Origin of the sequence: Paraburkholderia sp. CNPSo 3076 (assembly GCF_026343935.1) — a bacterium.
GTDB classification, from domain to species: domain Bacteria; phylum Pseudomonadota; class Gammaproteobacteria; order Burkholderiales; family Burkholderiaceae; genus Paraburkholderia; species Paraburkholderia nodosa.
This window is the reverse complement of sequence record NZ_JAPMAL010000004.1, coordinates 1-55,888: the sequence shown is the minus strand read 5'-3', so window position 1 is coordinate 55,888 and position 55,888 is coordinate 1. Positions and strand designations below refer to the sequence as shown.

Annotated in this window: 53 protein-coding genes and 5 pseudogenes (1 of these 58 cut by a window edge); 34 read left to right on the top strand and 24 right to left on the bottom strand. The window is 62.9% G+C overall.

Translation table 11 applies throughout. The features are described from left to right. Together M3A49_RS06115 and M3A49_RS06110 are read right to left on the bottom strand one after the other, a co-directional pair. Nucleotides 1–498 carry the beginning of a LacI family DNA-binding transcriptional regulator gene (locus M3A49_RS06115; protein ID WP_266227898.1) on the bottom strand. It extends 594 nt beyond the left edge of the window, so the window shows 498 of its 1,092 coding nt (coding positions 1–498); the start codon lies at nt 496–498; its stop codon lies off the left edge, out of view. A gap of 227 nt (nt 499–725) precedes the next feature. Next, on the bottom strand, nt 726–1,880 hold the full coding sequence (locus tag M3A49_RS06110; RefSeq protein ID WP_254355448.1) for a porin: 1,155 nt from the start codon (nt 1,878–1,880) through the stop codon (nt 726–728). A gap of 860 nt (nt 1,881–2,740) precedes the next feature. Here M3A49_RS06110 and M3A49_RS06105 point away from each other — a divergent pair. Continuing rightward, nucleotides 2,741–3,031: a BON domain-containing protein gene (locus tag M3A49_RS06105; RefSeq protein ID WP_266227897.1), complete on the top strand. Its 291-nt coding sequence runs from the start codon at nt 2,741–2,743 to the stop codon at nt 3,029–3,031. A gap of 76 nt (nt 3,032–3,107) precedes the next feature. Here M3A49_RS06105 and M3A49_RS06100 read toward each other — a convergent pair whose 3' ends face one another. The 5 genes from M3A49_RS06100 to M3A49_RS06080 form a co-directional block, all read right to left on the bottom strand. Next, nucleotides 3,108–4,373 carry an ABC transporter permease gene (locus M3A49_RS06100; protein WP_266227896.1) on the bottom strand — a complete coding sequence of 422 codons (1,266 nt, stop codon included), beginning with the start codon at nt 4,371–4,373 and terminating at the stop codon, nt 3,108–3,110. A 24-nt stretch (nt 4,374–4,397) separates the two neighbouring features. Continuing rightward, complete coding sequence (locus tag M3A49_RS06095) at nt 4,398–5,918, bottom strand: sugar ABC transporter ATP-binding protein (protein ID WP_266227894.1); 1,521 nt, start codon at nt 5,916–5,918, stop codon at nt 4,398–4,400. Next, entirely contained in the window at nt 5,919–6,893 is a 975-nt protein-coding gene (locus tag M3A49_RS06090; RefSeq protein ID WP_266227893.1) for a substrate-binding domain-containing protein, read from the bottom strand. Between the two features lie 70 nt (nt 6,894–6,963). Next, complete coding sequence (locus tag M3A49_RS06085; RefSeq protein WP_266227892.1) at nt 6,964–8,031, bottom strand: LacI family DNA-binding transcriptional regulator; 1,068 nt, start codon at nt 8,029–8,031, stop codon at nt 6,964–6,966. A 128-nt stretch (nt 8,032–8,159) separates the two neighbouring features. Continuing rightward, the gene (locus M3A49_RS06080; protein WP_266227891.1) at nt 8,160–8,396 is read right to left on the bottom strand and encodes a hypothetical protein; all 237 of its coding nucleotides are present in this window, start codon (nt 8,394–8,396) and stop codon (nt 8,160–8,162) included. Between the two features lie 343 nt (nt 8,397–8,739). Here M3A49_RS06080 and M3A49_RS06075 point away from each other — a divergent pair, with 343 nt between their 5' ends. Then, complete coding sequence (locus M3A49_RS06075; RefSeq protein WP_266228071.1) at nt 8,740–9,213, top strand: YMGG-like glycine zipper-containing protein; 474 nt, start codon at nt 8,740–8,742, stop codon at nt 9,211–9,213. A 109-nt stretch (nt 9,214–9,322) separates the two neighbouring features. On the opposite strand, the gene M3A49_RS06070 is transcribed toward M3A49_RS06075, so the two are convergent. The 5 genes from M3A49_RS06070 to M3A49_RS06050 all read right to left on the bottom strand — a co-directional run bounded on the left by M3A49_RS06070 (nt 9,323) and on the right by M3A49_RS06050 (nt 13,060). Beyond that, the gene (locus tag M3A49_RS06070) at nt 9,323–9,895 is read right to left on the bottom strand and encodes a hypothetical protein (protein ID WP_266227890.1); all 573 of its coding nucleotides are present in this window, start codon (nt 9,893–9,895) and stop codon (nt 9,323–9,325) included. A 207-nt stretch (nt 9,896–10,102) separates the two neighbouring features. Beyond that, a complete protein-coding gene (locus M3A49_RS06065) occupies nt 10,103–10,390 on the bottom strand; it encodes a hypothetical protein (protein ID WP_266227889.1) in 288 nt (95 codons plus the stop codon). 131 nt (nt 10,391–10,521) lie between these two features. Then, the gene (locus tag M3A49_RS06060) at nt 10,522–10,761 is read right to left on the bottom strand and encodes a hypothetical protein (protein WP_266227888.1); all 240 of its coding nucleotides are present in this window, start codon (nt 10,759–10,761) and stop codon (nt 10,522–10,524) included. Further along, a complete protein-coding gene (locus tag M3A49_RS06055; RefSeq protein WP_416338927.1) occupies nt 10,758–11,117 on the bottom strand; it encodes a 2-oxoglutarate dehydrogenase in 360 nt (119 codons plus the stop codon). Before M3A49_RS06055 ends, M3A49_RS06060 begins: the two co-directional genes overlap by 4 nt. Before the next feature lie 122 nt (nt 11,118–11,239). Next, the gene (locus M3A49_RS06050) at nt 11,240–13,060 is read right to left on the bottom strand and encodes a S10 family serine carboxypeptidase-like protein (protein ID WP_266227886.1); all 1,821 of its coding nucleotides are present in this window, start codon (nt 13,058–13,060) and stop codon (nt 11,240–11,242) included. Nucleotides 13,061–13,893: 833 nt separating this feature from the next. Between M3A49_RS06050 and M3A49_RS06045 the strand changes: the two genes are divergently transcribed. The 3 genes from M3A49_RS06045 to M3A49_RS06035 all read left to right on the top strand — a co-directional run bounded on the left by M3A49_RS06045 (nt 13,894) and on the right by M3A49_RS06035 (nt 18,570). Further along, nucleotides 13,894–15,048, top strand: a complete 1,155-nt coding sequence (locus M3A49_RS06045; protein WP_266227885.1) for a hypothetical protein — start codon at nt 13,894–13,896, stop codon at nt 15,046–15,048. Between the two features lie 60 nt (nt 15,049–15,108). Beyond that, on the top strand, nt 15,109–16,209 hold the full coding sequence (locus M3A49_RS06040; protein ID WP_266227884.1) for a TAXI family TRAP transporter solute-binding subunit: 1,101 nt from the start codon (nt 15,109–15,111) through the stop codon (nt 16,207–16,209). Between the two features lie 234 nt (nt 16,210–16,443). After that, a complete protein-coding gene (locus M3A49_RS06035) occupies nt 16,444–18,570 on the top strand; it encodes a D-(-)-3-hydroxybutyrate oligomer hydrolase (RefSeq protein ID WP_266227883.1) in 2,127 nt (708 codons plus the stop codon). Nucleotides 18,571–18,600: 30 nt separating this feature from the next. Here the strand turns inward: M3A49_RS06035 and M3A49_RS06030 are convergent, their stop codons facing one another. Next, nucleotides 18,601–19,479, bottom strand: a complete 879-nt coding sequence (locus M3A49_RS06030) for a LysR family transcriptional regulator (RefSeq protein ID WP_028204716.1) — start codon at nt 19,477–19,479, stop codon at nt 18,601–18,603. A 160-nt stretch (nt 19,480–19,639) separates the two neighbouring features. Between M3A49_RS06030 and M3A49_RS06025 the strand changes: the two genes are divergently transcribed. Then, nucleotides 19,640–21,109 carry an MFS transporter gene (locus tag M3A49_RS06025; protein ID WP_266227881.1) on the top strand — a complete coding sequence of 490 codons (1,470 nt, stop codon included), beginning with the start codon at nt 19,640–19,642 and terminating at the stop codon, nt 21,107–21,109. Between the two features lie 509 nt (nt 21,110–21,618). On the opposite strand, the gene M3A49_RS06020 is transcribed toward M3A49_RS06025, so the two are convergent. After that, nucleotides 21,619–21,840 carry a hypothetical protein gene (locus tag M3A49_RS06020; RefSeq protein ID WP_028204722.1) on the bottom strand — a complete coding sequence of 74 codons (222 nt, stop codon included), beginning with the start codon at nt 21,838–21,840 and terminating at the stop codon, nt 21,619–21,621. A 510-nt stretch (nt 21,841–22,350) separates the two neighbouring features. Beyond that, nucleotides 22,351–23,625: an NRAMP family divalent metal transporter gene (locus tag M3A49_RS06015; RefSeq protein ID WP_266227880.1), complete on the bottom strand. Its 1,275-nt coding sequence runs from the start codon at nt 23,623–23,625 to the stop codon at nt 22,351–22,353. A gap of 345 nt (nt 23,626–23,970) precedes the next feature. On the opposite strand from M3A49_RS06015, the gene M3A49_RS06010 reads away from it, so the two are divergent. From M3A49_RS06010 to M3A49_RS05990, 5 genes are all read left to right on the top strand, one after another. Beyond that, a complete protein-coding gene (locus M3A49_RS06010; protein WP_266227878.1) occupies nt 23,971–25,869 on the top strand; it encodes a potassium transporter Kup in 1,899 nt (632 codons plus the stop codon). Nucleotides 25,870–25,904: 35 nt separating this feature from the next. After that, nucleotides 25,905–26,462 carry a sugar O-acetyltransferase gene (locus M3A49_RS06005; protein WP_266227877.1) on the top strand — a complete coding sequence of 186 codons (558 nt, stop codon included), beginning with the start codon at nt 25,905–25,907 and terminating at the stop codon, nt 26,460–26,462. 147 nt (nt 26,463–26,609) lie between these two features. Next, complete coding sequence (locus M3A49_RS06000) at nt 26,610–27,419, top strand: class I SAM-dependent methyltransferase (RefSeq protein ID WP_266227876.1); 810 nt, start codon at nt 26,610–26,612, stop codon at nt 27,417–27,419. 51 nt (nt 27,420–27,470) lie between these two features. Next, on the top strand, nt 27,471–28,844 hold the full coding sequence (locus tag M3A49_RS05995) for an LLM class flavin-dependent oxidoreductase (RefSeq protein WP_266227875.1): 1,374 nt from the start codon (nt 27,471–27,473) through the stop codon (nt 28,842–28,844). A 139-nt stretch (nt 28,845–28,983) separates the two neighbouring features. Continuing rightward, nucleotides 28,984–29,922, top strand: coding sequence for a DMT family transporter (locus tag M3A49_RS05990; protein ID WP_323183110.1), 939 nt, complete (start codon nt 28,984–28,986; stop codon nt 29,920–29,922). A 101-nt stretch (nt 29,923–30,023) separates the two neighbouring features. On the opposite strand, the pseudogene M3A49_RS05985 reads toward M3A49_RS05990, so the two are convergent. Further along, nucleotides 30,024–30,779: pseudogene (locus M3A49_RS05985) on the bottom strand (alpha/beta fold hydrolase); the annotation flags it as partial. Between the two features lie 95 nt (nt 30,780–30,874). Here M3A49_RS05985 and M3A49_RS05980 point away from each other — a divergent pair. Together M3A49_RS05980 and M3A49_RS05975 are read left to right on the top strand one after the other, a co-directional pair. Then, complete coding sequence (locus tag M3A49_RS05980) at nt 30,875–31,795, top strand: LysR substrate-binding domain-containing protein (protein WP_266227873.1); 921 nt, start codon at nt 30,875–30,877, stop codon at nt 31,793–31,795. A 112-nt stretch (nt 31,796–31,907) separates the two neighbouring features. Beyond that, the gene (locus M3A49_RS05975; protein WP_266227871.1) at nt 31,908–33,137 is read left to right on the top strand and encodes an MFS transporter; all 1,230 of its coding nucleotides are present in this window, start codon (nt 31,908–31,910) and stop codon (nt 33,135–33,137) included. Between the two features lie 167 nt (nt 33,138–33,304). Here M3A49_RS05975 and M3A49_RS05970 read toward each other — a convergent pair whose 3' ends face one another. Then, a complete protein-coding gene (locus tag M3A49_RS05970; protein WP_266227870.1) occupies nt 33,305–33,835 on the bottom strand; it encodes an isochorismatase family protein in 531 nt (176 codons plus the stop codon). Between the two features lie 122 nt (nt 33,836–33,957). Between M3A49_RS05970 and M3A49_RS05965 the strand changes: the two genes are divergently transcribed. After that, on the top strand, nt 33,958–34,224 hold the full coding sequence (locus tag M3A49_RS05965) for a hypothetical protein (protein WP_254335190.1): 267 nt from the start codon (nt 33,958–33,960) through the stop codon (nt 34,222–34,224). Between the two features lie 100 nt (nt 34,225–34,324). Here M3A49_RS05965 and M3A49_RS05960 read toward each other — a convergent pair. Beyond that, nucleotides 34,325–34,414 (bottom strand): annotated as a pseudogene (locus M3A49_RS05960) (potassium-transporting ATPase subunit C); the annotation flags it as partial. Nucleotides 34,415–34,507: 93 nt separating this feature from the next. Next, the gene (locus M3A49_RS05955) at nt 34,508–34,783 is read right to left on the bottom strand and encodes a potassium-transporting ATPase subunit KdpA (protein ID WP_375541758.1); all 276 of its coding nucleotides are present in this window, start codon (nt 34,781–34,783) and stop codon (nt 34,508–34,510) included. 74 nt (nt 34,784–34,857) lie between these two features. Between M3A49_RS05955 and M3A49_RS05950 the strand changes: the two are divergent. Continuing rightward, nucleotides 34,858–35,028 (top strand): annotated as a pseudogene (locus M3A49_RS05950) (potassium-transporting ATPase subunit KdpA); the annotation flags it as partial. Nucleotides 35,029–35,079: 51 nt separating this feature from the next. Here M3A49_RS05950 and M3A49_RS05945 read toward each other — a convergent pair. Next, nucleotides 35,080–35,550, bottom strand: a pseudogene (locus M3A49_RS05945) (potassium-transporting ATPase subunit KdpA); the annotation flags it as partial. Between the two features lie 153 nt (nt 35,551–35,703). Between M3A49_RS05945 and M3A49_RS05940 the strand changes: the two are divergent. Beyond that, nucleotides 35,704–35,877 carry a hypothetical protein gene (locus tag M3A49_RS05940; RefSeq protein WP_169739108.1) on the top strand — a complete coding sequence of 58 codons (174 nt, stop codon included), beginning with the start codon at nt 35,704–35,706 and terminating at the stop codon, nt 35,875–35,877. Nucleotides 35,878–35,920: 43 nt separating this feature from the next. Here the strand turns inward: M3A49_RS05940 and M3A49_RS05935 are convergent, their stop codons facing one another. Next, nucleotides 35,921–36,544, bottom strand: a complete 624-nt coding sequence (locus M3A49_RS05935) for an ABC transporter ATP-binding protein (RefSeq protein ID WP_266227868.1) — start codon at nt 36,542–36,544, stop codon at nt 35,921–35,923. Nucleotides 36,545–36,958: 414 nt separating this feature from the next. On the opposite strand from M3A49_RS05935, the gene M3A49_RS05930 reads away from it, so the two are divergent. The 12 genes and pseudogenes from M3A49_RS05930 to M3A49_RS05875 all read left to right on the top strand — a co-directional run bounded on the left by M3A49_RS05930 (nt 36,959) and on the right by M3A49_RS05875 (nt 48,577). After that, nucleotides 36,959–39,310: a TonB-dependent receptor gene (locus M3A49_RS05930; protein ID WP_266227867.1), complete on the top strand. Its 2,352-nt coding sequence runs from the start codon at nt 36,959–36,961 to the stop codon at nt 39,308–39,310. Nucleotides 39,311–39,335: 25 nt separating this feature from the next. Further along, entirely contained in the window at nt 39,336–39,974 is a 639-nt protein-coding gene (locus M3A49_RS05925; protein ID WP_266227866.1) for a MotA/TolQ/ExbB proton channel family protein, read from the top strand. Then, nucleotides 39,971–40,375, top strand: a complete 405-nt coding sequence (locus M3A49_RS05920; RefSeq protein ID WP_254355423.1) for an ExbD/TolR family protein — start codon at nt 39,971–39,973, stop codon at nt 40,373–40,375. The genes M3A49_RS05925 and M3A49_RS05920 overlap by 4 nt, the downstream gene beginning before the upstream one ends. A gap of 73 nt (nt 40,376–40,448) precedes the next feature. Next, the gene (locus M3A49_RS05915; RefSeq protein WP_266227865.1) at nt 40,449–41,081 is read left to right on the top strand and encodes an energy transducer TonB; all 633 of its coding nucleotides are present in this window, start codon (nt 40,449–40,451) and stop codon (nt 41,079–41,081) included. 124 nt (nt 41,082–41,205) lie between these two features. Then, the gene (locus M3A49_RS05910) at nt 41,206–42,015 is read left to right on the top strand and encodes an AraC family transcriptional regulator (protein ID WP_266227864.1); all 810 of its coding nucleotides are present in this window, start codon (nt 41,206–41,208) and stop codon (nt 42,013–42,015) included. A 121-nt stretch (nt 42,016–42,136) separates the two neighbouring features. After that, nucleotides 42,137–43,063 (top strand): pyridoxal-phosphate dependent enzyme, encoded by a 927-nt coding sequence (locus M3A49_RS05905; protein WP_266227862.1) that lies wholly within the window; start codon nt 42,137–42,139, stop codon nt 43,061–43,063. Nucleotides 43,064–43,250: 187 nt separating this feature from the next. Next, the gene (locus M3A49_RS05900) at nt 43,251–43,967 is read left to right on the top strand and encodes a pentapeptide repeat-containing protein (protein ID WP_266227861.1); all 717 of its coding nucleotides are present in this window, start codon (nt 43,251–43,253) and stop codon (nt 43,965–43,967) included. Between the two features lie 106 nt (nt 43,968–44,073). Next, nucleotides 44,074–45,717: pseudogene (locus M3A49_RS05895) on the top strand (phospholipase C); the annotation flags it as partial. 521 nt (nt 45,718–46,238) lie between these two features. Further along, on the top strand, nt 46,239–46,736 hold the full coding sequence (locus M3A49_RS05890) for a hypothetical protein (protein ID WP_266227859.1): 498 nt from the start codon (nt 46,239–46,241) through the stop codon (nt 46,734–46,736). 149 nt (nt 46,737–46,885) lie between these two features. Beyond that, on the top strand, nt 46,886–47,287 hold the full coding sequence (locus tag M3A49_RS05885) for a DUF1488 domain-containing protein (RefSeq protein WP_266227858.1): 402 nt from the start codon (nt 46,886–46,888) through the stop codon (nt 47,285–47,287). Between the two features lie 257 nt (nt 47,288–47,544). Continuing rightward, nucleotides 47,545–48,240: a phosphatase PAP2 family protein gene (locus M3A49_RS05880; protein WP_266227857.1), complete on the top strand. Its 696-nt coding sequence runs from the start codon at nt 47,545–47,547 to the stop codon at nt 48,238–48,240. A gap of 124 nt (nt 48,241–48,364) precedes the next feature. After that, nucleotides 48,365–48,577: a hypothetical protein gene (locus M3A49_RS05875; RefSeq protein ID WP_266227856.1), complete on the top strand. Its 213-nt coding sequence runs from the start codon at nt 48,365–48,367 to the stop codon at nt 48,575–48,577. A 16-nt stretch (nt 48,578–48,593) separates the two neighbouring features. On the opposite strand, the gene M3A49_RS05870 is transcribed toward M3A49_RS05875, so the two are convergent. After that, a complete protein-coding gene (locus M3A49_RS05870) occupies nt 48,594–50,693 on the bottom strand; it encodes a serine/threonine protein kinase (RefSeq protein WP_266227855.1) in 2,100 nt (699 codons plus the stop codon). Nucleotides 50,694–51,223: 530 nt separating this feature from the next. Here M3A49_RS05870 and M3A49_RS05865 point away from each other — a divergent pair. The 3 genes from M3A49_RS05865 to M3A49_RS05855 all read left to right on the top strand — a co-directional run bounded on the left by M3A49_RS05865 (nt 51,224) and on the right by M3A49_RS05855 (nt 52,208). Next, nucleotides 51,224–51,496: a hypothetical protein gene (locus M3A49_RS05865; protein WP_266227854.1), complete on the top strand. Its 273-nt coding sequence runs from the start codon at nt 51,224–51,226 to the stop codon at nt 51,494–51,496. 96 nt (nt 51,497–51,592) lie between these two features. Then, complete coding sequence (locus M3A49_RS05860) at nt 51,593–51,865, top strand: hypothetical protein (RefSeq protein ID WP_254355414.1); 273 nt, start codon at nt 51,593–51,595, stop codon at nt 51,863–51,865. Between the two features lie 127 nt (nt 51,866–51,992). Further along, nucleotides 51,993–52,208, top strand: coding sequence for a hypothetical protein (locus M3A49_RS05855; protein ID WP_051481539.1), 216 nt, complete (start codon nt 51,993–51,995; stop codon nt 52,206–52,208). Between the two features lie 2 nt (nt 52,209–52,210). On the opposite strand, the gene M3A49_RS05850 is transcribed toward M3A49_RS05855, so the two are convergent. Beyond that, nucleotides 52,211–52,453 (bottom strand): hypothetical protein, encoded by a 243-nt coding sequence (locus tag M3A49_RS05850; protein ID WP_266227853.1) that lies wholly within the window; start codon nt 52,451–52,453, stop codon nt 52,211–52,213. Between the two features lie 58 nt (nt 52,454–52,511). After that, the gene (locus M3A49_RS05845) at nt 52,512–52,979 is read right to left on the bottom strand and encodes a lecithin retinol acyltransferase family protein (protein WP_254355412.1); all 468 of its coding nucleotides are present in this window, start codon (nt 52,977–52,979) and stop codon (nt 52,512–52,514) included. 477 nt (nt 52,980–53,456) lie between these two features. Between M3A49_RS05845 and M3A49_RS05840 the strand changes: the two genes are divergently transcribed. The 3 genes from M3A49_RS05840 to M3A49_RS05825 form a co-directional block, all read left to right on the top strand. Beyond that, complete coding sequence (locus M3A49_RS05840) at nt 53,457–53,750, top strand: hypothetical protein (RefSeq protein ID WP_069262248.1); 294 nt, start codon at nt 53,457–53,459, stop codon at nt 53,748–53,750. 14 nt (nt 53,751–53,764) lie between these two features. Further along, on the top strand, nt 53,765–54,538 hold the full coding sequence (locus M3A49_RS05835) for a PP2C family protein-serine/threonine phosphatase (RefSeq protein WP_375541757.1): 774 nt from the start codon (nt 53,765–53,767) through the stop codon (nt 54,536–54,538). Nucleotides 54,539–55,475: 937 nt separating this feature from the next. After that, a partial coding sequence (locus M3A49_RS05825; protein WP_266227851.1) for a contractile injection system protein, VgrG/Pvc8 family occupies nt 55,476–55,888 on the top strand: 413 nt, incomplete at its 3' end.

The window sequence follows — 55,888 nt, the reverse complement described above, 5'->3', positions numbered from 1 at the left end:
TCCAAGCACCAGCATGGGCGCGTAGCGCGAGTATTCAGTGAGCGTCGGCTCGTCGAGTTGAGCGTGCAACAGAATGATGCCGTCGACGCGGCGCGCGATGAATTCTTCGAGGCGCGCTTTTTCGTCGACCACATTCCAGCGGCTGCTCACGAAAATCGGCGTGAAGCCTGGCTCGGAAAGCGCCTCTTCGATACCGCGCAGCCACTCGGCGTAAAACGGACTCGACACGGCCTGCGTCAGTACGCCGATGGTTTCGGTCCGGCCGCTCGCAAGACTGCGCGCCAGCACGTTGGGCCGATAGTTGAACCGCGCGATCGCCTCTTCCACCGCGCGCTGCTTTTCGGGGAGAACACGCGCGGTGCCGTTCAGGATGCGCGACACCGTGCTCGGAGACACGCCGGCAGCGCGCGCAATTTCTTCCAGCGTCACGTTGGGACCCGGAGTGGGTCCGCTCTGGACACTGGGCGCGCCGGGTGCTTCCTTGGTGTCATCGGTCATGAGTTCCGCCTGAACATTTTCATGAAAGCGCTTTCAAACACTGAAAAAAGCGCTTGCAGATACGTATTCGAAGTGACTAACAGAAACGAACTACAGAAAAGAACCGCAGAAAAAGCAGCCGGTGCGACCAGGGTGGAGGAGAGATCGCACCAGCCTCTCTATGAAAGAGAATTAAGCAGTACCTAACACAAAGAGATCACAACAACTACAGGTCACACGAAGTCAAATCAGAACATGTGCATGATGCCCGCGAACACACCGGTCTGGCTGTGACCGTAGTTCGGGTTGTCGTTCGACGACGTGCCCGTCGTCGCGTCGAAGTTGTTGTTGCCGTACGAACCATTGCCGAGGTTGATGTTCGACGTCGAGCTGTTGTGTACGTAGCCCGCTTCCGCGTACAGGAACGTGCGTTTCGAGAGGTTGTACGTCGTGCCGAGCGTGAACAGCGTGGCGTTGCCGTTGCCGTTGTTCGCGTTCGCGTGGAACACAGCAGCCGTGATCGCCGAAGCGTCGTTCACCTGCCAGCCAGCGCCGATCCATTCGTGGTCCACCGCCGTCGGTGCGCGCACGCCAGCCGGCTGCGACGCATCGGTCACGCCCACGCTTGCGTTGGTGGCGCTCGGTGCGCTCAGGTGCTGGTAGCCGGCATAAATCTTCACCGGACCGATCACGTACGTGCCGCCGGCGAGAATCGAGCGCGAAGCCGAATACACGTTGTTGAACGAACCGTCTGCGCCGCGAACTTCGTCATAGATCACGCGGAAGTCGCCGCTGCCCCACGTATAGATGCCTTCGATCGCGTTCGTGCGGCCCTGGCCCGTCGGCACGCCCTGTGCGTTGACCGGCGCCGAGTTCCAGCTCGTGTTGTTGGTCAGCGAATACTGGCCCTTGAACACGAGGCCGCCGAACAGCGTGGGCGAATCATATTCGGCGCCGTTGGTCGTGCTGGCCCAGTTGCGGCCGCGCACCAGCGTCGAGATGGCGTAACGCTGCATCAGCTGCGGGTCCGCGCCCCAGCTGTCCTGCGAAAGTTCGCCGGCGCCGAGATTACCCATCTTGAACAGACCGAAACGGTCGTTGCTGAAACCCACCGTGGCGTGACGACCGAACAGGTTGCCCGCCGAAGCCCCCGTCATCGTATTGAGCTGGCCTTCCAGCTGGAACACCGCCTTCGTGCCGCCGCCGAGATCCTCCGAACCCAGCAGGCCGAACCAGGAGCAACCCCAGTCGCCGCTCTGTGCCGAGAACTTGTTACCGCCCGGGAGGCCGGTTTCGTACTGCACGCCGTTGTCGATACGGCCATACAGTGTGACGCTGCTTTGCGCGTGCGCCATCGTCGTCGCAGCTGCCATCACCGACAATGCAATAAGCTTCTTTTTCATTAGCTATCCTATATATATTTTGGTGTCTCCAAACCGCGCAGGTCGCGTGCGCTCTACACGTTCCCTACCAGGCTGCCTCACTGAAATGTTCCGAATCACATTTCGAGGCGATTATAGGGACGCCCCTGCCCCGTGTATCGAACCGGGAGTCCAGGGAAAACTCTGTTACCGATAACAGTTGCGCGCCGCGCGGCCCCGGAGTAGGCCCCCGCTTTGTGACCATTCCGTTATGGTCACAAAGCTCGCAACTCCGTTTGCGGTCGTGAGGGAAAATATGCGCAGCGAGGGAAATGTACCGAACACCCGTGCTACCTCGGCCAAATTGCGCTTGACAGCGCTTTCAAAAGCGATGCTCTGACGTTGTGAAGTTGCAACGACGACGCGAGAATTTTTTGTCCGTTGTGTCCGCAGCGTTGCAGATCTGCTGACAGCGCTGTCACCAGCAGGCCTCAGCAATAGCGACTATGATCAAGGTATACCCTGCCGGGCAACGAGTTGAGATTCTCCGGTAAGCACATTCAGCGCGGGACGTCGAATCGGTCCCGCGGGCTTTCCGGCTTCAGACCATCGCGCCACGCAAAACCCCGCGCCTCGACTCCCGCTGTTCCCCGCCACGTCGCACGGCGACGTCCCGTCCGAACGCAATGCACCAGCACGCACCAGCGCAACTTTCGCCGGGCGACGGCACCGCCGTTCCCTACCCGGCTGGCAAAACCCTCGACGCGCCATCGCGGTGACCACTACGCCGCGCACTGCGCGGGCTGGTTTGCCCTCTGACTTCCGCGGCCCTGCGTTGAAGAGGACCGGAAGACTTGCTGCCGGAGTTGACCGGCACTTCTGCCACACTGCAAGGAGGTATCGTGAAAGCCATCATCACTTCCACGCTCGCATTACTGATTTCCAGCACCATGGTGCCGGCCGTTCAGGCTCAAGACTCGGGGGCAAACGACTCGCAACTCGCGCACAACGTCCGGGTCGCTTTCGCGCGCAATGGCGTCAACACTTCTCATGTATTTGTCTTTGCTCGAGGAGGCACCGTCACGCTGCTCGGATGGGTAGACGCGCACGAGCAGGTCGCGCTGGCCGAGCGCAGCGCGGCTTCGGTCGAAGGCGTGCAATCGGTGGACAGTTGGCTTGCGCGTGGACGCTGAAATGCGCGAGTTTGAATGAAACGGCGCGCGCACGACGTTTATTTCGTACGCGCGCCGTACGCTATTCGTTTTTTGTTTATTGATCGCGCCGCGCAATCATTCGTTTGATCCAGCCGCCGCGCCCATAGTCGGTCTGCTGGAGAAACACGGCAATCACGATGATCAGGCCTTTGAGGACCAGCTGGGTATTGCTGTCGATATCGTTGAGCAACAGGATGTTGCCGAGAAAGCCGAATATGAGCACGCCCGCCACCGTGCCCGATATGCGCCCAACTCCGCCGGCCAGACTCGTCCCGCCAATCACAACGGCCGCAATCGCGTCGAGTTCCCAGCCGGTCCCGGCATCGGCCTTCCCCTGGCGGTACTGCGCCGCATAGAGCACGCCAACCAGCGCCGAGAGCAGGCCTGAAATGGCGTAGGCCATCAGCTTGTAGCGATTGACGTCAAGCCCGGAAACCACGGCGCATTTCTCGTTGCCGCCTATCGCATACAGATATTTTCCGAACACCGTGCGATTCATCACGAAGCTGAATGCGAGCGCGATCACGAGAAAGAAAAGCGCGGGAACCGGAATCAGATTGAACAGCAGCGCGCGCAGATTCTCGATATCGGCGGTCGCGTTCGTGCCGCTGTAAATCGAATAGACAGCGGTGTCCTGCCCCGCGATCAGCCGCGCGGCGCCGAGCACGCCGACCATCGCCGCGAGCGTGACGATGAACGGCTGCATGCGCCCGCGCGTGATGATCCATCCGTTGATGCTGCCCACCGTGAAGCCCGCTAGCGGCACGATCCAGAGCACGCCTGCAAGCGGCATGCGGTGCGCTGCGTGCAACGCGATATACAGGCACGCCAGCGCCGCGCACAGCAGCGCAATGGCGCCGCGCACCGCGCGTGCGGCGCCAGCATGCGCGCCATGCGAACGTTGCGGCCTGCGCCACGCACCGAGCACGATGAACACGATCGAGAACACGGCAATCGCATTGAGCACGAGCGAGGCATCAGTCGCCCGGTTCCACCCCTCCGTGGTCAGCAGCATGGCGGTCAGCACGCTGCCCAGCCCCATGATCGCCCCGACGGAAAGATCGATGCCCGCGGTGATGATCACGAGCGTCATGCCGATCGACATCACGCCGACGTTGGCGACCTCGCGAAACACATCGGAGATATTGGCGCTGGAAAGAAAGATGTTGCTGCCATCGGTCGAGTGAGGCGAGGTGAACGCGCCCACCACGAGCAGCAGGATCAGCCCCAGGTAGTACTTCAGGTGCGTCATGAGCGTGCTGAGTTGACGCCTGCGCGTTGGCGCATCCGGCTCGGCGACATGGTCCTGCACATGCAGCATGGTCAGTCTCCAGTCAGTATCGATTCAAGGCGAAGCGAGATTGATCAGCAGGTCGCCGGAAAAATCGCTGCGAGGCACGACCTGTTTGGCGCGCCCTTCGCACAGCACGAGAATGCGGTCGCACAGCAAGGTCAATTCGTCGATTTCGGAGCTGGCGATCAGCACGGTCACGCCCGAGCGCGCCGCGTCGAGTATCTGGCGGTAGATCTCCGCCTTGGCGGCGACGTCCACGCCGCGCGTCGGTTCGTCGAGCAGCAGGATGCGCGGCTTCGTCATCAGCCACTTGCCGATGATGAGCTTTTGCTGATTGCCGCCCGACAGACTATTGGCGCTTTGCGCGAGGCTGCGATGCTTGACCCGCGAGGCCCGTGCCTGTTCGGCGGCCCAGCCGCACAGCCTGCGCCGCCGGTAGAACGGAAAGCCGGGCACGCGCGGCAACGACGGCAGCACGAAATTCGCTTCCAGCGACTGGTCGAGCACGAGGCCATCCTTCTTGCGGTCTTCGGTCACGAAGGCGAGGCCAGATTCCGCAGCTTCGTTTGGCGATTTGAATGACCGGTGCTGCCCCGCAATGGCAATCGCACCCTCCTGCCGGTAGGCCGAAATCCCGTAGATGGCTTCGAGCACTTCGGTCTTGCCCGCGCCGAGCAGACCCGAGAGGCCGAACACTTCGCCCTCGCGCACCGCAAACGACACGTCGCGCACCATCGCGCGCGACGGTCCCCACAGCGAGAGATTGCGCACCTCCACACTCGTGCTGCGAGCGCGCGGCGCTTCGTCCGCGCCGCGCTCGGGCGGCGCGAAGTCCTTGCCGATCATCATCGAGACGAGCGCCGTCGAGGACTCCACCTGCGCGACCGGCAGCGTCGAGATGCGCCGGCCGTCGCGCAGCACGGTCACGCGGTCGGCCACGGCGAAGACTTCCCCCAGCCGGTGGCTGATCAACACGATGCCCATGCCGCGTTCGCGCAGTTGCCGCGTGAGCGTGAGGAGCGCCTGGGTCTCCGCGTCGGAGAGCGCCGAGGTCGGCTCGTCCATGATCAGCACCCGTGCTTCGGCCACCAGCGACTTGGCAATTTCCACCAGTTGCTTTTCGCCCACCCGCAGCGCGCCGACCAGCGTATCGGGACTCGCACGAAAACCCAATTGGCCAAGTACGTTGCGCGCAGCCGTGCGCATGGCGCGCCGGTCGGGAAAGCCCCAGCGTGTGCGCGGTTCCTTGCCGAGGAATATGTTGTCGACCGCTGAAAGCGTATCGACGAGGTTCAGTTCCTGATGAATGACCGCGATCCCTGCATCGATCGCGTCGTTGACGCTCGCGAGGCGCGTGGGCACTCCCCGCACGCGTATCGTGCCGCTGTCCGGCGCATAGAGGCCGCCCAGCATCTTCATCAGGCTCGATTTGCCCGCGCCGTTCTCGCCGACAAGCGCATGCACCTCCCCCGCCACGACATCGAAGTCGACGCTCGACAACACGGCGCTGCCGTTGAACGAAATCGACAGGCCTGCCGCCTCGATGAGCGGCGCGGTGGCAATGGCATTCATTCAGGAGTGGCTAGCAATATACGCCTTGGCGTTGTCGGCAAAAATGCCCTGGGTCGGCAACGTGACCTTCTTCGGGATCTTTTCGCCGTGCAGCAGCTTGAGCGCCTGGCGTATGCCTTCGGCGCCGGGCGTGGGGTACATGAACGTTCCGGCAAGCAGGCCTTGCGAGACCCAGGTCGCGCCCTCCTGTGGCAAGCCGTCGATGCCCACGAACTTGATGCTCTTGTCGCGCCCCGCATCTTTGGCCGCGAGATAGGCGCCGTAGGCCATGGGATCGTTGTGCCCGTAGACCACATCGATTTTCGGATTCACGCGCAACACCGTCTTCATGTACTCGTAGGCCTTGTCCTGCTTCCAGTCGCAGTCCACGCGTTCGCCTATGAGCTTGATGCCCGACTCCTTGCCGATCACGCTCGCCGCACCGTCGTGGCGGTCGTGCGCCGGTTGCGCACCGAAGCCGCCCCAGACCTCGACGAGATTGCCCTGCGCATGACCCGGGCCACCCATCAGCTTGACGATGAATGCGCCGGCTTCGCGGCCGATCTGCACGTTGTCGCCGCCGATGAACTGCGTATAGGATTCGCCGTTCACCTCGCGGTCGAGCACGAACACGGGAATGCCCGCCTTATAGGCCTTTTCCACCACGCCGGTCAGCCCCGCCGACTCCTTCGGCGAAATGAAGATCGCATCCATTTTCTGGGCAATGAAATTCTCCATGTCGGCATTCTGCTTGTCGGTGCGGTCGCCGGCGTCGGCAATGATCAGATCGACCTCGGGATGCTTCGCGGCCTCGGCTTTCATGTCCTTGTTGAACTGTACGCGCCAGGGCTCGACCGTGGTCACCTGCGAGAAGCCGAAGCGGTACTTCTTCTGCTGCCCGAACGCGGGCGCGCTGAGCGTCCCGAGAAGACCCGCTGCACCGGCAAGCGGCGCGGCGACCAGACCCGCAATCAGAATGCGTCGTTGACTGTCCATTGCCCTGTCTCCTTTGTTGTCTGAACCGGGCGGCGCGTGGCCGGCCTCGGGTGCTGCAAAAAATAAAACGTTATAGCGGCGGCGCGGCGGAAGCACGCGCCGCTTCGCCCCATTCGTCATACCGCACCGGGCCCGTGCTGTCGCGCACGCGCAGGTCGGCACGCATGCGCAAGTGCACGATCTCCGGGTTTTCGCCCAGCAACTGCTTGTGCAGGAGATGCCAGATACCGCGGGCTATCGCCTCGGCGGGTTGACGAATCGAACTGATGCCGGGACGCAGCACCGACATCCACGGCGCGTCGTCGAAGGAAAGCAGCGAGATGTCGTCCGGTAACTGCAGGCCCGCATCGCGGATCGCCCGCAGCGCGCCGAGCGTCGCGACGTTCGCGCCCGTGAAGAGCGCCGTGGGGCGCTCGCGCGCGGCGAGCACGCCAAGCGTCGTCGCGTGGCTTTCGGTATCGCTCATGCCGCACACCACGACGTTGGCGTGCTGCGCCAGCCCGGCGCGCTGCATCGCGTCCTGGTAGCCCTGGGCCCGCTCGCGGCTGTTTACGAGGTCGAGCGCATTGACGATGAACGTGATGCGGCGGTGACCGAGCGCGATCAGATGCGCGGTGCCGTCCATCGCCGCGCGATGACTGTCGGTCGTGACCGTGTTGGCGGGAAAACTGCTGTCCACGCGATCGGCCATGACGAGCGGCACGTCGCATTCGCGCAGTTCGCTGATCGCGTGCTCGTAGCCGTGGCATGGAATGATGATCATGCCCGCCACCTGGCGCGAGAGGACGAAGCGGATGCGTTCCGCTTCGCGCTCCGGGTTTTCCTGGGCATGCGCGAGGATGAGCCGGTAACCGGATTCGAGGGCATGGTCTTCGAGCGCGCAGACCAGTTCGATGAAGAACGAATTGGTCAGGTCGGGCACGACAAAGCCGATCGACGTGGAGCGGCAACTGCGCAATTCGGCGGCCAGACTGTTGCGCCGGTATCCGAGCTTGCGGGCCGCTTCCCAGACCTGGCGCTGGCGCGCTTCGCTCACGTTTGCGGCGCCCGCGAGCACCTTCGACGCCGTGCCCAGCGAGACTCCCGCCGCATTCGCGACGTCCTTGAGTGTACTGGCACTTTTCTTGCGGTCGTCCATGCTGGTCTGTCCGCCCGACGAGATGCGCTGAGGTTACCCGCCCGAACTGAAACGTTTCATAGAGTAGGAAATGGTTTTTCAGGCTTCAAGGGAGGGTTTTTCCGGGTCGCCGGGAGAGAGAGCGCGGACTAGCGGTAATTCACGAAGTTGATGATGTCGTTGAGGAACCACGGAAGAATCAGTTGCGTGTCGGGATCGCTAACGCCCACGGTGAGCCTCGGCGGCTTCGAGGTGGGGGAACCGGGCTTCGCGCCATCGGGGGTGTGCAGCATGTAGCTGTTGGTGTCGGCAGCGGGCGGCGACGACGGCGAAGCACAACCGGCAACGAGTAAGGCGAGGAACGCTGCGCAGCACAAGCGCTTCATGATAGGCAATCTCCAGCCACGTGATCTCGAGAAGCCCAAGCGTACCATTGGCCCCGCCGCAATCGCGCGGAGCTGTGCACACACCTTGCTTGCCAGACAGTCAATCAATCAATAGCCGAATTGAGTTCGTTAAGAACCAGAATATTTGTCGCATGCATCTCCCTGTTTTATGCAAAAGCGAATAAATCAAATGCGGCCGCAACCCGTGATCCTCGGCTTCGTTTTGACCTCCATTGACACGTATCAACGGGAACAACGCTTATTGACCCATGCACCTACGCGATCGAATGAGCACGAGATATTCTCTGCCGACTTATCCAGGCCACTATGGGAAGAGTCTTCCATGAGAATCAATCGCTTCGTTTTTGTTCCCACCGCAATAGTGATCGCGGGAACGGCACTTCCGGTTCTTGCGCAGCAAACCGTCGTGTACCCGTCGAAAGGCCAAAGCGCCCAGCAGCAAAGTTCCGATGAAGGCGCCTGCTATGCGTGGGCAAAACAGAAAACAGGAATTGACCCAGCGGTCGTGGCAAACGCCGCGCCGCAAGCTCAAGCGCCGAATGGCCAACGTGTCCGGGGCGCCGCCGGAGGCGCGGCCATTGGTGCCGCCGCTGGTGCAATGGGGGGCGACGCCGGCCACGGCGCGGCCATCGGCGCCGTGGCCGGCACGGTTGCCGGGGGCGTAGCGCACCGGCGCCAGGGGCGTGCCGCGGCGGCGCAGAACGCACAGATGGAATCGGCGCAACAACAGGCGCTCGCCAGCTATCGCCAGGCGTGGGAGGCTTGCATGCAGGGCCGGGGCTACTCGCTGCGTTAAGCGCCGACGATATCGAAGAGAAACCAAGAGAAGAATCGCGACGATGTAACGGCCACGTAGCACGAAATGAATACGTGCAACGCGGCCCTCCCGAAAGCGAGAGGTGCGCTTAGCGGAAGCCGTAAACGAGAACCTTCTTCCCTTCGAATTGTTCCTGCACACCTTGATCGCAATTCGGCGGACACGTCGTGCCGTCGGCGGTAGGACCGGACGCGGGCGAATACGCCTTGTAGACAACGGATTCGATGAGCGTCCCGTCGTCGGAAACCACGATTTGCAGGTCGGTCTCGACGCCGGCCAGCACCGGTCCGCCGCTGCCATAAACCAGTTTCATGATCCCCGTGCAATCGGAGTTCACGGTGTACGTCCCGCTCTGGTACGGGTTGAAGGCAGTCTGCCCGCCTTTCGGCAAGCCATTGATCATGCCGAAGTCGGTGCGAGTGAATTTACCTGAGCCGTCGAACGTCACGATGGCCACGTCATCGAGTGTCGATGGCGAGGCAAACAGGTGCAGCTTGTTGTTGCTGTCCAGCAAGCCAAGAATTTCTCCATGACCGTGAAATCCGTAAGCTCCCCTTAACGTTGCGTTCGAGCAACGGCCACCGTCGGCCTGCGCGACGCCACTGAGCGAGAGAAGTGCAAAGGCTGTTGCCGACAAAATTCTTGAATGCTTGATCTTCATGGTCATCTCCTTGTCACCATAGCAGGCGTCTGGCGCTCATAACGCGCAGCGGGCCGAAAGCAGTCGTCGACGGAGACCCCGGCTCGTGCCGACTAGCGCTCCGCTCCCTAAGCCTATGGAACCGCGCACGCTTGCGCCTCCATCATTTGATGGAGAGAGCGAGGCAGTGGGAGATTTCGTGTGCAAACAAATTCGATGAGAACGGCGTTACGGCTTCACTGCGTAACGCACCAGTTCGATTGCGTTCGTCGCGGGCGCGCCCCTTCCGGCCAGACGGCCCTGAAACTCTTCGCGCACCACGCGCTTGACGCTCGGGGCATACCAGAGCGTCTCCTCCATCGACCCGCCGCCCGGGCCATACTGCGGCTGCCAGACACCGCTCATCGTGATCTTGATCGCGGAGAAAGTGCCCGCCTTCGTGTTGACCGTCTCCACGCCGGCCACTTCACATTGGGCCCGGCGCTGCACCCTCATGCCCGAAGGGGCAGTGGCCATGCAGTCCGCCTCATAGCGCGCGCCGGCCCGCAGCGGAAAATGCAGCGCGATCCCGCAGGCACGCCCGTCGGCGCCATTGGGAATCACATTGGCTTCGGAGGTGAGTTCCAGGCGCGTGCCGCCGGGGCCGATCAGAAGCGATGCGCTGCCATCGGCGTGGCGGACGTCACGGTTTGCGTGAAGGTTCGCCCCTTACCGGACAACGGGTCGGACCGCTCGAAGGTCCAGTTGTCGCCCACCTTGTAATGCGGCGCATCCTGAGGCAGCACGACGGCAGCGGCGTCGAGCGCGAAACTGGTCGGGGCGCCTGCCCCCGCCGCCAGCACGCCCACGACGCCGACCACTGCAGCGCGACAGATTCGCGGCCTCATTGGCCCTGTTTCTGCAGATATTGCCGCACGTCGCTCATCGACACCCTGCCCGTATGCGCCGTGTCGATCTGATCGAAATGCTGCGCGATAAACCCGAGCCCGCTGCTTTGCGCCTGCGCTTTCGTGATCGAAGCGCCGTTGCTCAATGCGGAATTCGCGCCGAGGCGTGCCTCCACCCGCTGTTGCGCCTGTTGCTGCAATTGTGTACCGGTGGAGGGTGTGAGCGGCGCTGGCCGGCTCGACGGGAAGAATGGGCCATCGACACCGTGGCCGCCCTTCGGAAGCTGAACGGGCGCCACCGCTTGCGTTGCCGCCTGGGCATGGCCTATTGTGACCGCCGCCATCGCGCAAAGCATGAGCGGAGCAACGCACGACAGCTTTTTGAATGTAGACATGATCGCTCGCCTTCAATGAGTGAGGAGCGGGCCTCAATCGACTGTCGATAATCGATGCTCGACGAAGCCCCCGGCCTGTGACGTTATTGACCCGCTGCCGCGACTGCCGTGGAAGTCGGCGTACCCGCGGGACTCTCGTCGGGCCACGGCTGCGGAAGCGTCCAGAGCGAAAGCGCCAATGGGATGGGTTGACCACCATAGTAGCTCACGAGATCGGCCTTCATCTTCGGGCGCGCTACGTCGTCCAGATAAATCATGTGTCCGCCCTGGAAGAAGTTGACCTGCAGGTTCGGGCTCAAACCGGCCACCGTTTGCAGACGCGCAAGCTGCTTCTCCGTATTGAAGAACGGCGTAGCGAGATCGTGAAAGCCGTTCTCCGCAAGCACCTTCAGCTGCGGATTGAGCTGGATCGCGCCGAGCAGGTCGGGCAGCGTATCGGGCAACGGCTGACCGTCGTGCGAGAAGTCCCAGACTCCGATGATGTTGTCGTTCAGCGGCATATACGTCGCATTCGGCGCCGTGTAGCCGAGATAATCCGGCATCTGCGTGGCGAGTGCGGTCGTGAACGGCTGCGAGATGAGGATGTCCGACGGGTCGCCGTCACTCTGCAAACGCGGATCCGAATTCGGCAGCGACACGCGCCCATCGTAACGGCCGATCGTCGTGCCCGGGATCAGTTCGTTATTGAACGGGTTCACGTTGAAATAGCCATTGAGCGCCTGCAATGTGAGGCTCGAAGGCCAGCGCCACGAATCCAGCGTCTTCTGGGGCGGAAAGACCGGCTTGCCCAGCGCGCCGGGAATACCGAGTTGACTCAGCACCCACGATTGCGCGTATTTGCGGAAATGCTGGTACTGGCCCGTCGCGAAGATCTCCGACTGCAACGCGAAGAGGCCTTGATCGATCAGGGGCGGCGAAACCAGATTGAAGTAGGCGGCCACCTCGGCGTAGCCGGGGTAATAGCCCGCGAGTGTATCGGTATCGAGCACCAGGCCGGCCGTCGAATCCGTGATGGCCGTCGCTTCGATCGCATCGGCAAAGTAGTTCAGGATAGACGACTGAAGCACGATGCCGGTCAATTGCACGCCCGCCGCCTCGAGCGCGAGCGCAAGCATGTCGGTGCGCGGCGTGCCATACGATTCGCCGTAGAGATAGATCGGCGAACTACTGCGGTTATTCACGGCCAGATAGCGCTTGATGAAATCGCGCATTACGTTGACATCCGGATCACAGCCCCAGAACTTCTGGTTGGTGTTCGGCAGAATCGCCTCCGAGAGCCCCGTGCCCGGCGGGTCGATGAACACCATGTCCGTCGTATCGATCAGGCTCTCAGCATTGTTGACGAGCGGAAAGTTCGGCCAGTTGGTGAGCAGCGGATCGGGGGTCGCGACACGCGTTGGCGCAAACGAGCCGAGACGCAGCCAGATCGACGACGAACCGGGTCCGCCGTTATAGATGAACGTCACTGGCCGCGGCGAACCGTTCGTGGCCGGCGCGGTATAGGCGACATAGGACATCGTCGCCTCCGCATTGCCGCTTGCGTCCGAAGCGGTCAGATGGCCGGTTGTCGTCGTGTAGTTGAGCGTCGTTTTGCCTGAGGTCCACTGGTAATGCATGATCGCGGCTTTTTCGGCGACCTGCGACGCGGCAAGGCCATCGTTGGCGTTCGGCGAGTAGGCGATCGGGTCCGTATAGGGCTGGTTGGCGTCTGGCGAGTTCGGCGTTTGCGCGGCGGCTTTCGCGCTCGCCGACACCTGGTTCATTGCGCTCGCGGCAGACGATGACGGGCTATCGCCACCGCCGCAACCCGCGAGCATCAACACGCCAATGGCGATTGCGCCTGCATGGCGCAGCTGGCACCGGCTGCGGCTCGAGCCCATGCTGGGTTTACTGTCCGGATGCATTGTTATACCCCTTCGAATGATGACGTCACACTACGCGGGGACCGCGTTCGCCGGTAATAACGCCTTGAAAAAGGCATTGAAATTCAAATGCAATTACCGGCAGGAAGCGGCTGACATTTAACTTTCCATTCCTGACAAAGTCGGTTCAGTTCAAGCGCCATTTATTTACTATGGATGCCTAAATAATCCATAGAGCATGGGGCGAAACCGTTGAGTTTCGCCGACGAGATTGCGCTGGAAATATATTGTAATGAAAGATGGCAGAGGAAAAATAGGAGGCGCCGCAGTACTTTGTCAAGGGATAGTTTCTGAACCTATGCGCGATGATTCGTTGCGCACGCAGCAATTGCTTTGCGCATGAAACGGTCGCGTGCATGCGGGTCGGCGATGCGAGATCTCGCTGCAACGCGACCGCGAGCGCAGGAAGAACGGATGCCCGACAATTCTCTACAGGTTGTCTGAATGATTGCAATCCGTGGTTTGCGCGCGTCGGCCGACGCACCCAATTGGGGACATACTTCTCGTGCGGTGCGAGACGGTTAAAAAGCACGTCCGCACATTTAGCTACTCTTATAAATAAAACCCTGCACGGTAAAAAATTCCGCAACTCGATCTTCGCCAGAACACAGCCAACGCGCGTATGTGCGCTGGGCAACAACGGAGATTGACGCGCTGTGCGAAATCAACCATATTTTGACCAGACGGCTGCGCTCGGTCCGGCCCCGTCGCTTTCCTTCGCATGCAGATCGTGAGTTCCGCGAGGCCTCGCCCATCGCTTCAACGACGATTCTGAGCATGCCGAAATGGCATTGCCATAACGGTGGGACGACATCATGTCCGCTCAGATTGGTCCCGACCATAATTTCCCCGCGGCGTGCAAGCGTTGCGGCGGACTGCTGTACGAAAACTTCGAGTTCTGCCCTTACTGCGGCACGGATTGTCCACTCGACAAAGTCGCGCTGGGCACCCATCCGAAAGCCACGTTGACACCCCTCGGCGCCACGGCGGCGGCGCCCCCCGCGCCCGCGGCCGCGAAACTCGTGCAGACGGGCGTACCCGCGACTGACGGGCCGTCGCTGAACACCGACTACCAGCCCGGCGCGCAGCACGCCTTAGCGCTTACACACGGGTTGCGGTTTTCGCACATGGGGCAATGGATCTTTCCGAGGGGCCTGTTCGTTTTCGCTCTCATACTTGCGTTCGCGTACGGCACGTATCTGCTGTTCGGTACCAACCGCCAGCGGGAAGGCACAGCCAGCGAACAGACCCTGCACTCTTCGGGCGGTTCGGTTTCGACCAATGCGTCTGCGCAACAGTCCGATGAGACGCCCCCTGCCGCCGGCAGGCAGACCCGCGAGCAGCCGCAATCGCCCCCGCGCAATGCGCACCCCGCGCCGCAATTCGCGGACGTGGCCGACGGTCTGCGTGTCGCGCGGACCAGCCTTGCGGAAAACAACCTGTTCGACGCGAAAGCCGCGGCCAATGCCGTGCTCGCGCGCGACGGGGGCAACGAGGAGGCGCGCGCGCTACAAAGCGAGATCGCGGCGCACGAGCAGCGGCGCGATAGCGCCTTGCAAAACGCGGACCGCTGCGTCGCGCAGCGTGCCTGGGCCTGCGTGCAGCAACAGGCTTCGGAAGCGCTCGCGATCGATTCGAGCAGTCAAGCTGCGCAATCGTTGATGGAACGCGCCATCGTATCGACGGCGTGGAAACCGCTCAGCCCGCCCAACGGCGCCCCGCAAGTGAACGCGGCAGCGGCGTTGCCGCGCGGCGCGAACACCGTGCGGCTGCCGTCGTCGCAGGACTGGAATACGAGCGCATCGCCGCCCCCACTGCCCGGCGCGATGAACACAGCGAATGCCACGAATGCCGCGAACGTCGCGACGGCCGCCAGTCCCGCCGGCGGCGACAACAGCGTCGACGCCCAGGAGCGCGCGATCGTGCAAAACGGCTGGAAGCGCGCCGCGCCGCCGGGCGCCACGCATTGAACAGGATTCCATAACATATCGAAGTCTGCCGTACATCGCAAACAAGGCGGGAGAGAGACCATGCTGAAAACGACTCTAGCGGGAGTGGCGGCGCTGACCGCCCTGCTTTTCTCAGTGCTCGCCGTCGCCGCCGAGGTCGACGCGCACTACCGCATCGTGACTGGCCCGGAGCGCGGGACGTACATTCAGATCGGCCAGGACCTGGCGAAATGGGTCGCGCAGCCGGCGGGCATCGACCTCGAAGTGATCCCATCGAAAGGCTCGGCCGAAAACGTGCAGCGCATGCGTTTCGAGCCCGGCGTGAAGCTCGCGCTCGTGCAGTCCGACGTCTACCAGGCCTACGTCGACATGGCCAATTCCGGCAACGAAGAGGCCGGCACGCTGATACGGCCACTGCGGCTCATCATGCCGCTCTACGACGAAGAGATTTACTTCGTGGTACGTAGCGACTCGCCGATGAAGACGATCAACGAGATCAAGGACAAGGTGATCAGCGTCGGCCTGATCGGCAGCGGCACCGCGCAGTCGGCGACGACGCTGTACCGCCTCATGTTCGGCCAGCCGATTCCCGAACAGAACGCGCAGCATCTGAGCAACGAAGATGCGCTGGCCGCACTCATCGTCAAGAAGATCGATGTGGCGATCATCGTCGCCGGGCAGCCCGCCAAGCTCTTTACCGACATGAACCCCGAGCTGCTGCAGCAGATCCGCTTCCTGCGCGTCGATCCGAACGCGCCAGAAACGGCGCGCGCAAAGCAAACCTACTATCCCGCGACGATCCACGTGTCGAGCTACCCGAACTGGCTCAAGGAAGAAGTGCCGACGTGGACGGTCAAGGCCTTTCTCGTCACCTATGACTACAACCTGCGCGATACGGTCGGCAACCTGAAGCGCTTTGCCGATTCGCTCTGCGAGAACTTCGACAACCTGCAGGAGCACGGCCATCCGAAGTGGAAGCAGGTGAAGCTCGAGCTGCCGGGGCTTGGCAAAGGCTGGCAATACTATCCGCCCGTCGAGCGGCGCCTGAAGGCGTGTTTCGCGCATCGGGCCGCGATGAAGGCCCCCACGGGTTCGACCGCGGCGCAAGGCGCCCCCGCCGCGCAACGAGCCGATGGGCGGCCATGTTCGGATCAGGAGCGCCTGCTCCTGCTCTGCAAATAATCCCGCAAGGAATCCGCCAGCCGAACGCGGTCCCCACCGCGCGTGAACAGCAAGCAAGTGGGCCCTTCCATCGCCAGTACGAGGTGGAAGGCGATCCCCTTGTGCCCGCATGCAATCTCTCCTGGTATCTGCTTTCAGGATGTCCTAATGTCCATGGGTGCCGAGATGCCGGCACGTCGAAACGGTCTTCCCGATGCAGTGCGTCCTACCCTAACAACAAACAAGGAAACACCCATGAGAGATACCCCGTTCGCAGTCCGGCGTAAAACGGCACGCCTGCGTGCCGCAATCGCCGTCGCAGCCGCGGCGCTCGTGCCCGGCGCACACGCTGCCGAAAGTAACGCCAGTCACCCGGCATTCAACCGGCTGCCGTCGTTCGTGGTGGCGAGCAGTCTGCAAACCACCAGCTACGATGGCGTCAGCGAGGATCTGTTGACCGCCGGGCTCGGCAAAACCGGGCTTGCCGGGGCGCAACCGGCCATCGCGAACCCCGCGGCCCCGACGGCCGCGGAACTGCGCCGGCTCGCGATCTGGTCGAACTATCGCGCGCTCGTCGATATCAGCGCGAACGGCGGTTATGGCCGCTTCTGGGGGCCCAACGTCGATCTTTACGGCAACGACACGCTGGGTGAAGGAAAAATTGCCGGCACCGAATATCTCGCGTTTGCCGACGACGGCAGCGGCGGCCAGAATGTCAGCCTGCTCGTGCAGGTGCCAACCAGCTTCGATCCGGCGAACCCGTGCATCGTGACAGCCACGTCGTCGGGTTCGCGCGGCGTGTACGGCGCGATCTCGGCGGCCGGCGAGTGGGGACTCAAGCGCGGCTGCGCGGTCGCCTATACCGACAAGGGCACAGGCAACGGCGCAGAAGAACTGATGAGCGGCCTCGTCACGTTGATCGATGGCGTCACGGCCAACGCCGCAACGGCGGGACGCACGAGCATTTTCACCGCGAACGTGCCGGCGGGCGCGCTCGCCGCCTACAACCAGAAGTTTCCGAACCGTTATGCGTTCAAGCACGCGTATTCGCAGCTGAACCCCGAAGCGGACTGGGGCAAGGACACACTCGAGGCGGTCCAGTTCGCGTACTGGGTGCTCAACCAGCAGTTCGCGCCGCGCGTCGACGCATCGAATCGCGGCGTACGCTACGCGCCCGGCGACATCACGACGATCGCGGCTTCCGTGAGCAACGGCGGCGGCGCGTCGCTCGCAGCAGCCGAAGAGGACACGGGCAAGTGGATCACGGCGGTGGTGGTCGGCGAACCGCAGATCAACGTGCGCATGCCCGGTGACGCGCAAGTCAAGGAAGGCGGTCAGCGCATTGCCGCGGCCGGCAAACCGCTGGCCGACTACATGACGCTCGCGAACCTGCTGCAACCCTGCGCGGCGCTCGCGGACGCCGCCGCCGGCGCGCCCTATCTCACGGCGCTGCCCGTGGCGACCACGACCGCGATTCGCCAGGCGCGCTGCACCTCGCTCGCGGCGGCAGGCTACATCCACGGCGGCGACACGCAGGCGCAGGCGAACGACGCGCTCGCGCGCCTGCATGAGGCCGGCTATGAAGCGGACTCCGATCTGCTGCACGCGCCGATGTGGGATTCACAGGCCGTGCCGGCCGTTGCGGTGACCTACGCCGATGCCTACACACGGTCGAGCGTGCTCGACAACCTGTGCGGATTCAGCTTCGGCACGACGAACGCTTCGACGGGCGCCGCGGGCGTTGCGCCGGCCGTCTCGCCGATGCTGACCATCTTTGGCGTGGGCAACGGCGTGCCGCCGACCAACGGCGTCAATCTCGTCTACAACGTCACGCCGCCAGGCGGCGCCGACCATCGGCTCGCCACGCCCGATGCCAGCTTCGCGGGCGCGGCATGTCTGCGCGCGTTCTGGACGAAGGGCGATCCGCGCATGCGCCAGAGCGTCCAGGCGATCAGCGTGAACGCGAACCTGCACGGCAAGCCCGCGATCATCGTGCAAGGCCGCAGCGACGCGCTCGTGCCGATCAATCATGCTTCGCGCGCGTATCTTGCGGCAAACAGCGAGCGGGAAGGTTCGCGCAGCCACGTGTCGCTGTACGAGGTGATCAACGGACAACACTTCGATGCGTTCCTCGCCGTGCCGGGCTTCGATACGCACTTCGTGCCGGTGCACTACTACAACATCGCGGCGCTCAATCTGATGTGGAGTCATCTGAAGAATGGCACGCCGCTGCCGCCTTCCCAGGTCATCCGCACGATCCCGCGCGGCGGCAGCCCGGGCGCCGCGCCGCCGCTGGGTCTTGCGAACCTGCCGGCCATCGTGGAGAACCCGGGCAGCAATGCGATTCGCGCGAACGACGGCGTCGTGAACGTGCCGCATTGAGGCGCGAAGCACGCCGGCGCGGCAGCCGCATCACACCAGCAGTTGCCGCGCCAGCACTTCCCTCGCTTGTGCCACGGTGTCCCGTTCGCCGGGATGCGGCGGCACGAGCGAGAACACCGCGTCGGGCAGGACCGGCAGCCGGTGCTTCGGGCCGAGCCGCACGAGGCCCTCGCCGATTGCCGATGCGCACAGGCATCCCACGCCCAGACCGGCTGCGAGCATGGACTGCAGCCCGGCCACGCCCGACGCGCTGTGAACGAGCACGTAGGGTATGTCGCTTTCTTCGAGCGAGCGCACCGCGACCTGGTGCATCATGCAGTCGCCCGGCAGCAGCACGAGCGGCAACGCTTGCGGCAATTGCTCGGCGAGCGTCGGCGACGCGACCCAGTAGAGCGGTTCGCGCAGCAACTCCCAGCGCGCGTCCGCGTCGGTGGCCGCAGGCCGGAACGGGCCGCTCGACAGGTGCATGACCACGCCGAGATCGACCTGCCGCTTCGCATACGCGACCTCGATATCGGCGCTCTTCATCGCGCTCACATGCAAGCTCAGCTGCGGATAGCAGTCGCGCAGCCGCACGAGCAAACCGGCCACCTCGTTGGTGCGGAAGTACTCGGTGATCGCCACGCGCAGCTCGCCCTTGATGGCCTGGCCGCGCACGTCGTCGAAGGCGGCTTCGTTGAGCGCCACGAGGCGCCGCGCATGTTCGAGCAGACGTGTGCCCGCGGGCGTAAGCTCCACGCCACGCTTGCTGCGCACGAAAAGCGGCATGCCTGCGCGCGCCTCGAGCTTGCGCACCTGCTCGCTGATCGTGGATTGCGAAAGATGCAGCAGCGGCGCCGCCGCCGAAAGGCTGCCCACGTTCGCCACCGCCGCGAACGTCTTCAACTGGTCGAATTCGAAGCCACGCATGACATTCCACTATCCATCGAATAAGTCGATGGATAGTACCATCAATTTCCGCTTTTCCGTAAGATCGAGGTGGACCACAATGTCGACTGAACGCTCACGCTGCGCGTCCATTGGATAGCGCAGCCTGACGAAATCCGGCCCTTTATCGCTGAGCACACCCATGTCTGACAATACGTACGCCGCCTGCGCCGTCACGCCCCGCGCCGCCGCCGATGCCGGCCACGGCCATCACGGCTGGGCGCTGGTCGTCTTGCTGGTGGGCGCGATTCTGCCGCCGCTCGACTACTTCATCGTGAACCTCGCGCTGCCCGCCATCCGCGACGGACTCGGCGCGAACGCGTCCGAACTCCAGCTGGTCGTCTCGGCCTACGCGTGCGCGAATGCCGTCATGCTGATCACGGGCGGGCGCCTCGGCGACCTGTACGGCCGCAAGCGCATCTTCATGGTGGGCATGGCGGGGTTCGTCGTCGCCTCCACGTTCTGCGGCCTCGCCACCAGCGGCACGGCGCTCGTCGCCGGACGCATCCTGCAAGGCCTGTTCGCCGCGACCCTCGCGCCGCAGGTGCTGGCCACGATCCGCAGCGTATTCACGCCGCACGAGCAGGTGCGCGTGATGGGGCTTTACGCCTTCGTTTTCGGCGTGGCCGCCGTGATCGGCCAGCTGGGCGGCGGCGCGCTCATCAGCCTGCACCCGTTCGGTCTGGGCTGGCGCGCGATCTTTCTCGTCAACCTGCCTATCGGCGTGTTCGCGCTCGTCGGCAGCTGGCGCTTCATCCCGGAAAGCCGCCCGCCGCGCGGCAAGCGCATCGACGTGCCGGGCACCCTGCTGCTGTCGCTGTTTCTGCTGATGCTCGTTTATCCGCTCACGCGCGGACGCGAGTCGGGCTGGCCGCTGTGGATGCTCGCCTGCCTCGCCGGCTCGCTGCCCATGCTCGGCCTGCTGCTGCGCGTGGAGTGGCGCAGCCTCGTCAATGGCAGGGATCCGCTGCTCGACGTGCGCCTTTTCCGCAATCCGGTCATTGCGGTCGGTCTCGTGCTGGCGTTCCTCTTCTATACGATGAGCGCGTTCTTCCTGACCTACGGCATTTATCTGCAAGGCGGCCTGCATTGGACGCCGCTCGCCTCGGGACTCGCGATCCTGCCGTTCGGCATCGGCTTCCTTTCCAGCCCGCTGTTGATGCCGCGCCTCGTGCACCGGTTCGGCGGCTACCGCGTGCTGACGCTGGGCTTCGTGATGCTCGCGGGCGGACTCGCTATTGCGGCTGCGCTCGCGGGCGTGGCGGAGCCCGGCGCCGGGTTCTACCTCGGACTCGCGGCGATCGGCATCGGCCAGGGGCTCGTTTTGCCTTCCGTCGTGCGCATCGTGCTGGCCGAAGTGGAGCCCGAGCGCGCGGGCATCGCCTCGGGCATGGTCACGGCGACGCTGCAGATCGGCGCCGCCGTCGGCGCGGCGACGCTAGGCGGCCTGTTCTTCTCGACGCTCGGCGCGGCGCCCGGCGCCATCGACTACGCCCATGCGTTCAGGACGACGATGTTCGCACTCGTCGCGATCCTGCTGCCCTGCGCGCTGCTCTCCACCGCGCTGGGACCGCTGCATCGGCGCACGCATGCGAAGGGTCCCGGCACGTAAGCCAATGCGAGGAAGCGGCGGGCTGCGCCTGCACGTTGAGCGCAGCCAACGCCGCGGCAGCGCCGACAATAACGGCGAGCTTTTGAATACCCATGGTGGTCATGTTGCTTCGTTTTAGTTGTCGGGCGCACGTGTTGTTGACGAGGCCGACCTGCGCATACAGCGCCGTGCGCTTCGAGAGGAAGAACTGAGAGCCGATCGCGCCCATCACCGAGTGCCCCCCGGAGTTCACGCGGTCCTGCTGGTAGTACACGCCGGCATTCAGATCGAGGTACGACAGCGGGAAATAATCGAAGCCGCCGCTATAGATGTTCCAGCTCGAGATGAAGCGCCGCAGGATCCGTGAGTTGAAGCTCCACGAGTCATTTCCCGACATGGACGTCTACGTCGTGCAAAGGCGCGAACGCCCGCTCACCTCGGCGGCCTCGCGCTTTCCCTCCTGCATCGAGGAAACGGCGATGCAGTGAAGGGCTTTCGTTTATATTGGATGCCTAACTAAATTTTCCGCCTCACTGCCCCTGGTCACCCACGGGAGGAAATACATTCCAGTAACCGTCGTCGTGCTGAAAGAAGAACAGCGCGTGAAATCCCGTTGTCTGGCGCGTCTCTACGCACACGTAGCGCGCCCTGCCCGAAGGGGTATGGCCAAACGCGGTGACATGCACCGGCGAGGTCGGTGCGAGCCATTTTTCGACCTGATAACGCAATGACTGCGTCTTCGTGCGTCTCATCTGGTCCTCCCAGAGATCGGTTAGTTTTGCAGCCTTTTCGCCGGAAACCGCGAAAACACCCTGCATAAACCGAACGTTCTTGATGCAGGGCGCAATTCTTACCGCGTCGCATCAAGTGTTTGAGAAAGCACTTTAACTATAGCCAGAAAAGCCTTTCGCAACATCGATTTCAGCAAGATAGCAACAAAACAACAGAAACCGGGAAACGCGCGTCCGGCCGCATCGGGCGACCCTGGCTGATGCGCCGCACCAGGCTGTGAAATGAATGGAAACGTATGCGACGTGTGAGGCGCGTGGTCCCGGCGTATCCTGATTCCATGGCAACTCGCAACCGGGATCTTTTGACTGGCGATCGAAATGATGAGACACGCGTACGTTGCGATTTACATCTTGTTGTTGATAGCCGTTGTCGTCGGCGTGGATATTATTTTCCTCAAAAATCTGTTCTGGCTACGACTGGCCGTGAACATCGGCATTGTCGTGGTGTTTGCCGCCGTCTACTTCGCACTATTAAAGAATCTGTAAGCCAGCGATCATGGGTAAAGGGCGCAGACCCTGCACCGCGCCCCAGACACCCGCGGCACACACGACCGCCCCCACGAAGACCACGAGCCACAAATAAAGCCCGCGGGGCCGATACCGTTGCGGGAGCGCGGTGAGGCTCAGGGCGACGAGCAACCCCAACACGAGCGGCAACATCAGCGTATTGACCACCTGCGCCGCAACGTTCAGGGAAACGAGGTCGGGCGCGAGCCAGACAGCCCAGGCACTGCCTGCAACGGCCAGCGCATACGCGCCGTAGAACCAGGGCGCGCGGTCGGGACGGTCCTCGAGCGAGGCACGGTACCCGAACACATCGCCGAGCCCCCATGCCAGCGCGAGAGAACTCACGATGGCTGCCACCAGCGCCGCACCGAGCACGCCCGCGCCAAATAGCAGACGGCCTGCAAACGGGCCCGTTACGGCAACGAGCGCATCGCTGATTTCGCCGATGCTGTCGAGGGAGCGCGGCTCGCCATGCGCCGACAACGTCGCCGCAGCAGCGACGAGCACCGCTGCCGTCAGCAATTGCGTGAGGACCGCACCGACCGCCGTCTCGACTCTGGCGGACGTGAAGTCCTTCGCCGTGAGGCTGTCCGCGACCGCCGCCTGCTGATAGAACACCATCCACGGATTGAACGTCGCGCCAATGAGCGCCGCCGCCAGATAGCCGGCCTCACGGCCGCCCGCCGCCAGGTGAGTCATCTGCGGGACCATGACCTGGAGTTTGTGGCGCGCACTCCATGCGACGGCGAAGAACGTCAGGTCGAATGCGCCGATGGCAATGGCGATCCGGTCCACGCGCTTGTGCGAGCCCGTGAGCACGATTCCGGTCAACAGGATGACGGCGAGCGGCAGCGTGACGGCACGCGACACGCCATACATTTCCCCCACGCCCGCAACGCCCGTGAACTCCGTCACGAGCGACCCCAGCACGGCCACGACCAGCCCCGACGCGGCCAGCGCCGCCCAAACCGGTCCGAAGCGCGAGCGGATGAGTTCGCCATAACCGCGCCCGGTAAATATGCCGAGGCGAACGGTCAGTTCCTGAACCATGTAGAGCAGCGGGACCAGCGCAAGCAGCACGGGCAAGAGCCGCAGCCCCGTTTGCGCGCCGGCCTGCGCGGCCGTCACGACGTTGCCGGCGTCGCAGTCGGCCAGCATCACGAGGAGCCCAGGGCCCCACAGGGTGAGCCGCCGCAGACCTCGCGAAACGGTTTCCTTGAGCGTCGGGAGACGGGTCATGCGTTCTGAAAGGATGCGCCTGTAGTATCTGTCGCGCGATTGTAGCGTGCGAGTCGGGACCCGCTGTTCCTGCGCGCAATCGACCACACTTTGGGGATACGACATGACGACGACCTGGCTCCTTCTGGGTTGCGGCTTTGATGGGGGCCTTCTGATTGCAATCTGGGGGATCCGGAGCCTCAGGCAACCGGACGCCCATCACAATCGCGCGGACATTGCAGACGTAGCGCCTGCCTGCCGATCGCAGCCTTGAGGCCGCGTCACCCCCATCAGCCGCAAGACCAGGCCTGACGTTTGTGCTCCGCAGCCCGTCCCGCGGGACGTTGAATTTCATTTTCCTTACCCATGGCCTCCATATCCGCGCGTTCATCCAGTCAAACTACAGACGTCCCTCCCGCCCTGATTCTGGGTGCCATAGGCGTGGTTTTCGGCGACATCGGAACCAGCCCGCTCTACACCTTGCGCGAATGCCTGAAAGCCGCCGGCGGAATTAGCCAGACCAACGTATTCGGGATCGTGTCGCTGATCCTCTGGTCGATCATCATTGTCGTGACGCTCAAGTATGTGAGCTTCGTCATGCGTGCGGACAACGACGGCGAAGGCGGCATTCTCGCGCTCACGGCACTGGCCGCTCGCGTGGCGCCCGTGCGTCTGCGCACCGTGCTTCTGACGCTCGGCGTGTTCGGCGCCGCGATGTTTTATGGCGACTCGATGATCACGCCAGCGATTTCGGTCATCTCGGCAGTGGAAGGCGTCGAACTCGTGGATCCTCATCTGGCCACGTGGGTCGTGCCTATCTCACTCGTTATCCTGACCGGCCTGTTCAAGCTTCAAAAACACGGCACGGCCACGGTCGGAAAAGTCTTTGGACCGGTCATGATCGTCTGGTTCCTGACGCTCGCCGTGCTTGGCGTCGCTCATATCGCGCACAACCCCGGCATATTGCGCGGCGCATTGCCATCTTACGCATTGAGCTTCGTGGCGCACGCACCCGGTACGGCGTTCGTCGTCCTCGGTTCCGTGTTCCTTGCCTTGACGGGCGGCGAAGCGCTCTATGCGGACATGGGGCACTTCGGCAAGACGCCGATCCGGCTCGCGTGGCTGCTGCTCGTGCTGCCAAGCCTCGTTCTCAACTACTTTGGCCAGGCCGCGCTCGTGCTGTCGACGCCTTCGGCGCTCACGCAGCCATTCTTCTCCCAGGCGCCGGGTTGGGCACTGCTTCCGTTGGTGCTGCTGGCAACAGCCGCGACGATCATCGCGTCGCAAGCCGTCATTTCCGGCGCGTTTTCCATGACGAAGCAGGCTGTCCAGCTTGGGTTGCTGCCGCGCATCCCCGTCATCCACACTTCGACGCACGAAGTCGGTCAGGTCTACGTACCGTTCATCAACATCTCGCTCTATGCGGCGGTCGTATTCCTCGTCGTGTTCTTCCGCTCTTCCGATAACCTCGCGGCCGCCTATGGCATTGCCGTCGCCTCGACGATGCTGCTCACGACGCTGCTCATGTACTTCGTCACCCACTGCCTGTGGAACTGGAAACCGGTCGCAACGCTGGCGGTGATCGGGCCGCTGGCCGTCGTGGATGCGATATTCGTCGCGAGCAATGCGAGCAAGGTCCTCGACGGCGGATGGTTTCCGCTGCTGGCAGGCGGCGTGCTGTTCACCATCATGACGACATGGCATCGCGGGCGGGAAATGGTCGTCGAGCGTGTGAAAAGCGACAACCTGCCGCTTCCGGCATTCATTCACTCGTTGTGCGACGGATCGCACCCGCCTCCCCGCGTGGGCGGAACGGCGGTGTTTCCGGGCGGCGTACCCGGCATGACGCCGAGCGCGTTCATGCACAATCTCAAGCATAACGGCGTGATGCACGAGACCAATATCTTTCTGGCCGGTACGACCGAGAACGTTCCACACGTACCCGAAAGCGAGAAAGTCTCGGTTAGCGATCTTGGGCATGGTTGCTACGCGGTCGCGGCGCATCACGGCTTCATGGAAATGCCCAACGTGCCGGCAGTGCTCCTGCTCGTGCAGAAGCAGATACCCACATGGCAGTACGAGCCCGCAGCCACGTCGTTCTTCCTGGCCCGCGACACGATCCTCGCAACGGCAGAGAGCAAAGGCATGTCGCTATGGCGCGAGAAGCTGTTCGCGTTCATGGCGCGCAACGCAGCGCAGGCGGCCGAGTACTACAGCCTGCCCGCGAACCGGGTTGTCGAGATGGGTGGACAGATCAACCTCTGAGGCACAATCCGGCGGATCACTGGAAAAAACGACGCATGGCGAATGACGACCGCACCACGATAGTTGCCAGACGAACGCCGGAATCCGCGGCCATGACCGCCAACCTCAAGCGGGCGATGGCGATTACCGCCAGGATCAACCGGTTGACCTTCGACGATGCCGATGAAGTCCGAGCCTTGTTCAGTGAACTCGTCGGCAAGAAGGTCGACGACAGCTTCCTGTTGATCCCGCCGTTCTACACGAGCGGCGGGGTCGAGATCCGCGTCGGGCGCAACGTCTTCGTCAACCAGAATTGCACTTTCTATGACCTGGGCGGCCTCGACATTGCCGACGATGTGATGATCGGCCCGAACGTGAGCCTCATCACGTCCGGCCATCCCGTCGAACCTTCCCGGCGGCGCGAGGGCATCATCGCAAAGCCCATCGTGATCGAGAGGAACGTCTGGATCGCCGCCGGCGCGACCATCATCGGCGGCGTAACCGTCGGCGAGAACTCGGTGGTGGCGGCAGGGTCCGTGGTCACGAAAGACGTTCCCCCGAATACGCTCGTCGGTGGAAATCCGGCGCGCGTCATTCGTTCGATTGCGGAATAAGAACTGCCCCCGCATTTTGAAAATCCGCTGTAACGGCGGAATCGTCGCGAACGCACTCGCGCAACTATGAATAGCTCAATTGCTTGTTTGTAGTGAGATAAGCGATCGGCAAGAATGGCCCTGGCAAACTTTGGTCAGGACCACGATATGTCGAACGCGCCCAGCCTTCAACTCGATTCCGCCACGCTCGTCGAAGAATACGACCGGCTCGGCATTCGCCAGTTTCATCACGGTCTGCAACTGCTCGACGTGCTCGGCTTGCGCGAAGGCGAACGCGTGCTCGACGTGGGTTGCGGTACGGGCCGTCTCACCGGATCGGCGGCGCAGCGCGTGGGCGCACACGGCGAGGTGCTCGGCCTCGATCCGTTGCCGCTGCGCGTGCAACGCGCGCTCGAACGCGCGCAGGGCCGATTCGCCGCGCGCGTCGGCCGCGCCGAAGCGCTGGAAACGGTGCCCGCTGCGCACTACGACGTGGTGTATTTCAACAGTGTGATTCACTGGATCCCCGATCAGGCGCAGGCGCTACGCGAAGCGTGGCGTGTGCTCAAGCCAGGCGGCCGGATCGGCTTCACGACCATGCCCGAAGAAGCCCCACACGATCTGCATGTCGTGCTGCATGCACTATTTGCAGGCGAGCCCGAATGGCAGCGCGCCGGAATCGGCGCGCCGAACAAGCTCACGCGCGAGCGCTCGGCAGCCCTGCTCCGGGGCGCCGGCTTCGAGGTGACGCACAACGAGATTCGCGCCTTCGGCGACACCTTCGACAACGTCGACGATGTGCTTGCCTTCAGCCGGTCCAGTTCGTTTGGCAATTTCCTCTCCTCGCTCACGCCTGAAGACATCGCTCACGTGCGCGCAGGGCTCGCGAGTGCGCTCGAAGCGCATCGCAGCGCACGCGGCTATGCACTCGCGCGGCGCATGATCATTGCGACGGCGCACAAGCCGCTCGCGCATTGAATCCTTGCCTTCCGTTCCGTAGCGAACGCCAACCACAGTCGAGGAGCACACATGAGCGCAGCACCGCGACGCCAGGGACAATTGAGCCTCGGCGCCTTCCTGATGGAGACGGGCCACCATATCGCCGCGTGGCGTCATCCCGATGCGCACGCCGCCGGCGGCCTCGATTTCGCGCACTACGCCGAGCTGGCGCAAACGGCCGAGCGCGCCAAATTCGACGCCGTCTTTTTCGCCGATAGCGTGAGCGTGCGCGACACGCATGTGCCTTCGCTCTCGCGCACCGCACGCGCCGATCATTTCGAGCCGATCACGCTGCTCTCGGCGCTCTCGGTGGTCACGAAACACATCGGGCTCATCGCCACGGTGTCGACCTCGTTCAACGAGCCCTATAACGTGGCCCGCAAGTTCGCCTCGCTCGACTATCTGAGCGGCGGCCGCTCGGGCTGGAATCTCGTGACGTCGAGCACCGAAACCGAAGCGCACAACTTCAGCCTCGACAAGCATCTCGATCACGCCGTGCGTTACGAGCGCGCGAAAGAGTTCTACGACGTGGTCTCCGGGCTTTGGGACAGCTGGGAAGACGACGCCTTCATTCGCGACAAGGCGAGCGGCATCTACTTCGATCCGCAGAAGCTTCACACGCTGGACTATGGCGGCAAGCACTTCAAGGTACGCGGCCCGCTCAACGTCGCGCGTTCGCCGCAAGGCTGGCCGGTCGTCGTACAGGCAGGCGCCTCGGAGGCGGGCAGGGAACTCGCGGCGCAAACTGCCGAAGTCATTTTCGTCGCGCATCAAACACTCGATGAAGCGAAGGAGTTCTATCGCGACGTGAAGGGGCGGCTCGCGCGTTTCGGCCGCCGCCCCGAGCATCTCAGGATCATGCCGGGCATTTTCCCCGTGATCGGACGCACGCAGGAAGAAGCGCAGGAGAAGTTCGACGCGCTGCAGGCGCTGATCCATCCGAGCGTGGGATTGCAACTGCTCGCGAACATGTCAGGCGGCCTCGACCTCTCGCAGTATCCCGTGGACGGCCCCGTGCCCGACCTGCCGGAAACCAACGGCGGCAAGAGCCGGCAACGCCTGCTGCTCGATCTCGCGCGGCGCGACAACCTCACGATACGCGATCTTTATCTGCGCATTGCGGGCGCGCGCGGGCATCAACAGGTGATCGGCACGCCGCAAAGCATTGCCGACCAGCTTCAGCAATGGTACGAGGAAGAAGGCGCCGACGGCTTCAATATCATGTCGCCGTGGCTGCCCGGCGGCCTCACCGAATTCGTGCAGTACGTGGTGCCCGAATTGCAGCGTCGCGGACTCTTTCGCACGGAATATACGGGGTGCACGCTGCGCGAGCATCTTGGCTTGCCTCGTCCCGCGAACCGCTTCGCCACGCAGCGGGAAGACGCATTGCGCGTCGCGTCCTGATTCTGTCCGTCGCCAATCCACATTTCATTTCAGGCCGAAATATTCGCACCGAAGATGCCCGCATACTGTCGATACACGCGCTATCCCTGGCGCGTGGAACCGTCATCTCACCTCGTCTGCGTGAAACCGGGCGCCCAGCATGCAAATATCGACCGCGAGCAAATCGGCCGGACTCGACCTGCTTTTGCTCCTCGCACTGTCAACGCTTTGGGGAGCGTCCTATACGTTCATTAGAGTCGGCGTGACGACCATCCCGCCGCTCACGCTCATCGCCGCGAGAACGTCGATTGCCGGAACGCTCCTTCTGCTCTGGATGCTGTGGCAGCGCATTACGATACCGCGAGACCCGGCCGTGTGGCGTCGCTTCGCCGTGCAGGCACTCCTGAATAGCGTGATTCCCTTTACCTTGATCGCATGGGCCGAGCGCTCGGTGGAAGCCGGTCTGGCGACCATCCTCAATTCGACTTCACCTGTCATGGCGTTCCTCGGCACGTGGCTAATCACGCGCCACGAACAGGTCACCGCGCGCAAGTTGTTCGGCGTCGCCGCGGGCCTGGCCGGTATATGCCTCGTGGTCGGCGTGAGCGCATTCGAAGGACTCGGCAGGCAACTCGTCGCGCAGCTGGCGATCGTCGCCGCGACGATCTGCTATGCCGGCGCGGCGATCTACGGACGATCGTTCAAGGGACTCTCGCCAGTCGCACCCGCTGCGGGATCGCTAGTCGTGGGCGCGGTCCTGCTGGTCCCCGTGAGCCTGCTCGTCGACCGCCCGTGGACGCTTCATCCGTCGTTGCAATCGATCACAGCGCTGATCGGACTCGCCGTTTCTTCCACGGCGATCGCGTTCGTCATCTACTTCCGGCTCGTCCAGACGCTCGGCTCGGTCGGCACGACGGCGCAGGCCTATTTGCGCGTGCCGATCGGCGTGGCGATCGGCATTGCGTGGCTCGGCGAATCGCTCTCGACCTCGGCGTGGCTGGGACTCGGTTGCGTCGTTGCCGGTGTCGTCGCGATGACGCTGCCATCGGCCAGCCAATGCCGCGCGAGCGGCCACAGGCTGCGCTCGAATCGCGAGTGAAAAAACGCGAAGTGCCCGATGCTGCGCTCGCCAATTGAGGCGGGCGCGATGCGTACGTGTGTCGACTGGCTCTGTGTGAAATAGCGTAGCGTGCGTTCGATCGCGCGGATCGTGCCGAACGGGTCATCGGGGAAGCTGACGGCGAGAATCGGCGCATGCATGTCGCCAAAACGAGCGACGATGCCGGCGCGCTGTTCGGGCGTGCGCGCAAGCGACCCTTTGCTGAGCGTGTCTTCAAAGCGGGCGCGGCCCCGGCTCCAGATCTTCGCGACGCCGCGCGGCGTGTCCTCCATCCATCCGAACCATGATGCGGGGAAATAACCCATCAGGCCGGTCAAAACCGGCATCACGACATGCCATTTCCAGAGCATGAGCGGCATGCTGCGCGGCGCGTAATCGCGCCAATACGCGTACTGCGTGCCGACGGTGAAGACGCGGCGAATGAGACGATTCGACGGCGCGAGCCCGATCAGGAAGCCGCCGATGCTATGCCCGACGACGTCGATCGGTTGTCCCGGGAACATGCTTCGCGCGTAGCGCAGCACCGCTTCGAAATCGCGTTCGCCCCATTCCAGCCAGCTCGCGTCGAGCGTTGCGAGCGCAACGGGCTGCGAGCCGCCAATGCCACGGTAGTCGTAGACCAGCACGTCGAAACCCTGCTGGTGCAGCCATGCGGCAAAGCGGAAATAGTAGTGGCAGCGCACCGACGTGGCCGAATTGACGATGACCACCGGACGCGACGCGTCCGCGTTCAGCCGGGCATGACGACGCCACACATAAGCGCGAAGCGTAAAGCCATCGGCGGCGGTGATGCCGACGGCGAGAGGACGCGCCCCGCCCGGATCGCCTGAATCCATGAACGTGCTCCATGAAGAAACCTGAGTGTCGATTTCACTTGACCTTGGCCGCCCGTTCAATCAATCTTTGCGCTGCTTTCGCATGAGGAAAACGCATGTCGGCGCCGCTCGTGAAACTCCCTCCTCTCGACCTCATTCGCGGTTTCGTCGCGGTGGGCCGGCGCATGAGCATCACGCTCGCCGCCGACGACTTGTGCGTGACCCAATCCGCCGTGAGCCGCCAGATCGCTGCGCTCGAAGAGGCGCTCGGCGTGCGCCTTTTCAACCGCGGCTATCGTTCGATCTCGCTCACAGCGGAGGGCGAGCGCCTGCTGCGCGTTGCGGACAGCGCGGTGCAGCAGATGCAGGAAATCGTCGGCGCGCTGGCCGCGCGAGAGACGCGCCAGCCCGTGACGATTACCGCCAGCATCGGCATTGCCGGCCTGTGGCTGCTGCCGCGTATCGGCGAGCTGCAACGCCTGCTTCCCGATATCGATCTGCGCCTTGCGACCTCCGAGAAAGTGCTTGATCTGCGCGCCGAAGGCATCGACCTCGCTCTGCGTTACGCGCCGGCCCGCATTGCGCCGGAGGCGGCGAATCGCGCGGTACATCTGTACGACGAATATGTATTGCCGGTCGCGCATCCTTCGTTGAATGTGAAGAAGCTCGACGCGGCCACGCTCGCGCGCCACGTGCTGCTCGAATTCGAGGGCGTGCGCCGCCCGATGCTGCGCTGGGCAGATCATCTGGGCGCACGCGGCCTCGCCAGCGCGCCGCTTCGCGGCGTGCTGCGTTTCAACCAGTACGACCAGGTCATTCAGGCCGCCATTGCCGGCCGCGGTATCGCACTCGGGCGCCTCGCCCTCGTGCAGCCGCTGCTTGCCGACGGCAGGCTCGCCGCGATCGGCAATGCGCCCGCCGAGGGCCCGACTGGCTATGCCTACTGGCTGCATCAGGCCGACGAAGCACCGCGCGACGACGTGCGCGCCGTCATCGGCTGGATCGTCGACCAGGCTCGCCAAAGCCAAATCGCATGAGCAAAGCGCATGCGAAGCGTGCCAAAAACTCGCTTGAGCCAACTCGCCGTCCTGCGCTCTACTAGACGCAATACGGCGCAACTGCGAAGCGCCCAGTGCGAGGAGGCGAACGATGAGCGGGATCGACGATGCATGGCGCCGCCGCTGGCTGCTCGTGATCGCAGGTGGCGTATTGATGGGCGCGGCGCTCGGCGTGCGCAACGTGCAAGGGCTTTTCCTGTTGCCCGTCACGCTCGAGCGCGGCTGGTCGCGCGAGACCTTCGGCCTCGCGCTCGCGCTGCAAAACCTGCTGTGGGGCGTTGCGCAACCGCTCACGGGCATGATCTCCGACCGCTTCGGCTCCGCGCGCGTGATCTTCGCGGGCGCCCTGCTCTACGCGCTTGGACTCGCGATGATGGCACTGAGCGCGACGCCAGGCATCTACACGTTTGGCGTGGGCGTGGTGCTCGGCGTTGCACTGTCCGGAACCGCGTTCGGCGCCGTCTATGGCGCGCTCTCGCGGCTCTTCGCAGCCGACCAGCGTAGCTGGGCGCTGAGCGTGGCGGGCATGTTCGGCGGCCTGGGCCAGTTCTGCGTCGTGCCGCTCACGCAAGGGATGATCGGCAGATTCGGCTGGGTCACCGCCATTCTCGTGCTCGCCGCCGTCGTGCTCGCCAGCGCGCCGCTCGCGGCATGGCTGCGCGATCGTCCGGCGGAGCGCAGCGGTGCGATCGATACGCACGAGACCCTGCGCCGTGCGATTGGCAAAGCGTTCGCGCATCGCGGGTTCTGGCTGCTCAATCTGGGCTTTTTGTCGTGCGGCTTCCAGCTTGCGTTCATCGGCGCGCACCTGCCGGCATATTTGCTCGACAAAGGCATGAGCGCGCGCGAAGCGAGTCTGGCGCTCGCGCTGATCGCGCTGGCCAACACCGCGGGCACGTTTTTATGCGGTTACGCGGGGGGATTTTTGCGCCGCAAGTATCTGCTCTCGGCAATCTACTTCGCACGGGCGGGCGTGATGGCGCTGTTCCTCGCCTTGCCGCTCTCGCCCCTCACGCTCTATGTATTCGCGTTCGCGATGGGGTTCATGTGGCTCGGCACCGTGCCGCTGACGAGCGGGATCGTTTCGCAGATGTTTGGCGTCCGCAATATCTCGACGCTCTTCGGCTTCGTGTTTCTCGGGCATCAGATCGGCAGTTTCTTCGGCGTCTGGCTGGGCGGCGTGGTGTTTGACGCGACGCATAGCTACAGCCTGCTCTGGCAGGGCTCGATTGCGCTCGGCATCATCGCTGGGTTGATGCACTTGCCGATCGACGACGAGCGGGTCGTGCAGCGCGCCATGATCGCGGGCCAGCCTTCGTGAGCGAGGCGTTGGCCGTGCGCATCGTGCAGGTCATGCTGGCCGTTTCATTCGGAGCGCTTATTGTCTGGACGTTCGTCGAGTATCTCGCGCCCTCGACGATAGTTGCCTTGCTCTCTGGCGCCGCGTTTTGCCGATGATCGAGCCGCTTTTGGCCTGCTGGTGGCCGCTTACTTGATCAACTGCAGTATGTCGCGGAATCGCGGGTGCTGGCTCGAGCGCAGCCATTCGAACGCGACCATCTCGACCGTCGCCACTTCGGCGCCCGCCTTGTTCAGCCGCGCAATGGCCGCCTCTTTGTCGACGGCTTTGCGCGAACCCATCGCATCGATAACGAGAGTGACCGATAGGCCGCGACGCAGCAAACCGATTGCCGTTTGCAATACGCAGACATGCGCCTCGCATCCCGCGACGATGACTCGGGTTCGCCCTTCAGGCAGCGCTTCAAACAGACCATCGGCGGTAGCGTCGAAATGGTGCTTTGCAACAGTCATCGAGCACAGATCTTTTATTTCCTGCGCGTTTTCGCCGAGTGCGCCCGGATTCTGTTCTGTCCCGATGACCGGAACATCGAGACCTCGAGCAATCCGCCCGAGCCTGAGGGCTTGCGCGGTAACGGATGCGCCGTCGTGAATCGCAGGCATCAGTCTCGTTTGCAAGTCGATCAGAACTACGATCGATTCAGAAGGGCTATGCAGCATCACGAATCCTTTTCGCAGATTGCAGTGCGCAAAAGTGGCACCTGTCAGGGATATTACTAAGTATGCGACAAATGGTCGCCATGCGACTCTATGTCCCAATGCCATTCCCCATGGAGCCAGGCATGCAAGCAGAGACGCTAAAGAAAGCAAGAGCCGCCACTTTTCTCACCCGGTCGGCGCTGTGTCTGATGCTGTTGCCAGTTGCCTGTCTCGTCTGGGCGCTCCAGGCGTATCCGCCACAAGAAGCGATTTGGGTTTGCTTCTCGCTGGCAATCTATATCTGGCCATTCGCCGGAGTCCTGTTTGTGATCTCGGCGGGATTCCACGTCGGCACCCACGGTCGCCGGCTCGAAAAGGACGCCGGATTCCGCGAGGCGCATGGGCACTAACTAGCCCGCGCGCCGTTCCGCCAGACGATCTGCTGTCGTTGCCCGTATAGAAGCCTGCTGGAATCAGCAGGCTTCTGAAGCGCGGGATCTGCGAGGGCATTAGCACCTGAGCGATGCCCGTGGTCAGCAGTGGGTAGGCCAGCCCCGTCAACAGCATGAAAAACACTGCCGACACCAGCGCCGGTCGCATCAACGCCCGCAGCGACGGCGCGGGTGACGCGGCGCCTTGCGCGGGTTCAGCGACCGCGCGCGCACTCTGCACATTCGAATTCATTCGGCATCCTTAGAACAAGTGTCCATTGGTCAGCATCAGATGCTCGACCACGGGGCCGAGCGCGAGCGCCGGGAAGAAGGTCAGACCACCTACGAGCACCACCACGAACACGAGCAGCGCCGTGAATAGCGGCGTCGCGGTCGGCAGCGTGCCGGGCCCTTCCGGCACGGTCTTCTTCATCGCGAGGGAGCCCGCCACCGCGAGCATGGGCAGCAGCGTGAAATAGCGGCCGAACAGCATCGCGAAGGCAATCGTCGTATTGAAGAACGGCGTGTTCGAATTCAGGCCCGCGAACGCGGAACCGTTGTTCGCCGTGCCCGAGGCTGATTCCCTCCGCGCTGACCTACACGTTCGGCAGCATGCTGCTGCGCCGCCGCCAGGGTTGGGCGTTCTTTGCCGCGTTCAGCGCGATGTTCGTGGTTTGCGTGGCGCTGATCTATGGGGCGGAGCACGGCGGCAATCCGAACTTCGCACGGTTGCACGCGGACCAGCAGGCGAGTCAACGGCAGGCCGGCGGCAACATGGAAGGCAAGGAGCTGCGTTTTGGCATCGCCCAGACGAGCATGTTCGTCGGCGTGACGCAGCATGCAGAGCATGTGCAGTGTGTTGGTGAGCGGCGTCGGGTTTTCGAACGGATGCGCCGCGTTCATGCCGAAGAAGCCGCCGCCGTTGGTGCCGATATGCTTGATCGACTCGAGGCTGGCGACCGGCCCCAGCACGATGTGCTGCTGCGCGCCTTCGAGCGTCGTCGCGACCGTCTCGCTCGCGAGGGTCTGCGGCATGCCCTGCCAGACATAGACCAGCGCCATGAGCAGGGAAAGCGGCAGCAGCACGCGATAGAGCACGCGCGTGAAGTCGACCCAGTAGTTGCCGATATCCGCGACGCTGCGGCGACCAAGGCCGCGTATGAAACCCGCGGCGGCGGCCACACCGGCTGTGGCGCTGACCATCATCAGAAACGTGATGACAGCCATCTGCGAAAAGTTCGAGAGACTGCTTTCGCCGGAATACGACTGCCAGTTCGTGTTGGTGATAAACGACGCCGCCGTATTGCGTTAAGAGCCCAACATCGGCCGCGCGCGATGGCAACGTCAGGCGCGCAATGTGCTTCGACCTATTGCGCCTGGTGAAAGGCGGGTTGATCGCACTTTCGCCAATGGCGTTGTTTGCACTGCACCCAGGCCGAAATCACAAGGAGAGGAACGATGACCCTGCTCATCTATCTGATCGGATGGATCATTTTTATCGGCGGCGTGGCGTGGGCATTGATGGCGCTGCATGTTGCGCTGCACATCATCGAGATCGTGGCGGTGATACTGCTCGGCGTCGCGGTGATCACGGGCGCCACGCGCGCGCGCAATCGCGACCGGTCGACGTAGCCATAGAGGGTCGAGTCACGGGACTGCGCAGCCCGACTACGCCTCACACGGCCATGCCAAGATCGGCAAAACTCGTGACTTTCGCCTCGCAAGCGCGCGCAAGCTGCAAATCGTGGCTCGAAAAGAAGACCGCGCTGTCTTTGGCCAGATTCCTGAACAGATCGATGAGAACCGCGCGCGCGGCGGCGTCGAGTCCGTTGCCCGGCTCGTCAGCAATGACGACGGCGGGCTCGCCCAGCATCGTCGCCGTCAGGAATATTTTCTTGCGGGTGCCGAGCGACATCTGCTCGAAGCGCTTCTCGAGGTGCGGAGCGAGGCCGAAGCGGTGCGCAAGATCGAGCGTGCGGGCGTCGACGACTGTCTTCTTTGTCGACGCCACGAGTTCGAGAAACGCCCGGCCCGTCTGGAACGGATACGCCATGCAGTCGTCGGGCACATAGGCCAGCGCGGATTTCGCCTTGAGCGCATCGGTACGCAGCGAATGACCGTCGAGCCAGACCTCCCCTTCGTCGGCGTCGATCGCGCCGGCAAGGATGCCGAGCAGCGTGGACTTGCCGCTGCCGTTTTCATCGCAGAGGGCCACGCATCCAGCGCCGCTGGCGTGATGCAGTCCCTGAAAGATAACGCGCTCGCCAAAGCGTTTGCTGAGGTTTTCGAATCGAAGCATGGTGGAATCAATCAAGTGAACAATGGCCAGACGACAGCGACCAGACCGCGGCCGACATCGTACCGAGCAGGACGGATTGTCGGGGCGCGTACCGTTGCGGGAGATACAGCAAGGCGATAAGCGGGGTTCCCTTAACGCAGTCGCGAAATCGTGCACGAGGTGGTGGACTCGATATCGTGCCACGCCGGCTGCGGTGCAACAACCGCACTCCTCTTTCGTCGGCACGCCCGCATCGATTATTTAAAATAACCAACAAATAACTTTCATATTTATTTCTTTACCGTCTTTCGATTTTTTATCCAGTCAACTATGGCGGGATCTAAATGCAATGTTATATCATTTCATTTAGATCCCGCGACAAGGCGAAGCTTTGTGAGGTACGCGCGGAAAACAATAACGCTTCCAGACCGCATCATGATCCACCGCACACTCATCGCCCGCGCGGCGCTAGTCTCGTTCGCCATGATCACGGCCAGTCAGGCGCAGGCCGCAGACGCCGACACCACACTCAACGGCACAGTGAAGGACACGACCGGGAAGCCGGTGGATCATGCCGCTGTCGTGCTCCAGGATGCGAGCGGCACTCAGGCAGGACAGACCACGACCGATGCGACCGGACACTTCGAACTCCTTCACGTCGCCACGGGCACTTATGCCGTGACCGTAACGGCGCCCGGTTTCGCCGCCGCTTCGCAGATCGCGACCACGGCGCCGGCGAGTCCGGCCAGCGTGGCCGTGGTTCTGGGCAAGGGCGACATGCTCGACGTGCAGGTCAATGCGAAGCGGCTCAACGAGGCACGCAACGGCCTGCTGCCGGAGACGGGCAGCAGCATCTACCGGATCACCCAGGCCGACATCCAGGCCATGCCGCAGGGCGAAAACACGCCGCTGAACCAGGTGCTGCTGCAGGCCCCCGGCGTCGCGAACGACTCATACGGCCAACTGCATGTACGGGGCGACCACGCCGACCTGCAATACCGGATCAACGGCATTCTGATTCCCGAGCCGATCAGCGGTTTCGGGCAATCGCTCGATACGCGCATCATCGACCAGGTCAATCTCCTGACCGGCGCGCTGCCGGCCGAATACGGCTACCGCACAGCCGGCATCGTGGATATCCGCACCAAATCGGGCGATCTCGGCAACGGCGGCTCGATCGATGTCTATGGCGGCAGCCACCAGACCATCCAGACGAGCGCCGATGTCTACGGCAGCAAGGGCGATTTCAGCTATTTCTTCAGCGGCTCGCTGGGCGAAAACAATCTCGGCATCGAGGCGCCCACCGCCTCGCCGAGCCCGATTCACGATCACACGCGCCAGGGCAATGCCTTCGGGTATATGTCGTACATCATCAACCCGCTCACGCGCGTGAGCGTGATGTTCGGCACGACAGCCAACCAGTTCGAGATCCCGAATACGCCCGGCCTCACGCCAAACTTCATGCTCGCCGGCGTGCCGACGTTCGATTCCGCCGACCTGAACGAAACCCAGTCGGAGCTGAACAACTTCGCGGTCGTCGCGCTGCAGGGGACCAACGGCGGCGCCCTCGACTATCAGGTTGCGCTTTTCACGCGCTATACGCGCACCCAGTTCAACCCGGACCCGGTCGGCGACCTGATCTTCAACGGCGTCGCCTCGCAGGACTTCCACAGCGATACCGCCAACGGCCTGCAGGCCGATACCACGTACCGGCTGAACGACCACCACACGCTGCGCGCCGGCGTGCTCTTTCAGCAGGAGCATGCGAACTTCCTGGACAACGTGACCGTTTTCCCCGCCGACGCCAATGGCAATCAGACCTCGGATGTGCCCTTTACGCTTTCCGATTCGAGCAGCAAGACGGGCTACCTGTACAGCGCGTATCTGCAGGACGAGTGGAAAATCAACGACAGGCTGACCCTGAACTACGGCCTGCGCTATGACGGCATGGACGAATACGTGCAGGCAAACCAGTTGAGTCCGCGCATTGGCGCGGTGTTCAAGCTGACGCCCACCACGACATTTCATGCCGGCTACGCGCGTTACTTCACGCCGCCTTCGTTCGAACTGGTTTCCAGCTCCACCATCAGCCGCTTCAATGGCACGACTAATCAAAGCGAGGTCACGCAGAACGATCCGGTGCAGCCCGAGCGCGCCGATTACTTCGATCTTGGCGTGACCCAGCAGATCGGCACGGATCTCACGCTGGGGCTGGACGCGTATTACAAGAAGGCGCACAACCTGCTCGACCTCGGCCAGTTTGGCGCGGCGCTCATCTATACGCCGTTCAACTACCAGTACGGGCGTGTTTACGGCGTCGAATTCACGGCCAACTACAAGCATGAAAACGTGTCGGCGTATCTGAACCTCGCCTACAGCCGCGCGATGGGCAAGAACGTCACTTCCGGCCAGTTCAATTTCGGCGCGGACGAACTGGCCTATATCAGCAACAACTGGGTATTCCTCGATCACGACCAGCGCGTGACTGCGTCCTTCGGCGGCGCCTACAACTGGCATCGCACCACCTTCACGATGGACGGCACGGCAGGCAGCGGCCTGCGCAACGGCTTTGCCAATACCGGCAAGATGCCCTTCTATGCACAGATCAATCTGGCCGTCATCGAGCATTTCAACCTGCCCGTGGTCGGCAAGATGGATGGGCGTGTCGTGGTGATCAACGCTTTCGGCAGAACCTACGCGTTGCGCGACGGTTCCGGCATCGGCGTGTTCGCGCCTCAGTACGGTCCCTATCGCGCGTTCTATGCAGGCCTGACCAAATACTTTTGACAGAACCAGATAACCGGGTGCTTCCATGCAAGACTGGACAGGAATCGTGCAAGCCGCGCGGGTCGGCGGGTGGGTCGTTTATCCGCTCACGCTGCTCGCCATCGTTGCGCTCGTCATCACGCTCGATCGCGCTTGGGTGTTCTGGCGCTTCGCGGTCATTCCCGCCGCCCCGCAGGCGCAAGCCCACGCAGCCGACGAGCCCGATCGCACCGCCGCGCTTCTGCGACTCCCCCCGCAGCACGCACTGCGCAGGCTGCTCGAACCGTTGATCGGTCACGCGGCAAAGCCCGCATGGTGGATCGAGGCCAGAGCGGGCGCGCTCGCACTCGACGTGCAGCGCGACATGTCGAGAGGGCTGTGGGTGCTCGAAACAATCGTGACAGCCGCACCGCTGCTCGGCCTGCTGGGGACGATCGTCGGCATGATGCATGCGTTCCGGCTGATCGGAAATAGCGGCCTCGTCAATCCCGGCGGGGTGACCGGCGGCGTGGCGCAGGCGCTGGTGGCGACCGCCATCGGCCTCGTGATCGCACTGGTCTCGCTGTTCGCCTTCAACTATTTTTCAAGGCGTATCGACCGGCTCATGGACGAACTCGAAGCGATCGTCAGCACGTGGCTCAACAACGTGAGACTCGCACAGGAACACGAGGCGCAAACGTCATGAAGCTGCGCCGTTCCAGGGCATCGAAGCGCGGTCGCATCGAGATCATTCCGATGATCGATGTGATGTTCTTCCTGCTCGCTACTTTCATGCTCGCGTCGCTCACGATGCAGCGGCTCGACGCAGTCAAACTCGATCTGCCGCGCGGCACGGCGCAACCGCTTGCCGCGCAGCAGCCCCTCACGCTCAGCGTAAGCCGCAGCGGACAGATCGCGGTGAACCGCCAGGACGTGCCGCTGAATGACGTAGCGGGAACGATAAAGCGGCTGCTCGCTGCCGATGGAAACGTCGTCGTCGCCGCGGATGCCGGTGCTCCGAACGGGCTGGTCGTGCAGGCCATGCTGCAGGCCCGTCTGGGCGGAGCCGGCCATTTCCTCATTGCGGTCCACCGTGACCAGCCGTAGCATCGCGCGCTTCGTCAGGCTGCTTGACGCGCGCGGCCCGCGAGGCGTAGCCGGATGCGTCGTGGCGCTTGCGATGTGGACCGCATTCGTCAGTATCTTCGTGGCCGGTCTTGCGGAAAATCCGGAACCCGTCCGTCCGTTGACGCTCGATGCCCGCATAGTAGAGATCATTACGCCGGCGCCGCCTCATCCGCCTACCACGGTCGCACGCCCTGCTCCGAACATCGCAACACCATCACGCCCTGTGCACGTGGTTCGGCCGATAAATCGGCCTGCGGCACCGGCTCCCACGCCGCTGCCTGCGCATACCGAATCTCCATTGCCTGCGGCTGCAGCTGCGGCTGCCGCTGCGCCGCCGGCCAGCACAACAGCCCATGCCAGCGCCGAAAGCGCATCGGCTAGCTCCGCCCTGTCCGGCACCCGCTCCGCAGCGTCCGGCGATACCACCGCACATCCGCTCATCCAGCCGCTGCCGGTGCTTCCCGATGAGCTGCGCGAGTCTGCGTATCAGGCCATCGCGCTAGCTCGCTTCACTATTCATCCGGACGGTTCGGTCGACGTCGCGCTCGTCAGACCCACCCAGAACCCGCGCCTGAACCAGCTGCTGCTGGAGACGCTTCGAAACTGGCATTTTTTCCCTGCAATGAAGCAGGGGCATCCGGTCGAAAGCGAACAGGACATCCGCGTCCATTTCAATATCGAGTGAGTCCGGCAGCGCGGCTGCCGACATATACTCGTCGTGCCGCGTCGAAAAACGCCTCGAAAGCCTCGACGGCTCGAGTCTGGTGCGACCCCTTAAATCTGCCGCAATAGTGACTTCGTGATTTGAAATGAGCGATAGCGTGGAGTACAAACGGCTCGTCGACCTTCCTGGACTGGTTCTTGGCACCGGTCGTTTCAAGGCGTTCAATTTCAACCGGCACTACCATCTTGACTATCACGTCGGGCTCGTGACCGAAGGGATTCAGCGCCAATGCGTGAACGGAGAGGCCGTGTTGCTCGGGCCAGGTCGCATCTCCTTGATGCCGCCCGGCGAGATGCATGACGGCGCTGCAGAAAGCGGCCATGCTTATACACTGAAGACCTTCAGGCTGTCCCAGGACCTGCTGCAAGACGCCATGACCGAGGTAACGGACCCGGATCGCGAGCCCGAGCTGAAAGCCATGATGATCGAGGATCCGACGCTGGCCGCGCGCTTGTTGCAGATCCACGATGCGATGCGATCGTCGCCGGATGCTTCCTCGCTGTCCGTGCAGTCGGAATGGCTTTCCCTGCTTTATGTCCTGTTTAAGCGGTCGGGAGCCATCAAGCCGGTGGCCGTAAAAGGCACGCTCTCGCCAATGCATTGGCAACGGCTCAAAGACTATTGCCTGTTCCATCTAGCCGAAAAAATCACGCTCGACGAATTGGCCACCTTGTGCGGTCTGGGGCGCTTTCATTTTTCGCGTCGATTCAAGCAGACGGTCGGCATGACGCCTCACGCCTGGCTGCTGCGTCTGCGACTGGAACACGCGTGCGCCTTGCTGGGACGCGGTAAGCCAACCATTGCCGAAGTCGCCCAGGGCGTCGGGTTCCACGATCAAAGCCATTTCAACAGGGCGTTCCGTCACGCGTTCGGCGTGGCCCCGTCCGCATACTGAGCCGATGGGCCTTCGATCGCCTCGCGCGTCAATTTCTTACAAGCCAGCCCCCCCTTCCTCTTTAGGATCAGCAGAAGTTCGGCAACGGTTGGTCCGATCGCAAACCTGGAAGCCCATCGCAATGAATCTGCACTTTGAAACCCCTTTGGTGGAATCGCGCGCCTTGAGCGTCCCTGGTGAACAATCCGTGTGGCTGAAGCTCGACGCCTTGCAGCCATGTGGATCATTCAAGATCCGGGGCATCGGCCATGCTTGCGCTGTCCAACAAAGCCGCGGCGCGCAGCGTTTCGTTTCCTCGTCCGGGGGGAATGCGGGTCTTGCCGTGGCTTATGCGGGCCGGCGCCTGGGCATTCCAGTGCTTGTCGTGGTGCCGGAAACGACGACGGAGCGCGCCAAAGAGTTGCTGCGCCGCGAAGGTGCCGAGGTCGTCGTGCACGGCGGTTCCTGGCAAGAGGCAAACCAGTTCGCGCAGACTTTGCTGGGCGCGACGGACGCGTTTCTGCATCCCTTCGACGATCCGCTGCTGTGGCACGGCCATGCCTCGATGATCGATGAAGTGGCCCAGGCCCGCTTCAAGCCGGACGCCGTCGTACTTTCCGTCGGCGGGGGCGGTCTGCTTGCTGGCGTGGTGGAAGGTCTGCAGCGCAATCGTTGGCACGACGTGCCGGTGTTGGCCGTCGAAACCGATGGCGCCGCTTCGCTCCATGCCGCTGTCGAGGCGGGTCATACGGTGGCGTTGCCCTGTATCTCCAGCGTCGCCACTTCGCTCGGCGCGAAGCGAGTGTGCGAGCAGGCATTGCGCTGCGTGCGCGAGCACCCTGTCCACAGCCTCGTCGTATCGGATTCCAGCGCACTCGCGGCCTGCGAGCGTTTTCTCGCGGATCACCGCATTCTGGTCGAACCGGCTTGCGGCGCAGCGCTGTCTGTCGCCTACGACAGGCATCCGGCATTGGCCAGATACAAGAGGATTCTGGTTGTCGTATGCGGCGGCGCGACGGCCACCATCGATCAAATACGCGCGTGGGCTAGCGAGGCAGAAAGCCGATGACCTTGTGCCCGCAACGGCGGAAACGGTAGAATCTTCTCCGCTGAAAATAGAGTGGCAGGTTGGTATCTCCTGCGCCCAGTTGTTGGGTTCTAATTCCGCCGCGGCGTCAACCTTACTTTCACCAAGTTGAGGGGACACGCTGTGGAGAAGACGCTGCGCCCCCCCTCAGAATGAGGAGTCTGCACAGATGCGCAGCAATACAAAAGACCCGTCAACCGGAGCCGGAGCGCTGTTCAGCGGATTGACCTTCGACCGCGAAGCGCTGACCTGCCTGCTTCGGGAATGCGGCGACGAACCGACGTTCGAGCATTGCAGTTTCGACAGCGAAGATCTCTCCGGTCTCGATCTCGGCGCCGCCCGATTCACACAGTGCACCTTCGAGCACACCCTCCTCGAGCACAGCGAACTCGCAAGAAGCCGCTGGTTGGCTTGCAAATGCGCAGCCGCAAGATTTCGCTACGCCAATCTGGGTGACGCGCGTTTCTACCGCAGCGATCTGAACAATACCGATTGGACAGGCTCGAAGCTCGCCTCAGCGGCGTTTGCCGAGGTGAAGCTCACGGGCGCGCGCTTTGTCGACGCCCGCACGCTAGGGCTTAGCTTTCACGATTCGCTGCTCGTCGGCGCAGACCTGAAGGGACTCTCCTTCCGGAAACAAACGCTCGAGGCGCTCAATTTTTCCGACGCGCACCTGTCCGACTGCGACTTTCGCGACGCCGTGTTCGAAGGCGGCAGCCTGAGCAACGCACAGTTACGCAACAGCCGCTTTGACGGCGCAGACCTACGCTCCGTAGACCTAAGCGGTTTTCGACTCTCCGATGTGCTGCAGCATCTCAAAGGCACGATACTCTCCGTCGATCAAGCCGTGATGCTGGTTGGAGACTGCGGCGTGCGCGTGTTGTAGTTCGGCGAGGGGCAGCACGCGCTGGCCTTCGCTTGCGATCGCCACGGCAACGCCAGCCGGGAACTCCCATTGCGCTACGAAGAAACGCAACTTACAGGAGCCCGACATGCACTGGCGTCATTTAGCGCTTGGTTCGCTCATAGCCGCGGCATTCTCATTACCCATTGCGTGGGGTGCGAATGACGACCAGCACATGAATCGGCCGAACGACCTTCGTACTGCCACCCCGATCAAGCACCTGGTCGTGATCTATGGCGAGAATGTCTCGTTCGATCACTACTTTGCGACCTATCCGCATGCGGCGAATCCCTCCGACGAACCGGCGTTCAACGCACTGCCCGGTACGCCCAGGGTGAATGGCCTCTCAGGGTCCCTCCTCTCCAGAAATCCGAATGCCACGAATCCGGCCAACGGCGCGGGCGCAGCGAACCCGTTCCGCATCGACCGTACGCAGGCGGCCACCGCCGACCAGGATCACGCCTATGCGGCAGAACAGCAAGCCTACGACAACGGCGCGGTCGACCTGTTCCCGAAGTACACGGGTAAAGGGACGAGCAACAGCGCCAGTGAGTCTGGAAGCAATCGCGAGGTGATGGGCTATTACGACGGCAACACGGTCACTGCGCTGTGGAACTACGCGCAGCGCTTCGCGATGAGCGACAACGCCTGGTCGTCGACCTATGGCCCCTCGACGCCGGGCGCCCTGGAGGTGGTCTCGGGTCAGACCAACGGCATGAGACCCGTGCTGACGACGAAAAAGCCTTCGGCTCCGGGCTCCTACTACGTGAACGACGGACAGGGCGGCTTCACGCTGATCGACGACGTCGATCCCGCCTTCGACAAATGCTCGAGCAAGCGCGACACCGTCATGATGACGGGGAGGAATATCGGCGACCTCTTGAATGCGCGCAATATTTCGTGGGGCGGCTTCATGGGTGGCTTCAATCTCGAGACCGTGAACAGCAACGGCACGACCGCGTGCAGGCGCAGCACGCTATCGGAAGTCGTCGGTTCGGCCACTGTGGACTACGTGCCGCACCACAACTGGTTCCAGTACTACGCGTCGACGTCGAATCCAAAGCATTTGCGTCCGGGTTCTATCGAGGCGATCGGGCACACCCTGGAAAACGATGGACGGACCCCGGACCCCGCCAATCATCAGTACGATTCCGACGACTTCTTTGGCGCTGTGAGCGCAGGGAATTTTCCGGCCGTGAGCTTCCTCAAGGCCCCGTCGTTCCAGGACGGTCACGCTGGCTATTCGGATCCACTCGACGAGCAGGCTTTCGTCGCGAAGGTCGTCAACTTCCTGCAGCGCCAGCCGGACTGGACCCGCACCGCCATCGTCGTGACGTGGGATGACTCGGATGGCTGGTACGACCACGCTTATGCATTGCCAACGAGCGCGTCATACGATTCGTTCGCCGACCACCTCAACGGCCAGGGAAAATGCGGTACCGGCTCCGCGCAGGACGGCGTGAACGGCAAACCTGTGAACGGCCGCTGCGGCCCGGGTGCACGCATTCCGTTTCTCGTCATTTCGCCCTGGGCGAAGGAGAATTACGTCGACCATACGTTGATCGACCAGTCTTCGGTCGTTCGCTTCATCGAGGACAACTGGCTCGACGGAGAACGTATCGGCGGCGGATCGTTCGACAGCAAGGCAGGCAGCATCATGGGCATGTTCGATTTCAGCCGCCGTGGCGACGAACTCGCTCAGCGCAAGCTGTTTCTCGATCCGCAGACGGGGCTGCCAGTCGACCAGCCTGCGAAGGTCTGGCGCCAGGCAGCTCGGAATTCGAGACCTCCCACCATTGCAGTTTTGATTTTGATTCAATGCAAGGGTAAACGATGCAGTGCGCGCCATTTCTACACTGGCTTCTTGTAGATATGTCAACGCGCCTCTGCCCTTCTTTTCTCCGATTTTTCGGCCTCTTGATAGTTCATATGGTTGATTTGGAATCCAAATCTGTCTTACCTTCATTTGCTCGCTGCTACGCGGCCGCCCCCGCGCGCCACCAGCGCTATGGTTGATTGTGGCTTCGGTCACAGCGTGAGATAAAACCGTGGCGCCATGTGTCAAACGAATAACGCCCTCGTCTTTACACAGACCCTTGCAAATTTTTCTGGCGCAGGAGAGGGAACGACGATTGCACCACAAGCAATGCGCGTTGCCGTGAACGCCGATTGCCAGATGACCCACAGAGACCCAGACGGCTTTTGGAGTTGCGCAACGCGATGCCGGACATTTGCATGAGCGGGGGCTCTTCTATGTCGAACCGACACGAGACCTCTCCTGCCGAGACGGGGGAGGTCCTGGTACTGGTGGGCGCGGCCTTCGCTGTGCTTGGCGGCTGGCTCGTCGCAATGGGTTCCACGCCCTACTACGTCGTCACCGGCCTCGCGCTGATCGGCTCGGGTACCCTCATGGTGCGAAGCCGCTCGGCAGGCGTCTGGAGCATCTTTTTCACGCTCGTCGCGGCACTTGTCTGGTCGATCTCCGAAGTCGGGCGCAACGGCTGGAAGCCCATGCCACGCCTGCTGTTGCTTGCTCTGCTCGGCATCTGGTTCTACCTCAACATCGTCGTCGCCAATTCGATGATCGCGCGTCCCGTACGCGTTGTGGCCAGCGTCGCGGCAATCGTCTATGCACTCACAATCGTCGGCATGTTCTCGCCCAAAGTGCCCGTGTCGGTGGCGCAACACCTTCGCTACGGACCACTATCGCCGCCCCACAACAACAGCGCGTCGTCCGATCAGGGCAACTAGCACCGCCCGACATTTTTGCCGGGACGATATAAGAATTGATTTCGATTCAACCGGCGAGATCATGATGCGCGTTCTTTCAGGCTTCATTAGACGAGTGGGGAACACCAGTTGCTTGAAGGCAGGTCCAGAAGTCACAGAGGTAGGTCATCGTGCTCATACAATTTCCAGATGAAGATGCCTTCTACCATTCGAGCGGCACAGTCCGGTATCGCGCCGTCGTCGACGGCACGCCGGTCATGTGCGAAATATCCCCGGAGGCCCTTGAAGACTATTTTCATGCGCGCGCCGGTCGCGCTGGCCTGTTAGCGGCCTTCGCCGTACATAGGAAGGATATCGAATCAATTACAAGACACATTCTTCCACACCGGATCTCTTCCGGACGCTGCCAGCTTTTCTTGCGTGACTGCCTGCGCAAGCCAGCTACGATCGAAGCAGACGTCACGCACAACAGGGGAATCGTGGAAGTTGCACGACGCGATGTAGCGGTAATCGCGAGTGCATGCATAACCCCGGACATGAACGTACTCGAGGCCGGAAGTGCGTTGACGTGAGGGCGCGCTCTGCGATGCAAGGCCCTTGAATGCGAATGCCGCCAATGAGTCCTTGACGCACTGCAGTGTGATCGAAGGCACGCCATATGCGCACGTTCGAAGTTGCATCGCAGCAGCTCATCGCTGCGAACTGCTTTCACCGTGTGCGCTGGCTTGATAAGAAGATGAACAACGCCTTGCGTATGTGGCACGGAGGCGGTTGAGGATTCTGTTCGAGACCGCCCTTCTCACGAATTCATCAGCGGGATGCCACAACAATGAACAGCTTCGATACCGTCATTCTGGGAGCCCTCACTCAACTGCAGCTTCCTCCCCAGGTCAATTGCGCCATTGGGGTAATTGCCGACTTCTATACGTTCAAGGGCTATTTGTTGATCCCGCTGTTGTGGTGGATCTGGTTCCAGCCGCACGAGCGGCGCGGCTGGCGCCGCGAGATCGTACTCGCCACGTTGGCAAGCGGCCTGATTGCGCTAGCGGTGGGACGCCTCCTTGCGCACGCTCTGCCGTACCGGGAACGGCCGCTATTCACACCGGGCTTGAATCTGCATTTCGCCTCGTCGCCCGTGCAGCTCGCCGGGCTGATGCACTGGAGCTCCTTTCCGAGCGATCACGCCATGCTGTGGACGGCGGTGGCGATGGGGATCTTCCTCGTCTGGCGAGGCATCGGCATACTCGCGTTCTTGTCTGTCGCGGCATTCGTCTGCTTTCCGCGGGCCTATCTGGGTTATCACTACCCGACGGATTTGCTCGTCGGCGCCTTGATCGGCATTGTGATTACCTGGATCATGACGCGCAGAGCCGTGAGAAGGCGCACTGTCAAACCCTTAATGCGCTATGTCATGCGCTACCCCGGGCCGATTGCGGCGCTCGGTTTTCTGCTCTGTTTCGAGCTGGTCACGCAGTTCGACGATCTTCTGCGGCTCGCCCATTCGGTACTGCACACGGTGACTTGACGGATGCCGGCGTCGAACCCACGCCAATCCTGGTTGCAGGCTTTCCCGCCACCGCCTTCGCGATGGTGATGGCGACCGGTATCGTCTCGATCGCAGCGCATCTACTGGACTACGACATTATTGGATGGTACGTTATCCGCGCGCGGTGCATGCCGATATCGTCGATCACGGCCGCGGACCAGGCTTTCTCACGGTCGTTGCAGCGACGGCTGTGCTCGGCAGCCAACTTTCGGTCTATCACGTCCTGCCAGGCACCGTGCTCGTCGCCTTCGTCGCGTGGATGCTGGCTTTGTTCGGAGTGCTACGAGATGTAATGAGGTCGGTCGAGGGAAGATGATGAAACTAGCAGTCAACTACTGCGAATCACTGCGAGCATGTGTCGTGATCTGCACGAAATCGGCCACGATATGCCCTGCGCCATAATGCGCTTCCATCTGCTTCAACTGCTGCCCCACCGCCGCAAGGTAAGCCGAGCGAGCCTCCGAGGCCGGGCGCAGGCCATCGAACAACGGCGCCGGCGTGATCAGCAAAACGATCATCTCCGTGCCGAACGGCTTGTCCACTAACCAGTATCCCGATCCCCCGACCGTCGCCGAGAAGCCGGCCGGCGCCTGGTTGTCGCGCTCGACATTGCTGGGAACCAGATGCACGACACTGCCGTCGAGCGCGAAGTAATCCACGTTGACGTATGAGTCGTAGTGCGGCGTGGTGATATCGACGATGAGCGGCATGCCCTGCGTCAGGTGCGCATCGAGTGGCCGGGTATGGATCGTCGCGCCGCCGCCGGCCAGATGGTTGGCGCGCCAATACGGCGCGAACGCGCTCACGACTTCGCAGTTGTGGTTCTCCACCGCAGTCACTTCGAGTTTCGCGGCCTGCCCGCCGGGCGTTTGCGCGAGCGCGTCGTGAACGTGCGCCATGTTCTCGCCCGTATTGGCGAAGCCGCGCACCTGGACCACGTGCTCGGGCAGCGACGCCGCAAGCGCCGAGCACGGAATGCGTGCGAGGGTCGTGTTCAGCGCGGCGATCGACGCCGCGTCGGCCACTGGCGCGCTCGATGCCGGAGCCGCTGCAACCGCGCTCGCGGCAGGCACGCTCGCGACAACCGCCGCTGGCGCTGCGGCAATCACCGGCGAGGCCGGCGCCTCCGAGGCCGCCTTCGTCGCGCTAGCGGGTGCCATGGCGGCCATGGAGGGCCTGGCGCCAGTTTGCCCGTGGCCGGAAAGCACGCGATACCCCACCCATAACCCCGCAGCGACGACGACCGCGCCCACGCCGATGGCGCCGACCCGCGCGCCCGGGAACGCCGGTGCATGCGGGAGCACGCCCATGCCCTCGAGAAACTGATTGACGCTCGCGGTGCGCGAGGCGCGGTCAAACGAAAGCGCCGCGCTCAAGGTGCGCCATTGGCCACGATCGAGCCCAGGCGGCCGCTCGGCGCGCATCCTGTCGCTGCGTGCCTGGGTGGCCGATTTGCGGTTGAACGGATGCTTGCCCGTGAGCAGTTCGTAGCTCACACAGGCGAGCGCGTAGACATCGTCGCGCGGGTCCGGCTCCCGATGCTCGAACATCTCCGGGCTCGCATAGGCCGGCGTGATGCCGCCGAGCGTCGCGGGATCGAACACGGTGACGTCGGGATCTTCTTCGGGTCGCTGGAACACGCGCGCAATGCCGAAGTCGATCACTTTCACATCGCCGCCGTCGGTGAGGAAAACGTTGGCGGGCTTGAAGTCGCAATGCACGAAGCCGCGCTCGTGCGCGTAGGCCAGCGCCTGCCCCATCCCGGCAATGATGGGCCGCGCCTTTTCGAACGGCATACCCGCGAAATCGGGCGCGCGCAGCAGTTTGCTGAGCGGCTTGCCCGACAGATATTCCATCGTGAGGTAGACGAGCGGCCCGTCGCGGTCGAAGTCGTACACCGTGACGATATTGCGGTGCGCGAGCGTCTGCGCCTTGCGGGCCTCGCGCTGCAGCGCGATCAGCGAAGTCGGCTGGCCGCGGAACTGCACGTTCAGCACCTTGATCGCGATATAAGGTTTGCGGTCCGAAGCTTCCAGCTTGCGCAAATCGAGCGCCTTGTAGACGGTGCCCATGCCGCCCACGCCCAGACACTCTTCGAGCACGAAGCGTCCGTTGAGGGTGTCGCCGATCCCCTTCAGGTGTTCCGCGTCGTCGCCCATGGTGGCGGATCGCGCAGCGGCAAGGGCTTCGTGAATGCGAGTGGAGTCGTCGACGGCCGCCGCGTTGTCCTGGCTGTGTTCGATGCGGCGCAGGACCTCGGCATACACGGCATCGGGCAGCGGATGGACGGTTTGCGTCGCGTCCACCGCTTCGCGCAGGCGAGCGCAATTGGCCGCGTCGACCGCGAGCACGTGGTCGATCTCGGCGAAGAACGCCTCGCGTGAGAGCGCCCCGCTCTGGAATGTCTGGATCAGCTGCGCAAGGCTCATCATTCGTATGCCTTCAACTCAGCTTCAGGATGGCCGAGGCGCATTGCGTCACACGTTCCCGGCGCACGATCGCGCCGCGTGTGGCTGCTGCCGCGATCCCCGTCGAGTCCGCTGCAACGCGGTCCCGTCATCTTTAAAGCATACAGAGTCGCCGCCGGATCTGCGCGCACCGTGATCTCAGCCGGCGCACGCGCTTGCAACCATGCAACAAGGTCTGATGAGAGATTAATCTGCGGCAACGCCCAGCGCAATCGGTGCCTGAGCCTGGCCTGTGGCTCGCACGTGTTGCCGCGAATCCAACGGCCGCGCCGCGCGCTGTTGGGCTCGCCCCATCAGCGTTTTTGCGCGGCAGCACTGCCGGCTGTCCTGCCCCCACCCGGCGGCTTGCCGCAAAGCCCCGTCACACAAGGCGTCGAGCGGTTTGTGGCGTGCGCGCGAAGCCGCTGGCACACCCTGTGCGTTAAGAGAAGCGAGCCCGCAAGATACTGCAGCTCAATCGCCAACTACCCGTACTGCCCTCCTGGAGAACTGTCATGAGCAAGCTGATGATCGCCGACCTGAGCGTCGCGCAAGAACTCGACCGCACAGCAATGAGCGCCGTTCGCGGCGGCGGCGGCCTGAGCCTCTGGCCCGGCTACTACCCGGCGCCGTCGTTCAAGTACGACACGACGAACTTCAACGCCCAGCAGTTGATCGGCCAGACAAACACCATCGAGAACAACGTGGGCAACGACGTCGCCTTCGCGCAGAACATCCACGCGACGGTCAACCCGGTGCAGACGGCCCACAACACGATCAACTTCTGATCGTCCCGCCAGCGGCTCGGCCGCGCCCTGCTTTCATGCGCGCGCCGCGCCCGCCCGGGTTCATCCGCCCTATTCATCAGCAACTGGAGGCTCATCATGAGTTCCCTCGTTATCCGCGAGCTGGCTCCCGGAACGGCACTCGACCGCCGCGCCATGACAGCCGTACGCGGCGGCAACAGCAACTCCTACGGTGGCTACGGCCCGATTGCCAACATCACCGTCTCGCCGAACATCGTGCAGAACATCTCGCAGGTTCAGGTGGTCGACGTCGCCGCGCTCAACAACATCGGTTATATCGGCGCAGGCTTCGGGCCGCTGAATCTCAAGGTCAATCCCGCGCAATACGCGAACACCGGCGTGACGTTCTAGCCGCCGCCGCGAAGGGAAAATGCAGACGGCGCCGTGAGGCGCCGCCTGCTTGTTTACGTGCGCCGCGCGCCACCGCCTATACTCAAACGACACCCCTCTAGCCCAATCCGCTCTCGTGGAGCAGACCATGAGCATTATCGTCATCAAGGACCTTCCGGAAAGCGTGGAACTGGACAGGCAGGCAATGGCCGCGATCGTGGGCGGCGCCCGCGTCGCTTCGCAGCGCACGCTACTCGTGCCGCGGCCATTTATCGGCGTGCGTGTGGAGATCGAAGGCTCGCCCGCCCAGCGAGGGCCGGCAACCCTCCCCACGGCGCGGCCCCGCCCGACACTGCTGCGCTGAATTCAAGCAGCGCGCGCGGTCATGGCCGCACGCGTGCTGGCAGGCGGAAATACGCACCATGTGCCGTCGTCGTGACGGAAGAAGAAGATTGCAATCGTGCGCGCGGGATGCACCGCTTCTACGCAGACATAGCGCAGCCGTTGCTCCTGCGTGCGGCTGAAACGCACCACGCGGGCCGGCACGCGCGCGTTGGGTGCTAGCCACTTGTCGACGAGGGTGCGCAGCGAGGTTTCGGCGGAATTCATGATGGTCTCCGATGCAAGTGGCGAGGCGTGTCGTATTGGTCTCGACCGGATACGGCGTTCACACCGCGTGCGCGGCGTACGCGTCGCGGAGGGCCTGCACGCGGCGCGCGTGAACCAGCGCGCGCACCACGCGCAAGCCGGCCAGCGGATGGGCGATGCAGGTGCGGACCTGGTCGCTGCGGCCCTTGCCGTCCACGCACCAGGTGCAGAAGTGTTCACAGTTGTTGCTGAGCAGGCGGTAGCGGTCTTCGCCGAGACGCGAGCGCGCACGCGCCACGGCTTCGCGGCCCACGAAGGCCGCGCACGGATGCGCGACGACAGCGACTTCGTAGCCGGCCGCGAAACGCTCGAGCGTGACCTCTTCGATCGGACCGCGATGCAGCGACACGCACAAACCGGCGTAATGGACGACGCGCCCGCCACCGACATAGATACCGTGATGGCTGTAGCCCGCGCGACGCGACACGAGATGCGCGCCGAGCGGCGGTTCGTCTGCGTGCAACGTCGGTTGGAGGTCGGGGCTCATGGCTGCATCCGTCTGGCTGGTTGCCGGCTTCCGGTGCTGCTCGACGGTTTGCCGGTTGCCAACTACCCTGCATCAGATATGCCAGGCGCCCGATCACGGTTTTATAAGGCGTAGCGGGAGAACATGCGTGCTGGAGGCGCCCGTGTGTCGCCGGATCGCCAACTCGGGAGCTTCGATTGTGTCGGTGCCGAACCATCAGTTCGCCGCCAAACCGGCTCACGAAGCGCGATTGCATTTGTGTCGGAATCCTGATGACGACGGGAAACCAACGTGTTGGCGAGCGCACGACCATTGCACTGAGGACTTGTGAGACGCGGGCTGGCGCGGATCGCGCTGCGCAAGCGCTACGACATATGGGGCAAGCTTCACGGGGAGATGGCGCGCGAGCGCCACGTATCGCCGAAAAATGGCATGCTGCTTGCAAGGTATGGTCGGAACGCCGCGCGCCCGCGGCCATCATCTTGACGGAGACCTGTCATGACCTCGCTCGCCATCACCGACCTTCACCTGCAGTGCGATCTTGACCGCAAGGCCATGTCGTTTATCCGGGGCGCAGGCGCACCGTGGGTATTCGGCTGGATACAGCCTTACGAGCCCGCGCAGCCTTCGCCGCTCGGACCGATCATCAACCTCTACCAGACCAACAACACGTTCTACGCGAATCAGGTCGTCAATCAGTACCAGACGCTCGACGTGACCAATTCGGCGTCGAACTCGAACGTTGCGGTAAACGTGGGCCAGAACGGCAGGAACAACGGACTCGTCGCGTAGCCTATGGAGGCTCGATCGTGACAGGCGGATTGCTATGGAGCTCGGCATCGCGCACGGACGTAGGCCGTGTGCGGGCGCTCAATGAGGATGCATGTCTCGATCAGCCCCAGCGGGGCTTGTGGGCAGTGGCCGACGGCATGGGCGGGCACACAGCGGGCGATCTGGCCAGCGGCATGATCGTGCGTGCGCTCGGGGCGCTTGTGGTGCCCAACGCGCTCACCAGTTTCTCGGCTACGGCGCGCGGCACGCTACAGACGGTGAACCACCAGTTGCGCGAAGAAGCGGCGCGACGCGGGGTTCGCATGATAGGCAGCACTGTTGCCGTGCTGATGGCGAAGGGGCGCGAGTTTGCATGGTTATGGGCGGGCGACAGCCGCATCTATCTCTACCGCGACGCGCAGCTCGAAGCGCTCACGACTGACCATAGTTACGTGGCGGAGCTACAGGCGCAGGGGCATTTGAGCGCCGAAGCGGCGCGCCACCATCCATCACAGCATTTGATAACTCGGGCCGTCGGCGCGGCAGACTGGCTTGATCTGGACGAAGGCCGCATCGTCGTGCGCGACGGAGACCTCTTTTTGCTGTGCAGCGACGGCCTGAGCAATGAAGTGCAGGCGCCCGAGATGGTACGGGCGCTTGAGGCTGGCGATTGCCAGCACGTGACTGATTTGCTCGTTGAGATGGCCTTGCAGGCCGGGGGGCGCGATAACATCACGGCTGTGGTCGTGAGGGTGGATGATCCGGTTGCGTCGGATCGGACGCTGGTTAATCCTGCTGTTGGGCGTTAGCTTTTGGTTTTTGTTTTTTTGCTTTTTGCTTTTTGCTTTTTGGCTTTTGGCCTTTCCTTGTTTCCGCGTCGGTACGCCAGCGTTGCCCCTGTGTGGGGCGGCACCTCCTTTCTTTGCCGCGGTCATGACGCCCAGAAGCTCTTTGCACTTTGCAGTTCGCACGCGGCCAGACGTCGGTCCGGCTCGCGCGGATGACGTGCGAACCGGCGCGAACACCGGCGAACGGTTCGCACAGAACCCGCCATGTGCGGCACGGCGCGAGCGGCGCGACGTTTCGGCGCAGGCGCGGTGGCGAATCGCTGGGCCGTAGCAAAAAAGGCGCCGAACGACGCCCACGAGAAAAAGCCCGATGGCACCATCGGAGAGCAGCGGGCGGCCGGACGCACGAGAAGATCGCGAAGCGCCCGGGCGTCAGCCCGTGCAGATCGGCGCGAGCCCGTTGCGAGGCGCTTGACGCGCGCCTGTCCACGTCTGTCGCCCTGTGAGGTGGCGCTTCTGGGTAGAGCCGTCCGGGCAACAGATCCTGCTGCAGCGGTGGTCTTTCCGACCGGAATGACAGCGTCTTGTACCTGGCAATCCTTGACGATTTATCTGGCTGTTCATGCGAGCCCGCGCAAGGATCGGGCGATTGAGCATTGCTGGCCGGCTCCGTTCAGTGTAACTCTTGCATTCCAACGACTTCCTCGTAACGAGAGCTAGAGAGAGCGCATGAATGCTGTGAAACGAACCATCGCGGAAGCACTTCTTCCGCATCAAGCTCTTCATCATCCCGCACTTCCAGGTGGAAGGCATGGACATCGGCCTGTCGCTGGTCTCGCAGATGCCGAAGGCCAAGGGGTGAACTCGGCGCTGATCTGACGTTTTCTGTGCAAGCCGCCGGGGTACCCGTGGGTGCCTCGGCGGTGCTTTTGCGTTTCGCGTATCCGGGAGGTTTTCGATGTCGTGGCTCATGCCGTTACAGGCTTATGAATTGAAGCTGGCGCCGCATCCGGCGCCGTTCTCGATAGTGAAATTTGCTGGCCATGACCGGATCAGCCAGCTCTACGAGTACGAGATCGAATTCACAAGCCCGATAGCGGGTATTGCGATGGATCAGGTGCTCGGGCGGCCGGCCCGGTTCATCGTCGATCCAGTCGACCCGAACATGGGTCACCTGCAGCGTATGTTTGGCGAGAACGCTGCGAAGTTCAGCAAGAAGCCGCCCGCACAGACCGTCCACGGCATCATCACGAAGTTCGATGAGCACGAGACCTCCGCCGACGAGACGCGTTACCGCGTGAGGCTCGAGCCTGCGATCGCGGATCTCAACCGGGGCAGGACAAGCCGGCTGTTCCAGAAGCAGTCGGTCGA

Excerpts from the sequence above, each read along its gene's own strand:
- M3A49_RS06025 (WP_266227881.1), top strand. The coding sequence starts at position 19,640 with ATGTCTGACAATACGTACGCCGCCTGCGCCGTCACGCCCCGCGCCGCC.
- M3A49_RS05905 (WP_266227862.1), top strand. The coding sequence starts at position 42,137 with ATGAATCTGCACTTTGAAACCCCTTTGGTGGAATCGCGCGCCTTGAGC.
- M3A49_RS06010 (WP_266227878.1), top strand. The coding sequence starts at position 23,971 with ATGGCCTCCATATCCGCGCGTTCATCCAGTCAAACTACAGACGTCCCT.
- M3A49_RS06035 (WP_266227883.1), top strand. The coding sequence starts at position 16,444 with ATGAGAGATACCCCGTTCGCAGTCCGGCGTAAAACGGCACGCCTGCGT.
- M3A49_RS06100 (WP_266227896.1), bottom strand. The coding sequence starts at position 4,373 with ATGCTGCATGTGCAGGACCATGTCGCCGAGCCGGATGCGCCAACGCGC.
- M3A49_RS05850 (WP_266227853.1), bottom strand. The coding sequence starts at position 52,453 with ATGAATTCCGCCGAAACCTCGCTGCGCACCCTCGTCGACAAGTGGCTA.
- M3A49_RS06000 (WP_266227876.1), top strand. The coding sequence starts at position 26,610 with ATGTCGAACGCGCCCAGCCTTCAACTCGATTCCGCCACGCTCGTCGAA.
- M3A49_RS06040 (WP_266227884.1), top strand. The coding sequence starts at position 15,109 with ATGCTGAAAACGACTCTAGCGGGAGTGGCGGCGCTGACCGCCCTGCTT.
- M3A49_RS06055 (WP_416338927.1), bottom strand. The coding sequence starts at position 11,117 with ATGCTTTGCGCGATGGCGGCGGTCACAATAGGCCATGCCCAGGCGGCA.
- M3A49_RS05855 (WP_051481539.1), top strand. The coding sequence starts at position 51,993 with ATGAGCATTATCGTCATCAAGGACCTTCCGGAAAGCGTGGAACTGGAC.
- M3A49_RS05920 (WP_254355423.1), top strand. The coding sequence starts at position 39,971 with ATGAAGCTGCGCCGTTCCAGGGCATCGAAGCGCGGTCGCATCGAGATC.
- M3A49_RS05860 (WP_254355414.1), top strand. The coding sequence starts at position 51,593 with ATGAGTTCCCTCGTTATCCGCGAGCTGGCTCCCGGAACGGCACTCGAC.
- M3A49_RS05910 (WP_266227864.1), top strand. The coding sequence starts at position 41,206 with ATGAGCGATAGCGTGGAGTACAAACGGCTCGTCGACCTTCCTGGACTG.
- M3A49_RS05870 (WP_266227855.1), bottom strand. The coding sequence starts at position 50,693 with ATGATGAGCCTTGCGCAGCTGATCCAGACATTCCAGAGCGGGGCGCTC.
- M3A49_RS05845 (WP_254355412.1), bottom strand. The coding sequence starts at position 52,979 with ATGAGCCCCGACCTCCAACCGACGTTGCACGCAGACGAACCGCCGCTC.
- M3A49_RS06085 (WP_266227892.1), bottom strand. The coding sequence starts at position 8,031 with ATGGACGACCGCAAGAAAAGTGCCAGTACACTCAAGGACGTCGCGAAT.
- M3A49_RS05990 (WP_323183110.1), top strand. The coding sequence starts at position 28,984 with ATGCAAATATCGACCGCGAGCAAATCGGCCGGACTCGACCTGCTTTTG.
- M3A49_RS05915 (WP_266227865.1), top strand. The coding sequence starts at position 40,449 with ATGTGGACCGCATTCGTCAGTATCTTCGTGGCCGGTCTTGCGGAAAAT.
- M3A49_RS05840 (WP_069262248.1), top strand. The coding sequence starts at position 53,457 with ATGACCTCGCTCGCCATCACCGACCTTCACCTGCAGTGCGATCTTGAC.
- M3A49_RS05995 (WP_266227875.1), top strand. The coding sequence starts at position 27,471 with ATGAGCGCAGCACCGCGACGCCAGGGACAATTGAGCCTCGGCGCCTTC.
- M3A49_RS06020 (WP_028204722.1), bottom strand. The coding sequence starts at position 21,840 with ATGAGACGCACGAAGACGCAGTCATTGCGTTATCAGGTCGAAAAATGG.
- M3A49_RS05970 (WP_266227870.1), bottom strand. The coding sequence starts at position 33,835 with ATGCTGCATAGCCCTTCTGAATCGATCGTAGTTCTGATCGACTTGCAA.
- M3A49_RS05925 (WP_266227866.1), top strand. The coding sequence starts at position 39,336 with ATGCAAGACTGGACAGGAATCGTGCAAGCCGCGCGGGTCGGCGGGTGG.
- M3A49_RS05875 (WP_266227856.1), top strand. The coding sequence starts at position 48,365 with ATGGTACGTTATCCGCGCGCGGTGCATGCCGATATCGTCGATCACGGC.
- M3A49_RS06110 (WP_254355448.1), bottom strand. The coding sequence starts at position 1,880 with ATGAAAAAGAAGCTTATTGCATTGTCGGTGATGGCAGCTGCGACGACG.
- M3A49_RS06090 (WP_266227893.1), bottom strand. The coding sequence starts at position 6,893 with ATGGACAGTCAACGACGCATTCTGATTGCGGGTCTGGTCGCCGCGCCG.
- M3A49_RS06070 (WP_266227890.1), bottom strand. The coding sequence starts at position 9,895 with ATGAAGATCAAGCATTCAAGAATTTTGTCGGCAACAGCCTTTGCACTT.
- M3A49_RS05930 (WP_266227867.1), top strand. The coding sequence starts at position 36,959 with ATGATCCACCGCACACTCATCGCCCGCGCGGCGCTAGTCTCGTTCGCC.
- M3A49_RS05880 (WP_266227857.1), top strand. The coding sequence starts at position 47,545 with ATGAACAGCTTCGATACCGTCATTCTGGGAGCCCTCACTCAACTGCAG.
- M3A49_RS05940 (WP_169739108.1), top strand. The coding sequence starts at position 35,704 with ATGACCCTGCTCATCTATCTGATCGGATGGATCATTTTTATCGGCGGC.
- M3A49_RS06015 (WP_266227880.1), bottom strand. The coding sequence starts at position 23,625 with ATGACCCGTCTCCCGACGCTCAAGGAAACCGTTTCGCGAGGTCTGCGG.
- M3A49_RS05980 (WP_266227873.1), top strand. The coding sequence starts at position 30,875 with ATGTCGGCGCCGCTCGTGAAACTCCCTCCTCTCGACCTCATTCGCGGT.
- M3A49_RS05975 (WP_266227871.1), top strand. The coding sequence starts at position 31,908 with ATGAGCGGGATCGACGATGCATGGCGCCGCCGCTGGCTGCTCGTGATC.
- M3A49_RS05935 (WP_266227868.1), bottom strand. The coding sequence starts at position 36,544 with ATGCTTCGATTCGAAAACCTCAGCAAACGCTTTGGCGAGCGCGTTATC.
- M3A49_RS06005 (WP_266227877.1), top strand. The coding sequence starts at position 25,905 with ATGGCGAATGACGACCGCACCACGATAGTTGCCAGACGAACGCCGGAA.
- M3A49_RS06065 (WP_266227889.1), bottom strand. The coding sequence starts at position 10,390 with ATGGCCACTGCCCCTTCGGGCATGAGGGTGCAGCGCCGGGCCCAATGT.
- M3A49_RS06050 (WP_266227886.1), bottom strand. The coding sequence starts at position 13,060 with ATGCATCCGGACAGTAAACCCAGCATGGGCTCGAGCCGCAGCCGGTGC.
- M3A49_RS05965 (WP_254335190.1), top strand. The coding sequence starts at position 33,958 with ATGCAAGCAGAGACGCTAAAGAAAGCAAGAGCCGCCACTTTTCTCACC.
- M3A49_RS06075 (WP_266228071.1), top strand. The coding sequence starts at position 8,740 with ATGAGAATCAATCGCTTCGTTTTTGTTCCCACCGCAATAGTGATCGCG.
- M3A49_RS06045 (WP_266227885.1), top strand. The coding sequence starts at position 13,894 with ATGTCCGCTCAGATTGGTCCCGACCATAATTTCCCCGCGGCGTGCAAG.
- M3A49_RS05865 (WP_266227854.1), top strand. The coding sequence starts at position 51,224 with ATGAGCAAGCTGATGATCGCCGACCTGAGCGTCGCGCAAGAACTCGAC.
- M3A49_RS06030 (WP_028204716.1), bottom strand. The coding sequence starts at position 19,479 with ATGCGTGGCTTCGAATTCGACCAGTTGAAGACGTTCGCGGCGGTGGCG.
- M3A49_RS06080 (WP_266227891.1), bottom strand. The coding sequence starts at position 8,396 with ATGAAGCGCTTGTGCTGCGCAGCGTTCCTCGCCTTACTCGTTGCCGGT.
- M3A49_RS06060 (WP_266227888.1), bottom strand. The coding sequence starts at position 10,761 with ATGAGGCCGCGAATCTGTCGCGCTGCAGTGGTCGGCGTCGTGGGCGTG.
- M3A49_RS05890 (WP_266227859.1), top strand. The coding sequence starts at position 46,239 with ATGTCGAACCGACACGAGACCTCTCCTGCCGAGACGGGGGAGGTCCTG.
- M3A49_RS06095 (WP_266227894.1), bottom strand. The coding sequence starts at position 5,918 with ATGAATGCCATTGCCACCGCGCCGCTCATCGAGGCGGCAGGCCTGTCG.
- M3A49_RS05900 (WP_266227861.1), top strand. The coding sequence starts at position 43,251 with ATGCGCAGCAATACAAAAGACCCGTCAACCGGAGCCGGAGCGCTGTTC.